The organism is Streptomyces sp. NPDC047043, from assembly GCF_040644055.1.
Taxonomy (GTDB): Bacteria; Actinomycetota; Actinomycetes; order Streptomycetales; family Streptomycetaceae; genus Streptomyces.
Genome location: NZ_JBEYVO010000013.1, coordinates 57950 through 113608, shown reverse-complemented (window position 1 = coordinate 113608; position 55659 = coordinate 57950). Strand labels below are relative to the sequence as shown.

General features: G+C 70.1%; 55 protein-coding genes, 3 tRNA genes and 1 riboswitch (2 of these 59 only partly in view). Of the genes, 36 read left to right on the top strand and 22 right to left on the bottom strand.

Features of this window, described 5'->3' with window-relative positions; all coding sequences use genetic code 11:
- Positions 1-19: the 5' portion of a fumarylacetoacetase gene (fahA, locus tag ABZ880_RS21710; protein WP_361265260.1), read on the bottom strand. It extends 1208 nt beyond the left edge of the window; 19 of the gene's 1227 nt are visible here — the first part of the coding sequence; it begins with the start codon at positions 17-19; the stop codon falls past the left edge of the window.
- 228 nt (positions 20-247) lie between these two features.
- Between fahA and ABZ880_RS21705 the strand changes: the two genes are divergently transcribed.
- Both ABZ880_RS21705 and ABZ880_RS21700 read left to right on the top strand, forming a co-directional pair.
- On the top strand, positions 248-1510 hold the full coding sequence (locus tag ABZ880_RS21705; protein WP_361265256.1) for an ATP-grasp domain-containing protein: 1263 nt from the start codon (positions 248-250) through the stop codon (positions 1508-1510).
- 65 nt (positions 1511-1575) lie between these two features.
- Positions 1576-2778: an FAD-dependent oxidoreductase gene (locus ABZ880_RS21700; protein WP_361265253.1), complete on the top strand. Its 1203-nt coding sequence runs from the start codon at positions 1576-1578 to the stop codon at positions 2776-2778.
- Between the two features lie 3 nt (positions 2779-2781).
- On the opposite strand, the gene ABZ880_RS21695 is transcribed toward ABZ880_RS21700, so the two are convergent.
- Positions 2782-3378 carry a hypothetical protein gene (locus ABZ880_RS21695; RefSeq protein WP_361265250.1) on the bottom strand — a complete coding sequence of 199 codons (597 nt, stop codon included), beginning with the start codon at positions 3376-3378 and terminating at the stop codon, positions 2782-2784.
- A 242-nt stretch (positions 3379-3620) separates the two neighbouring features.
- Here ABZ880_RS21695 and ABZ880_RS21690 point away from each other — a divergent pair, with 242 nt between their 5' ends.
- Entirely contained in the window at positions 3621-4427 is an 807-nt protein-coding gene (locus tag ABZ880_RS21690) for an HAD family hydrolase (protein WP_361265247.1), read from the top strand.
- 10 nt (positions 4428-4437) lie between these two features.
- Here the strand turns inward: ABZ880_RS21690 and ABZ880_RS21685 are convergent, their stop codons facing one another.
- From ABZ880_RS21685 to ABZ880_RS21675, 3 genes are all read right to left on the bottom strand, one after another.
- Positions 4438-5166, bottom strand: coding sequence for a LysM peptidoglycan-binding domain-containing protein (locus ABZ880_RS21685; RefSeq protein ID WP_361265244.1), 729 nt, complete (start codon positions 5164-5166; stop codon positions 4438-4440).
- Between the two features lie 5 nt (positions 5167-5171).
- Positions 5172-5351, bottom strand: a riboswitch (cyclic di-AMP (ydaO/yuaA leader).
- A gap of 283 nt (positions 5352-5634) precedes the next feature.
- Positions 5635-7656: a CocE/NonD family hydrolase gene (locus ABZ880_RS21680; protein ID WP_361265241.1), complete on the bottom strand. Its 2022-nt coding sequence runs from the start codon at positions 7654-7656 to the stop codon at positions 5635-5637.
- Positions 7657-7675: 19 nt separating this feature from the next.
- A complete protein-coding gene (locus tag ABZ880_RS21675) occupies positions 7676-9178 on the bottom strand; it encodes a peptide MFS transporter (protein ID WP_361265238.1) in 1503 nt (500 codons plus the stop codon).
- 231 nt (positions 9179-9409) lie between these two features.
- On the opposite strand from ABZ880_RS21675, the gene ABZ880_RS21670 reads away from it, so the two are divergent.
- From ABZ880_RS21670 to ABZ880_RS21650, 5 genes are all read left to right on the top strand, one after another.
- Complete coding sequence (locus tag ABZ880_RS21670; RefSeq protein ID WP_361265235.1) at positions 9410-10420, top strand: polyprenyl synthetase family protein; 1011 nt, start codon at positions 9410-9412, stop codon at positions 10418-10420.
- Between the two features lie 254 nt (positions 10421-10674).
- Positions 10675-11691 (top strand): CHRD domain-containing protein, encoded by a 1017-nt coding sequence (locus ABZ880_RS21665; protein WP_361265231.1) that lies wholly within the window; start codon positions 10675-10677, stop codon positions 11689-11691.
- 264 nt (positions 11692-11955) lie between these two features.
- Positions 11956-13182 carry a DUF2092 domain-containing protein gene (locus ABZ880_RS21660; protein WP_361265228.1) on the top strand — a complete coding sequence of 409 codons (1227 nt, stop codon included), beginning with the start codon at positions 11956-11958 and terminating at the stop codon, positions 13180-13182.
- Positions 13183-13282: 100 nt separating this feature from the next.
- A complete protein-coding gene (locus ABZ880_RS21655) occupies positions 13283-14272 on the top strand; it encodes an ABC transporter ATP-binding protein (RefSeq protein WP_361265225.1) in 990 nt (329 codons plus the stop codon).
- Positions 14259-15146, top strand: a complete 888-nt coding sequence (locus ABZ880_RS21650; RefSeq protein WP_361265222.1) for an ABC transporter permease — start codon at positions 14259-14261, stop codon at positions 15144-15146. The genes ABZ880_RS21655 and ABZ880_RS21650 overlap by 14 nt, the downstream gene beginning before the upstream one ends.
- A 13-nt stretch (positions 15147-15159) precedes the next feature.
- Here the strand turns inward: ABZ880_RS21650 and ABZ880_RS21645 are convergent, their stop codons facing one another.
- Both ABZ880_RS21645 and ABZ880_RS21640 read right to left on the bottom strand, forming a co-directional pair.
- Entirely contained in the window at positions 15160-15747 is a 588-nt protein-coding gene (locus ABZ880_RS21645; RefSeq protein ID WP_361265219.1) for an NAD(P)H-dependent oxidoreductase, read from the bottom strand.
- Between the two features lie 127 nt (positions 15748-15874).
- Positions 15875-16390, bottom strand: a complete 516-nt coding sequence (locus ABZ880_RS21640) for a hypothetical protein (RefSeq protein ID WP_361265216.1) — start codon at positions 16388-16390, stop codon at positions 15875-15877.
- Positions 16391-16649: 259 nt separating this feature from the next.
- On the opposite strand from ABZ880_RS21640, the gene ABZ880_RS21635 reads away from it, so the two are divergent.
- Entirely contained in the window at positions 16650-18251 is a 1602-nt protein-coding gene (locus ABZ880_RS21635) for a tetratricopeptide repeat protein (protein WP_361265214.1), read from the top strand.
- Between the two features lie 21 nt (positions 18252-18272).
- On the opposite strand, the gene ABZ880_RS21630 is transcribed toward ABZ880_RS21635, so the two are convergent.
- The 4 genes from ABZ880_RS21630 to ABZ880_RS21615 all read right to left on the bottom strand — a co-directional run bounded on the left by ABZ880_RS21630 (position 18273) and on the right by ABZ880_RS21615 (position 21960).
- Positions 18273-19226 (bottom strand): M28 family metallopeptidase, encoded by a 954-nt coding sequence (locus ABZ880_RS21630; RefSeq protein WP_361265211.1) that lies wholly within the window; start codon positions 19224-19226, stop codon positions 18273-18275.
- Between the two features lie 156 nt (positions 19227-19382).
- On the bottom strand, positions 19383-19853 hold the full coding sequence (locus ABZ880_RS21625) for a VOC family protein (protein ID WP_361265208.1): 471 nt from the start codon (positions 19851-19853) through the stop codon (positions 19383-19385).
- A 141-nt stretch (positions 19854-19994) separates the two neighbouring features.
- A complete protein-coding gene (rarD, locus tag ABZ880_RS21620) occupies positions 19995-20945 on the bottom strand; it encodes an EamA family transporter RarD (RefSeq protein ID WP_361265205.1) in 951 nt (316 codons plus the stop codon).
- Positions 20946-21105: 160 nt separating this feature from the next.
- Positions 21106-21960, bottom strand: a complete 855-nt coding sequence (locus tag ABZ880_RS21615) for an SDR family oxidoreductase (RefSeq protein ID WP_361265202.1) — start codon at positions 21958-21960, stop codon at positions 21106-21108.
- Between the two features lie 317 nt (positions 21961-22277).
- Between ABZ880_RS21615 and ABZ880_RS21610 the strand changes: the two genes are divergently transcribed.
- Positions 22278-22862, top strand: a complete 585-nt coding sequence (locus ABZ880_RS21610) for a DUF6082 family protein (RefSeq protein WP_361265199.1) — start codon at positions 22278-22280, stop codon at positions 22860-22862.
- A gap of 114 nt (positions 22863-22976) precedes the next feature.
- Complete coding sequence (locus ABZ880_RS21605; protein ID WP_361265196.1) at positions 22977-23219, top strand: hypothetical protein; 243 nt, start codon at positions 22977-22979, stop codon at positions 23217-23219.
- Between the two features lie 63 nt (positions 23220-23282).
- Here the strand turns inward: ABZ880_RS21605 and ABZ880_RS21600 are convergent, their stop codons facing one another.
- The 5 genes from ABZ880_RS21600 to ABZ880_RS21580 form a co-directional block, all read right to left on the bottom strand.
- Positions 23283-24362, bottom strand: coding sequence for a 2-oxoacid:ferredoxin oxidoreductase subunit beta (locus ABZ880_RS21600; protein ID WP_361265194.1), 1080 nt, complete (start codon positions 24360-24362; stop codon positions 23283-23285).
- The gene (locus tag ABZ880_RS21595; RefSeq protein WP_361265191.1) at positions 24355-26283 is read right to left on the bottom strand and encodes a 2-oxoacid:acceptor oxidoreductase subunit alpha; all 1929 of its coding nucleotides are present in this window, start codon (positions 26281-26283) and stop codon (positions 24355-24357) included. Before ABZ880_RS21595 ends, ABZ880_RS21600 begins: the two co-directional genes overlap by 8 nt.
- Before the next feature lie 266 nt (positions 26284-26549).
- A complete protein-coding gene (locus tag ABZ880_RS21590) occupies positions 26550-27209 on the bottom strand; it encodes a response regulator transcription factor (RefSeq protein ID WP_361265660.1) in 660 nt (219 codons plus the stop codon).
- Positions 27210-27416: 207 nt separating this feature from the next.
- Positions 27417-28775 (bottom strand): sensor domain-containing protein, encoded by a 1359-nt coding sequence (locus ABZ880_RS21585; protein ID WP_361265188.1) that lies wholly within the window; start codon positions 28773-28775, stop codon positions 27417-27419.
- A 126-nt stretch (positions 28776-28901) separates the two neighbouring features.
- Complete coding sequence (locus ABZ880_RS21580; RefSeq protein ID WP_361265185.1) at positions 28902-30092, bottom strand: sensor domain-containing protein; 1191 nt, start codon at positions 30090-30092, stop codon at positions 28902-28904.
- Positions 30093-30274: 182 nt separating this feature from the next.
- Here ABZ880_RS21580 and ABZ880_RS21575 point away from each other — a divergent pair, with 182 nt between their 5' ends.
- The 13 genes from ABZ880_RS21575 to ABZ880_RS21515 all read left to right on the top strand — a co-directional run bounded on the left by ABZ880_RS21575 (position 30275) and on the right by ABZ880_RS21515 (position 43002).
- Positions 30275-30685, top strand: coding sequence for an NADH-quinone oxidoreductase subunit A (locus ABZ880_RS21575; RefSeq protein ID WP_361265182.1), 411 nt, complete (start codon positions 30275-30277; stop codon positions 30683-30685).
- Positions 30676-31281, top strand: a complete 606-nt coding sequence (locus tag ABZ880_RS21570; RefSeq protein ID WP_361265180.1) for an NADH-quinone oxidoreductase subunit B family protein — start codon at positions 30676-30678, stop codon at positions 31279-31281. Before ABZ880_RS21575 ends, ABZ880_RS21570 begins: the two co-directional genes overlap by 10 nt.
- Positions 31278-33038 carry an NADH-quinone oxidoreductase subunit C gene (locus ABZ880_RS21565; RefSeq protein WP_361265177.1) on the top strand — a complete coding sequence of 587 codons (1761 nt, stop codon included), beginning with the start codon at positions 31278-31280 and terminating at the stop codon, positions 33036-33038. The genes ABZ880_RS21570 and ABZ880_RS21565 overlap by 4 nt, the downstream gene beginning before the upstream one ends.
- Positions 33035-34003: a complex I subunit 1 family protein gene (locus tag ABZ880_RS21560; protein ID WP_361265174.1), complete on the top strand. Its 969-nt coding sequence runs from the start codon at positions 33035-33037 to the stop codon at positions 34001-34003. Before ABZ880_RS21565 ends, ABZ880_RS21560 begins: the two co-directional genes overlap by 4 nt.
- A 2-nt stretch (positions 34004-34005) precedes the next feature.
- On the top strand, positions 34006-34632 hold the full coding sequence (locus ABZ880_RS21555) for an NADH-quinone oxidoreductase subunit I (protein ID WP_361265171.1): 627 nt from the start codon (positions 34006-34008) through the stop codon (positions 34630-34632).
- Positions 34629-35345: an NADH-quinone oxidoreductase subunit J gene (locus ABZ880_RS21550; RefSeq protein WP_361265168.1), complete on the top strand. Its 717-nt coding sequence runs from the start codon at positions 34629-34631 to the stop codon at positions 35343-35345. Before ABZ880_RS21555 ends, ABZ880_RS21550 begins: the two co-directional genes overlap by 4 nt.
- Complete coding sequence (nuoK, locus tag ABZ880_RS21545; protein WP_361265165.1) at positions 35345-35743, top strand: NADH-quinone oxidoreductase subunit NuoK; 399 nt, start codon at positions 35345-35347, stop codon at positions 35741-35743. Before ABZ880_RS21550 ends, nuoK begins: the two co-directional genes overlap by 1 nt.
- Positions 35740-37734, top strand: coding sequence for an NADH-quinone oxidoreductase subunit L (locus ABZ880_RS21540; protein ID WP_361265162.1), 1995 nt, complete (start codon positions 35740-35742; stop codon positions 37732-37734). The genes nuoK and ABZ880_RS21540 overlap by 4 nt, the downstream gene beginning before the upstream one ends.
- A 6-nt stretch (positions 37735-37740) precedes the next feature.
- A complete protein-coding gene (locus ABZ880_RS21535; RefSeq protein ID WP_361265159.1) occupies positions 37741-39315 on the top strand; it encodes an NADH-quinone oxidoreductase subunit M in 1575 nt (524 codons plus the stop codon).
- Positions 39312-40832 (top strand): NADH-quinone oxidoreductase subunit N, encoded by a 1521-nt coding sequence (locus tag ABZ880_RS21530; RefSeq protein WP_361265156.1) that lies wholly within the window; start codon positions 39312-39314, stop codon positions 40830-40832. Before ABZ880_RS21535 ends, ABZ880_RS21530 begins: the two co-directional genes overlap by 4 nt.
- A gap of 204 nt (positions 40833-41036) precedes the next feature.
- Positions 41037-41900 carry a zinc metalloprotease HtpX gene (gene htpX / locus ABZ880_RS21525; RefSeq protein ID WP_361265153.1) on the top strand — a complete coding sequence of 288 codons (864 nt, stop codon included), beginning with the start codon at positions 41037-41039 and terminating at the stop codon, positions 41898-41900.
- Complete coding sequence (locus ABZ880_RS21520) at positions 41897-42289, top strand: YccF domain-containing protein (RefSeq protein WP_361265150.1); 393 nt, start codon at positions 41897-41899, stop codon at positions 42287-42289. Before htpX ends, ABZ880_RS21520 begins: the two co-directional genes overlap by 4 nt.
- A 146-nt stretch (positions 42290-42435) precedes the next feature.
- Positions 42436-43002 (top strand): SMI1/KNR4 family protein, encoded by a 567-nt coding sequence (locus ABZ880_RS21515; RefSeq protein WP_361265147.1) that lies wholly within the window; start codon positions 42436-42438, stop codon positions 43000-43002.
- Between the two features lie 111 nt (positions 43003-43113).
- Here the strand turns inward: ABZ880_RS21515 and ABZ880_RS21510 are convergent, their stop codons facing one another.
- On the bottom strand, positions 43114-44373 hold the full coding sequence (locus tag ABZ880_RS21510; RefSeq protein WP_361265144.1) for an APC family permease: 1260 nt from the start codon (positions 44371-44373) through the stop codon (positions 43114-43116).
- A 154-nt stretch (positions 44374-44527) separates the two neighbouring features.
- Here ABZ880_RS21510 and ABZ880_RS21505 point away from each other — a divergent pair, with 154 nt between their 5' ends.
- Entirely contained in the window at positions 44528-44794 is a 267-nt protein-coding gene (locus tag ABZ880_RS21505) for a GlsB/YeaQ/YmgE family stress response membrane protein (protein WP_361265141.1), read from the top strand.
- Positions 44795-44903: 109 nt separating this feature from the next.
- Here ABZ880_RS21505 and ABZ880_RS21500 read toward each other — a convergent pair whose 3' ends face one another.
- Positions 44904-45392, bottom strand: coding sequence for a YajQ family cyclic di-GMP-binding protein (locus ABZ880_RS21500; protein ID WP_123966923.1), 489 nt, complete (start codon positions 45390-45392; stop codon positions 44904-44906).
- A 234-nt stretch (positions 45393-45626) separates the two neighbouring features.
- Here ABZ880_RS21500 and ABZ880_RS21495 point away from each other — a divergent pair.
- A tRNA-Tyr gene (locus ABZ880_RS21495) sits at positions 45627-45708 on the top strand.
- Between the two features lie 128 nt (positions 45709-45836).
- Positions 45837-46382 (top strand): AAA family ATPase, encoded by a 546-nt coding sequence (locus ABZ880_RS21490; RefSeq protein ID WP_361265657.1) that lies wholly within the window; start codon positions 45837-45839, stop codon positions 46380-46382.
- A 217-nt stretch (positions 46383-46599) separates the two neighbouring features.
- Here ABZ880_RS21490 and ABZ880_RS21485 read toward each other — a convergent pair whose 3' ends face one another.
- A complete protein-coding gene (locus tag ABZ880_RS21485; RefSeq protein ID WP_361265138.1) occupies positions 46600-49011 on the bottom strand; it encodes an MFS transporter in 2412 nt (803 codons plus the stop codon).
- Between the two features lie 153 nt (positions 49012-49164).
- Here ABZ880_RS21485 and ABZ880_RS21480 point away from each other — a divergent pair, with 153 nt between their 5' ends.
- A complete protein-coding gene (locus ABZ880_RS21480) occupies positions 49165-49638 on the top strand; it encodes an NUDIX domain-containing protein (protein WP_361265135.1) in 474 nt (157 codons plus the stop codon).
- A gap of 39 nt (positions 49639-49677) precedes the next feature.
- Positions 49678-49890: a hypothetical protein gene (locus ABZ880_RS21475; protein WP_361265132.1), complete on the top strand. Its 213-nt coding sequence runs from the start codon at positions 49678-49680 to the stop codon at positions 49888-49890.
- 17 nt (positions 49891-49907) lie between these two features.
- On the opposite strand, the gene ABZ880_RS21470 is transcribed toward ABZ880_RS21475, so the two are convergent.
- The 3 genes from ABZ880_RS21470 to ABZ880_RS21460 all read right to left on the bottom strand — a co-directional run bounded on the left by ABZ880_RS21470 (position 49908) and on the right by ABZ880_RS21460 (position 52414).
- Entirely contained in the window at positions 49908-50297 is a 390-nt protein-coding gene (locus ABZ880_RS21470; protein ID WP_361265129.1) for a nuclear transport factor 2 family protein, read from the bottom strand.
- Between the two features lie 2 nt (positions 50298-50299).
- Positions 50300-50956 (bottom strand): NAD(P)H-binding protein, encoded by a 657-nt coding sequence (locus ABZ880_RS21465; RefSeq protein WP_361265126.1) that lies wholly within the window; start codon positions 50954-50956, stop codon positions 50300-50302.
- 168 nt (positions 50957-51124) lie between these two features.
- Positions 51125-52414 (bottom strand): amidohydrolase family protein, encoded by a 1290-nt coding sequence (locus ABZ880_RS21460; RefSeq protein WP_361265123.1) that lies wholly within the window; start codon positions 52412-52414, stop codon positions 51125-51127.
- A gap of 270 nt (positions 52415-52684) precedes the next feature.
- Here ABZ880_RS21460 and ABZ880_RS21455 point away from each other — a divergent pair.
- The 7 genes from ABZ880_RS21455 to ABZ880_RS21425 all read left to right on the top strand — a co-directional run.
- Positions 52685-52757, top strand: a tRNA-Thr gene (locus ABZ880_RS21455).
- A 46-nt stretch (positions 52758-52803) separates the two neighbouring features.
- Positions 52804-52876: transfer RNA gene (locus ABZ880_RS21450), tRNA-Met, on the top strand.
- Positions 52877-52965: 89 nt separating this feature from the next.
- Entirely contained in the window at positions 52966-53130 is a 165-nt protein-coding gene (rpmG, locus tag ABZ880_RS21445; protein ID WP_003948671.1) for a 50S ribosomal protein L33, read from the top strand.
- A 139-nt stretch (positions 53131-53269) separates the two neighbouring features.
- Positions 53270-53722 (top strand): MaoC family dehydratase N-terminal domain-containing protein, encoded by a 453-nt coding sequence (locus ABZ880_RS21440; protein WP_361265120.1) that lies wholly within the window; start codon positions 53270-53272, stop codon positions 53720-53722.
- 7 nt (positions 53723-53729) lie between these two features.
- A complete protein-coding gene (locus ABZ880_RS21435) occupies positions 53730-54158 on the top strand; it encodes a MaoC family dehydratase (RefSeq protein ID WP_361265117.1) in 429 nt (142 codons plus the stop codon).
- A 134-nt stretch (positions 54159-54292) separates the two neighbouring features.
- On the top strand, positions 54293-54862 hold the full coding sequence (locus ABZ880_RS21430; protein ID WP_361265115.1) for a TetR/AcrR family transcriptional regulator: 570 nt from the start codon (positions 54293-54295) through the stop codon (positions 54860-54862).
- 99 nt (positions 54863-54961) lie between these two features.
- A protein-coding gene (locus ABZ880_RS21425) for a DHA2 family efflux MFS transporter permease subunit (RefSeq protein ID WP_361265113.1) crosses the window boundary here: on the top strand, positions 54962-55659 show its beginning. The gene runs 745 nt beyond the window's last position; 698 of the gene's 1443 nt are visible here — the first part of the coding sequence; its start codon is at positions 54962-54964; its stop codon lies off the right edge, out of view.

The window sequence follows — 55659 nt, the reverse complement described above, 5'->3', positions numbered from 1 at the left end:
GGACGTCGAAGGGGGGCATGGGGTGCTGCCTCACTCTCACCATGTGTCGCGAACCAGGTGTGTGCCGCATGAGGACATGTGGCCGGGCCACACGTTACGTGTGAGTTGCCTGCCTGGGCAGTGTCTAAAGAGTTTGCAATGTCCGAATTGGCCTTGTCGGAGGCCCCAATTCCGGCTTAGCGTCCTTTGGGGGACACGGACGGGGTGGGTCCGGTCCGTAGGGGGACGCGTGGGGGGACCCGTGGCCATGAGCACGAGCATTGTGCCTTTCGAGGCCGACCGTGACGTGCCGGGCCTGATCGTCAAGTTCGGCGATTACCCGTTGCATCACGGCGGTGTCGGTGCGATCCGCAGTCTTGGCCGTCTCGGCGTGCCCATGTATGCGATCACGGAGGACCGTTACACGCCCGCCGCCTCTTCCCGCTATCTCAAGAAGGCCTTCGTCTGGCCGACCACCGGCACGGAGGACCCCGACCACCTGGTGGAGGGCCTGCTGCGCATCGGGCGCCGCATCGGCCGCCCCACCGTCCTCGTCCCGACCGACGAGGAGGCCGCCGTCCTGATCGCAGAGCACCAGGACGAACTCGCCGACCGCTTCCTCTTCCCGCGCGTCGACCCCGCCCTGCCGCGCCGTCTCGCGAGCAAACAGGGCCTGCACGAACTGTGCGTGGAACACGGCATCCCGAGCCCGACGGCCGCTTTCCCGCAGTCGTACGACGACATCGTGACCTTCGCCGAGAAGGCCCGCTTCCCGGTGGTGGCCAAGAACCGGGAGGCATTCGTACGGCGCAAACAGCCGGCGGTGAACGGCACGACGCGGATCGGCACGCGCGGGGGCCTGCTCACCCTCGCCCGCGACTGGGGCGAGCACCCCGGGGTGATCCTGCAGGAGTACCTGCCGAGGGAGGAGGCCGAGGACTGGATCGTGCACGCCTACTTCGACCAGGACTCCACCCCGCTCGCCATGTTCACCGGCGTGAAGGTGCGCTCCTGGCCGCCGCACGCCGGAATGACGGCGAACGCGTACGTCGTCGACAACCCGGAACTCGCGGACATCGCCGCGCGTTTCATCAAACAGATCGGCTTCTCCGGCATCATCGACCTCGACCTGCGCTTCGACCGGCGCGACGGACAGTACAAACTCCTCGACTTCAACCCGCGCATGGGCGCCCAGTTCCGGCTCTTCGAGAACGAGTCGGGGGTGGACGTCGTCCGCGCCATGCATCTGGATCTGACCGGACGCCCCGTTCCGGAGGGTGAACAGCGGGCCGGCCACCGGTACATCGTGGAGAACATCGACCTGCCCGCCCTGCTCGCCTACCGCCGCAGCGGCTATACGACGCCGCACGCACCGGCGCGCGCGAGCGGGACGGAGCTGGCCTGGCTCGCGGGTGACGACCCGCTGCCGTTCCTCACGATGCTCGCGCGCTTCGTGCGGCCGGGCGCGAAGCACCTGTATCAGCTGTGGCGGACCAACCGCCGCGGCAGCACCACCAGTTCGAGCAGCTAGCCAGCCAGCTCAGCTGTGAGAGCCGGACACGAAGTGACGAAGTGATTGTCCTGGGGAGGGACTTCGTGATTCAACCGGTTGCAGTCATCGGCGCCGGGCCCTTCGGCCTGTCGACCGCCGCCCATCTGCGAGCCCGCGGCATCCCGGTCCGCGTCTTCGGCGACCCCATGGTCAGCTGGCGCGACCACATGCCCGTCGGCATGCTCCTGAAGTCGACCCCGGTAGCCTCCAACCTGGACGCGCCGCAAAAGGGTCACAACCTGGTCGACTACTGCGACGCCGCCGGCATCCGGCGGCTGGTGACGGACGAGGACATCATCCCGATCGAGACCTTCATCGCCTACGGCGAGTGGTTCCAGCAGAAGCTGGTGCCCGAGCTGGAGCAGGTGCGAGTGGTGTCGGTGGACCGGCGCAAGAACGGCGGCTTTGAACTCAAGCTGGACTCCGGCGAGTTGTTCACCGCCCGGGCGGTCGTCGTGGCGACCGGCCTGTCCGGCCTCGCCCATCTGCCGGCCGAGCTGGCCTCGGCCGCGGCGGACGGGCCCACCCCCACCGGGCCCGTCTCCCACAGCTCCCAGCAGCACGACCTGACGCGCTACTCCGGCAAGGACCTGATCGTCGTCGGCGCCGGCCAGTCCGCGCTGGAGACGGCGGCGCTGGCGGCGGAGACCGGCGCGCAGGTGAGGGTGGTCTCCCGGGGCCGGGGCAGGGTCGCCTTCGGTGCGCCGCCCTGGAAGCAGCCGAAGCTGCGCCCCGAGTCGCCGTTCGGCCGCGCCTGGTCCCTGTGGGCCCTCAGCTACTACCCGCACCCCTACCGCTACCTTCCGGCCGAGGCCCGCCACTACCTGGTCCGCCGTGTCCTGGGCCCGCTCGGCGCGTGGTGGCTGCGCGACCGCTTCGAGGGCAAGGTGCAGGTCAGCGAGGTCGACCGGATCGTACGGACGGACGCGGCCGACGGCAGTCCGACGCTGACTGTCCGCACGCAGGCGGGCGGCACGCAGCAGCTGTCCGCGGACCACGTCATCGCGGCGACCGGATACCGGGTGGACATCGCGGCCATGGACTTCCTCGGCCACGAGCTGCGCACCCAACTGGTGGTCAGCCGGGGCACGCCCAAGCTGGGCGCGGGGTACGTGTCCTCGGTCCCCGGGCTGTATTTCACGGGCCTGCCGGCCGCGGCGTCGTACGGACCGGTGATGCGGTTCGTGTGCGGCACGGAGTTCGCGTCGCCGAGGCTGGCGAAACACCTGGCTGCGGCACACGGCTGAGGCCTACGCGCCCTGTGCGCGTTGCCAGTTGAGGAACCCCTCGATCAGCCCGGGCGGGTTGGCGGCCTCGGTGGCCTCGACCTCCCAGCCCGGGCAGTCCATGTCGAACACCACGACGGGCAGCGGGCGGCCGAACATCTCCTCGACACGGCCGCTCGCATGCAGATGCCGGGCGAGGTCGACACAGGCGTCGGCGAAGTGCAGATGAAGCAACTCGCGCTTGGCGTCGATCTCGTCGTCCTCACCGACCCCCACCTCCTCGCCGTCGTACCAGAGCCCGAGCCGCCTGACCTCGTCCTCGTACAGCGGGCCGCCCACCGGATCCTCGGGTACGTTCCCGAGCATCTCGAAGCCGTCGAGGAGCCAACAGGCGCAGTTCCAGCGGGCCTCGCCCGGGTCCTCCGGGTATTTCTCGCGCTCGTACTGGCTCTCCGTGTTGTAGCCGATGGCCACGTACGGCCGCCGGGCGTCGTAGTCGATCTGCCAGATGCGGAACGAGAGCGCGTATATCTCGGGCCGCAGTTCCTGCGGGAACCGCTCCAGGATGCCGACGGCGGCCTCGCGCAGATGCGCCTGGAACTTCTCCGCCCGATCCTTCACAACAACAGCCCCGTTCCGTAAGTGCAGTGAAAGCGACATCGCAAGCGTCGCAGCCGCCACTGACAAGGGACTTCGGAGGCAGCAGGCACCATGGCCAAAAGCCCCGTACTGGTACCGAAGAGCCCATGCCGGTGGCGGAAAGGCCGTTATGGGTACGGGAGTTGACGAAGTGGCGGGGGTGAACGGGGCGGTCGTCCGGTTGGCGATGAGTCGGCGCGGCGTCCTGTCCGTATTCTCTGATCATGGCCGCACCCACCGCATATGCACTCATCGCCACCGACCTGGACGGCACGCTGCTCCGAGGCGACGACACGCTCTCCGACCGGTCCCTCGCCGCGCTCGCGCGGGCGGCCGGCGCCGGCGTCCGGCACCTCGTCGTCACGGGCCGGCCGGCCCCGAGAGTGCGCCCGCTCCTGGACGAACTGGGCGGCAGGGGGCTCGCGGTGTGCGGACAGGGCGCGCAGGTGTACGACGCCGGCGCGGACCGTCTGCTCTGGTCCGTCACGCTGGACAGGGAGCTGGCCGAGACCGCCCTGGGCAAGATCGAGGCCGAGGTGGGCGAGGTGTACGCGGCGGTGGACCAGGACGGCGTGGACGGCCTCACGCTCATCGAACCGGGCTACCTGATGCCGCATCCCGCGCTGCCCGCGGTACGCGTCGAGCGGCGCGACGACCTTTGGTGCGAACCCATCAGCAAGGTGCTGCTGCGCCATCCCGACCTGACGGACGACGAGTTGGCGGCGACGGCTCGCTCGGTGGTCGGTTCGCTGGCCACCGTCACCATGTCGGGGCCGGGGACCGTCGAACTCCAGCCATGCGGCATCACGAAGGCGACGGGCCTCGCACTGGCCGCCGCATACCTGGGACTTGGCCCGGAAGGGACGATCGCCTTCGGCGACATGCCGAACGACATCCCCATGTTCGACTGGGCCGCCCACGGCGTCGCGATGGCCAACGCCCACCCCGAACTCAAGGCCGTGGCCGACGAGATCACCCTGTCGAACGAGGACGACGGCATCGCCGCCGTCCTCGAACGACTCTATTCGTGACCGCAGAGACCTAGTACGCCCCGAACACGTTGTCGATGGAGCCGTACCGCGCGGCCGCGTAGTTGCAGGCGGCGGTGATGTTCGCGACCGGGTCGAACGGGTCGAGCGACGTGCCGGGCACGTGGTAGGCCAGGAACGTCGGGTCGATGACCTGCAGCAGGCCCTTGGACGGGGTGCCCGCGGCGGCGTTGGAGTCCCAGTTGTTGATGGCGGCCGGGTTGCCGGACGACTCCCGGATGATGTTGCGGTAAATGCCGTCGTACGTACCGGGAATTCCCTTCTGCGCCATGATGTCCAGCGACTGGCGGATCCATCCGTCCAGGTTGTTCGCGTACGTCTTGGCGGAGGCCTGGGTGGCGTGCGCGACGGACGAGGACTTCTTGGCGGCCGTCGTGCTCGCCGTCTTCGTCGTCCTGACCGTCAGCTTCAGGCCCGAGTGGATCAGCCTGGGGTTGTCGCCGATGGCCTTGCGGTTGTCCTTGTAGATCTGCCGCCAGCCACCCGGAGTGTCGTATTTGTCCGCGATGCCGTAGAGCGTGTCGCCGTTGACCGTGGTGTACGTGACGGACCTGACCTGCGATGCGGCCGACGCGGCGGCGGGGGCCTGGGCCGGCGTCGCGGCGCTCGCGGCAGTCGCGCTCAGGAGCGGGATCGCGAGTGCGGCGGTGCCGGCTCCGGCGGCGACGACGCCTCGGGTGAGGGGGCTGGTTCTGGGGCGGCGGTGCTTGCCTCGGGGCATGGCGCTGTTCCTCTCCGGCGCCTACGAGGTGAGCTGTCGGGTTCGGGCGGGGAGTTGCCCGGCCGCGCCCTGACGGGCACGGCTTCACCCCTAGCCGTTCCGGGACGCATCGAGACGTCCGGACCGGCGACTTACCTGGGTCCCCCGCTCCTGCCGTGTACGAGTGGGTGCGGTGATGGAAGCTCGGACGGCGGCAGGATTCGGCGTCCGCCCGGCTGGGCCGGAAACGTATGCGAGAGCACATGCCCGAAACAAGTGCCGGATTGATGGATCGCACCCATTGACCTCGGCATGAGCCTTATGGGCCGCTTGATCCTTTGCGGCTGCCAAGGCTCAACTGGCTCATGGCGCAAGGGGGAACGCGAGCGGAGGGTGGTGGTGACGTCTGCGGTCGCGCGTGACTCAAGTCACTGACATCGCACCCGATTCACGAAGCGTGCAAAAACGGGCAATGCCCTCAACTCATAGTCAACCGGCCGTCCGTGGGATCCGCCGCTCCCATGTCCGGTGGAAGACGACCTCTCCACCGTCCGTGCAAATCACCTCATTCGAGGCGATGAAGTCCTTTCCGGTACAGCTGATCTTCGAGCGCGTACGGACCGTGGCGTCCCACGCGAGCTCCGGCCGGTGCAGGCGGACGAACCAGTCCGAGCGGGTGCGCGCCGACAGAGGGTCGGCCTCATGGATCGTGTACGTCTCCAGGGCGTCCTCGGTGAACTCCAGACCGTCCGGGTACACGCGCGTGCCGCCGTAGCGCGGGTCGACCTCCAGGCGCCACTCGCCCTTGGCGACGTCCCGCACCACGAGGCGCTCGGGGCGCGGTTCGTCCAGCGTGATCGGGGAGTTCACGCCCAGCGTCTGCGCCTGCTCCGGCTCCTCGAAGATGATCGCCTTCTCGTCCGACGCACGCGCGCGTACCGGAAGTTCCAGCGAACTGCCCTCCGGATGCAGCGTGAAGCCGGCCGCCGAGTCGGGCTGCGGCCAGATCCACGGCCAGTACGCGGAGGACACGGCAAGACGGATGCGATGGCCGGACGGGAAGACATGGCCGATGCCGTTCAGCTCGAACTCGACGTCCTCGGTGGCACCCGTCGTCCACGGCACGGCACGGTCGCGTCCCTGCCGCGCGGACAGGTTCAGCACGCCGCGCGTGACGAGGGTCGATGAACCATCCGGTGTCATGTCACATAGCCGTACGACAATCTGACCGCTCGCCACCTCGGAGGTCACCCGCAGCCGCACCCTCGGCCGCCCCAGCACCCATGTCTCCTCGCCCACCACGAAGTCGAAGCACACCGACCGCCCGTCCTCGTCGCGCTGGTCCGGCGGCAGATCGGCGTCGTTGCCGAAGGGGAAGAAACGGCCGGCGTCCACGCCTGTGTGCTGGGGTGAGCGGACCGGTGCAGCGGCAGTGGAATGTGACATAGCACTGCCCGGAAGCCCGTACGAGACCGCCGTGACATTGGGCGACGGCCACCCCGGCTCCCCGACCCACCGCCCCGGCAGCGTCCCGTACACCGTGGCCGGAGGGTGCGAGTCGCTGATGTAGGCACGCAGCAGGGGCTCGCGCATCGCCCCGGAGTCGATGCCCTTGAGCCAGTGGTCCCACCAGCGCAGGGTCTCCTGGAGGAAGCCGATCGCCGGGCCCGGCGGCAGGCCGCGGTCCGGGTACTGGTGCGACCAGGGGCCGATCAGGCCGCGTACGCGGTCGGCGGGCAGGTGCTCGACGAGGCGCAGCACCGTGTCGCGGTACGGGTCGTGCCAGCCGCCCACCGCGAGGACGGCGGCGTCGATCGCGCCGTAGTCCTCGCAGACGCTGCCGTGGCGCCAGTACTCGTCGCGCGTCTGGTGGGTCAGCCAGGTGTGCAGGAAGGGCTCGACGGCGCCCTCCAAGCGCTTGATCCACATCTCCCGCCAGACCGGGCCGACGTACAGCGGATCGGGCGGTCGCGACACGAAGGCGAGCATCGTCGCCGCCCACGCGTGCATGTCCACCGCCAGGACGGAACCTCCCATGTAGTGCACGTCGTTGTCATAGCGGTCGTCCGTGGAGCAGACGGTGACGACCGCCTTGAGCGGCTCGGGCGCGAGGGCCGCGATCTGGAGGGAGTTGAAGCCGCCCCAGGAGATGCCGAACATGCCCACCTTGCCGTCGCACCAGGGCTGCGCCGCAAGCCAGTTGACCACCTCGACGCCGTCGGCGAGCTCCGTCGCCGAGTACTCGTCCGTCGGCATGCCCTCGCTGTTGCCGTGCCCGCGGATGTCGACCCGGACGGAGGCGTAGCCGTGGCCCGCGTACCAGGGGTGGCGCTGGTGGTCGCGGGGCGCGGTCCAGTCGGAGAGGCGGTACGGCAGGTATTCGAGGAGGGCCGGCACGGGCTCGTCCGTCAGGGGGCGCCACACGCGCGCGTACAGCAATGTCCCGTCGGGGAGCGGGATCCAGAGGTCCTCGTGAGTGGTGTCGTAGGGGAAGGACGTACGAATGTGCATCAGCAGGACCCCGTTGGCTTCAGTGGACCGGGTGCATCGTGCGGCGCAGCCAGGGCGCGGCCGCCGTCACGGCCAGGCCCGCGGCCACCGCGATGGCGCCGTTGACGCCGAAGTAGGCGGGCTTGGAGACGTCGTCGTAGAGCTTCACCGTCTGGGCCTGGATGCCGTTGGCGAGGGCGAGGGACAGGAACCAGAGGGACATGGTCTGGCTGGCGAAGGCGGCCGGGGCGAGCTTCGTCGTGGCCGACATGCCGGAGGTCTCCAGGAGGACGTCACCGAGGCCGAGCAGAAGGTACGAGCCCACGATCCACCAGGCGGACATCAGGTGGTCGTCGGAGGAGTGCCCGGAAGTCGGCAGGACCATCAGCAGGAACGACAGGCCGCCCAGGACGACCCCGATGGCGATCTTGTTGGAGGCGTGCGGCTGGCGGTGCCCCATGCGCACCCAGAGTGCGGCGACCACGGGCGCGAGGGCGACCTCGAAGGCGCCCAGCGCGGAGGCGTACCAACTGGCCGGGAAGTCGAAGCCCAGGACGGCCGTCTCGGCGTTCGTCGAGGCCAGCAGCATCATCGTCGAGTACGCCTGGAACAGGATGAAGTTGAAGACCGTCGAGGCGAGGAAAAGGACGATGTACGGGCGCAGCCGGCCGCGCTCCTCGGGCGTCACGCGCGGGCTCGCGAACATCACCGCGAAGTGGACCACCGGGGCGATCACGGAGATCAGCGTCAGCAGGTCGACGAAGCGGCCCATGGTCAGCCGGCCGGCGGCGGCAAGGGCAGCGGCGACCACCGCCACGGCCACCAGACCCGCGAGAATCAGCCGGATCGCCCGGCGCATCGCGTCCGGCGCGAGGGCGAATTCCGCCGTGTGCCTGCGTCCGGCCAGGTGACGTCGGCCCGCGACGTACTGGATCAGCCCGAACGTCATGCCGATCGCGGCCGCCGAGAATCCCCAGTGCCAGCCCTTGTGGTCGCCGAGCCAGCCGGTGATCAGCGGGCCCGCGAAGGCGCCGATGTTGATCGCCATGTAGTAGAGCACGAAGCCGGCGTCCCGGCGGTCGTCGTCGGTGCGGTACAGCTTGCCGACCATGGTGGCCACGTTGGGCTTGAGCAGCCCGGTGCCGGCGCTGATCAGGCCCAGGCCCACCCAGGTCATCCCCTGCGTCGGCACCGCCATGGCGTAGTGCCCGCAGGCGATCAGGATGCCGCCCCACAGCACCGCGCGGTACGAGCCGAGGATGCGGTCGGCGAGCCAGCCGCCGGCCACGGAGACGAGGTAGACGAGGGTGCCGTAGGCCGCGGAGACGGAAGCCGCGGTTCCGGCCGACATGCCCATGCCGCCGTGGGCCGACGTGTCGGCGAAGTAGAGCACCAGGATGGCCTGCATGCCGAGGAACGAGAAGCGCTCCCAGACCTCCAGGCCGGAGAGGGCCAGCAGGCCCTTGGGCTGGCCGAAGAAGGCGTGATCGTCCTCGGGAGGCGGCCCGCTGCCGGACGCGACGTCTGTTTCTGTTCGGGACACGGGCCGCTGCTTCCCTCCGGGCCGACAGAAACGCCGGTAGACAAGTCGCTGGATATCCGTTCTTATCGGGCGATCAAAAACATACCGGTCGTGATCCGATACCGCCCGTGGTGGACGGGTGGGCGGCATCGGTGATCGAAAGGTGACCGGATACGCTGACTTGAGTGATGGCAGCGACCTATCGACAAACCGCGTAACCGCCAGTAGACACCAGCAGACAGGAGACCCCTCGTGACCGTCGTCGGGCCGTTCGGGCTGAGCGTGCGGGACCAGGCTCTGGAAGCCGATGTCCAGGCCGGATTGGCGGCCGTCGAGGAAGGTTTGCTCGAAGCCACCAAGAGCGAGGTGCCCTTCATCACGGAGGCCGCGCAGCACCTCGTGCGCGCGGGCGGCAAGCGGTTCCGTCCGCTGCTCGTGATGCTCGCCGCGCAGTTCGGCGACCCGTACGCGCCCGGAGTCGTACCGTCCGCGGTGGTGGTCGAGCTGACCCATCTGGCGACGCTGTACCACGACGACGTGATGGACGAGGCCGCCGTGCGGCGCGGGGTGGACAGCGCCAACACCCGCTGGGGCAACTCGGTCGCCGTCCTGACGGGTGACTTCCTGTTCGCCCGCGCCTCCCACATCCTGGCCGATCTCGGGCCGGAGGCGGTCCGCGTCCAGGCCGAGGCGTTCGAGCGGCTGGTCACCGGCCAGATCCTGGAGACGGCGGGGCCGCAGGACGGACGGGACCCGGTCGAGCACTATCTCGACGTGCTGAGCGGCAAGACGGGCTCGCTGGTGGCGGTGTCGTGCCGCTTCGGCGCGATGATGTCGGGCGCCGACGAGACGGTCGTGGACGTACTCACCCAGTACGGGGAGCGGCTGGGCGTCGCCTTCCAGCTTGCGGACGACGTGCTGGACATCGCCTCCGACTCGCGCGAGTCGGGCAAGACGCCGGGCACGGACCTCCGCGAGGGCATCCCCACCCTGCCGGTGCTGCGGCTGCGGGAGCGGGCGGCGCGTCTCGGGCTGGCCGAGGACGTCGCGCTGTGCGAGCTGCTGGACTCCGACCTGAGCGACGACGCGCGGCACGCCGAGGCGCTCGCCGGGCTGCGGGCGCATCCCGCGCTGGAGCAGGCGCGCCGGGACACCGTGCGCTATGCGGAGGACGCGCGGGCGGCGTTGGCGCCGCTGACGGACTGCGACGCGAAGGCCGCGCTCATGGAGATGTGCGACGCCGTGGTGCACCGGGCCGGCTGATCGCGTGTCCGCAGGGGGCAGTGCCCCCTGCATCCCCATCGGCCCGAAAGGGTCTTGTTCTGCACACGCCGGACGGGCTGGGATTGCCCGGGTCGGCGTCGAGTACTGCCCTGTATCGGGTCCTGACCTGCGCCGAGTCTGCTGTGATACACGTCACAAGGCTGGACTGAGTCCAACCTAAGATCCCTTCCGTACATATACCCAGAAGGCCGACGCAGGGGGTGTCGGCCGGTCTACGGGGAGAAAACAGAATCATGGGCAAGAACGCGACGTTCCCGAAGCGCCGTAAGAGCCTGATCGTCACCGCGGTCGCGGTGGCCGCCGCCGGCGGAGTCGCCGCCGCGGTGATTCCCGCCTTCGCAGCCGGAGGCAACCGCGCCGACCACGCGGGCCACTCCGGCATGAGTGAGCAGAGCATCGTCACCCAGAGCGGAACCGCCTCCGGCGGCACCGGGGGGACCCTCCTGGCCGCGAGTCTCCGGGGTGCCAACGAGGTGCCCGTGGCAGGCGGTCCGGCCGTCGGCGACAAGGACGGCGCCGCTCTGGAGTTCATCAAGGTCAAGGGTGACAAGGTGTCCGTCGCCGTGACCTGGCGCGGCACCGGCAAGCCGACCATGCTCCACATCCACCAGGGCGCCAAGGGCATCAACGGCGGCGTCAAGGTCGACTTCACCAAGCTGCTCGAGAAGAGCAAGCGGCACAGCGTCACCGGCACCGTCAAGGTCGAGGACAAGACACTGCTCGACGCGCTGAAGTCCGACCCCGGTTCCTTCTACGCCAACCTGCACACCGCCGAGTTCCCTGGCGGCGCCGTCCGCGGCCAGCTCCACAAGGTCACCGTCGCCGCCTTCGACTTCCGCGACGCCTTCGGCAACTTCCAGGCGTCCGTCGTCAAGGGCAAGCAGATCTACGAGTGCAAGCCGGTCGAGGGCGGCGGGTACGCCTTCGCCCAGCGCGACGTCAGCGCCGTGCTCGGCGGCGGCATCCAGCACTCCTTCGTCAAGCCCAACTCCGGTACGCCGCAGTGGGTCGCGCGCGACGGCAGCGCCGTCACCGGTGCCGTCCTCACCAAGACCCCGAACGGCGACGGCAACATTCCCGAGCTCGACCTCAAGGCCACCCAGTCCGGTAAGCACCACGGCCTGCTCGCCGACACCGCGGAGATCCTGCGGCTGAACACCGTCGGCGGAGTCGCCCCGTCCGGCTCCTGCGACCCCGGAACCATCGTCGGCGTTCCCTACCAGGCGGACTACGTGTTCCTGCAGGGCTGATCCGGTAGTTGACACGGCTTCACCAGGGCGGTGCCCTCCCCTGTGACCCCTACGGGTCGGGGGAGGCGCCGCTCTCTCGTGTCATACCCCAGGAGTACGTGGAGTTGGCTCCGGGGTCTGACGCTTCTCCCTGGCCGATTTGGTGAGATGGAAACCACGGAAATCACCACTCCTCACCGATTCGGGTGAGAATGGCGGCACGCGATGGACAACAAAAACACGCGAGTTGGACAAGCCGCCGCCGACGACGGAGGTAGCGCACACATGGCACCGTACGAATCCGACGACAGCACGACCGCAGGGGAGGCCGACGACCTGCGCACGGGCCGGAACAAGGCCGCGCGGTACGTCGTCCCGGTCGCGGTGGTGGGGGTGGCGGCGGCGACCATCGGGCTCGTCCCGGCACTCGCCGACTCCGGCGACCCCGACCTGCCGAAGATCAGCGCGCAGCAACTCATCGACAAGATCGCCAAGTCGGACGTGCAGCAGATGTCCGGAACGGTGAAGATCAGCACGGATCTGGGGCTCCCGGACCTCGGCGGTCTGGAGAGCAGCCTGACCTCCGGCGCGGGCAAGTCGGGCGACGGCTCCTCCGCGGACCCGTCCGCCAAGCTCACCGAACTCGCCACCGGCACGCACACCCTGCGCGTCGCCGCCGACGGCCCGGACCGGCAGAAGATCTCGCTGCTGGAGAACGCGGCCGAGTACAGCCTCATCCACAACGGCAAGGACGTCTGGGGCTACGACAGCCAGTCGAACTCGGTCTACCACTCAACCGCCTCCGACAGCACGGCCGAGCACAAGAAGGAAGACGTCCCGGCCACGCCCAAGGACCTCACCGAGGACGCCCTGAAGGCGGTCGACGACACCACCTCCGTCACCGTCGAGGGGACCGCGCAGGTCGCAGGCCGGGATGCGTACCGGCTGGTCATCAAGCCGAAGCAGTCCGGGTCGACCGTCGGCCAGATCACCGTGGCCGTCGACTCGAAGACCGGGCTGCCGCTGAAGTTCACGCTCACCCCGGCAAGCGGCGGTGCCGCCGTGATCGACGCCGGCTTCACCCAGGTCGGCTTCGCCAAGCCGGCCGCCTCCACCTTCGACTTCAAGGTGCCCAAGGGCGCGAAGGTCACCGAGGACGACCAGACCGACCACGCGGACGGCCACTTCGACGGCGGCCTGAAGGGCGACGAGAAGAGCGGCAAGCCCGACGGGGAGCTCGCCAAGGGCCCCGACGGTCTGAACGTCATCGGCAAGGGCTGGAACTCCATCGCCACCTTCGACACCGGTGGCCAGGGCGTCCCGTCCGGCTCCGACGTCGGCGGCGACTTCGGCGGCTTCCTCGACTCCCTCGGCGACAAGGTCACCGGCAAGTTCGGCTCGGGCACGGTCTTCAAGACCCGCCTGATCAACGCCCTGATCACCGACGACGGCAAGGTCTACGTCGGCGCGGTGAACAAGGACGCGCTGGTGAAGGCGGCGAACAAGGGCTAGCCGCGAACTTGGGTCGGCTGGGAACCTTGCGCGGTGGCCGTACGTAATCACTGTACGTAGTCGCCGCGCGAGGTCGTACGAGCACGAATCGAGGGAGCCGATGGACGAGCCGTCCGCCACGGAGCCGGAAACGGGAGGCGCGGGAGGGCAGGCCGGTGACGAGAGCGTCATCGCCACCCGCGCGCTCACCAAGCGCTACCGCGGCGGGCAGCTCGCCGTCGACGGTCTCGACCTGACCGTCCCGGCGGGCAGCGTCTTCGGCTTCCTCGGTCCGAACGGCTCGGGCAAGACCACCACCATCCGCATGCTGATGGGCCTCATCGAGCCCACCTCGGGCACGGCACGCGTGCTCGGCAGCCCCATGCCCCGCGCCACCCGCACGGTCCTCCCGCACGTCGGCGCCCTCATCGAGGGCCCGGCGCTGTACGGCTTCCTCTCCGGCCGCGACAACCTCCTCCGTTATGACGCCGCAGACCCGACGGCCGACCCGCGCACCCGGCGCACCCGCGTCGCGGCGGCGTTGGACCGGGTGGGTCTGACGGCGGCGGCCGGCAAGAAGGCGAAGGCGTACTCGCTGGGCATGAAGCAGCGGCTGGGCCTCGCGGCCGCGCTGCTCCAGCCGCGCAAGCTGCTCGTGCTCGACGAGCCGACCAACGGCCTCGACCCACAGGGCATGCGCGAAATCCGTTCCCTGGTCCGGGAATTGGCGTCCGACGGCACCACCGTCTTCCTCTCCTCCCACCTCCTCGACGAGATCGAGCAGGTCTGCACGCACGCGGCAGTGATGGCCCAGGGCCGCCTGATCACCCAGGGCGCGGTGGCCGACCTGGCGGCGGGGGCACGCGGCCGGCTGGTCGTCACCACACCCGACACCGGGGACGCGGCCCGCGTGCTGAAAGAACAGGGTGCCGGTGACGTCGTGGTCGCCGACGACCGGGTGACCGCCGAGCCCCCGGACCGCGATCTGGCCGACGTGAACGCCGCGTTGGTGACCGCCGGCGTCCGCGTCCGCGGCTTCGGCGTGGAACGGGCCTCCCTGGAGGACGCGTTCGTGGCACTCACGGGGGAGGGCTTCGATGTCGCAGGCTGAAGCGGTTGTGGCCGAGGTGCGCGCACCGAGCCCGCTGTGGACCTTCGGACTCTTCCGCAGCGAACTGGTCACCACGTTCCGCCGCTGGCGCACCCTCGCCCTCCTCGCCGTACTCGCGGCCGTCCCCGTCCTGGTCGGCATCGCAGTCAAGATCGAGACGAGCGACGGTTCGTCGGCGGGCCCCGGTCGCGGCGGAGGAGGAGGCCCGGCCTTCATCTCGCAGATCACCAACAACGGCCTGTTCCTGGTCTTCACCGCGCTGGCCGCGACGCTCCCATTCTTCCTGCCGATGGCGATCGGCGTCATCGCGGGCGACGCGATCGCCGGCGAGGCGAACTCGGGCACCCTCCGCTACCTGCTGGTCGCCCCCGCGGGCCGCACCCGCCTCCTGCTCACCAAGTACGCGACCACGATGACCTTCTGCCTGGTCGCCACGCTCGTGGTGGCAGTGTCAGCGCTGACGGTCGGCGCCATACTCTTCCCGCTGGGCGACCTCACGACGATCTCCGGCACACAGATCAGCTTCGCCGAGGGCCTCGGCCGGGCCCTGTTGATCGCCCTGATCGTCGCCGCGTCCCTGATAGGCGTAGCGGCTCTGGGCCTGTTCATCTCCACGCTCACCAGCAGTGGCATAGCGGCTATGGCGACGACCGTGGGGCTGCTGATCACCGTCCAGATCCTCGACCAGATACCCCAACTCCACGCGATACAGCCCTACTTCTTCTCCCACTACTGGCTGTCCTTCGCCGACCTGATGCGCGACCCGGTCTACTGGGACGACCTGGTGAAGAACCTCGAACTCCAGGCCCTGTACGCGGCGGTGTTCGGCTCGGCGGCCTGGGCGCGGTTCACGACGAAGGACATCACGGCGTAGCCCTCGTCCTGCCTCAGGCGACTTCGTAGGGGAAGCGGGCGAGCGGGGCCTCCTGCGCGAAGAAGGTCTTGGCGCGGGCCAGCGCCGCGGTGTCGTTCAGAACGTCACCGCGCCTGCTGCCGTTGCCGAGCAGGACCCCGCCGAACCGCATCTTCAGATAGGCGGCCGAGTTGTTGAGGGTGCCGACGAGCGGGTCGGCGACCGAGAACTCGGTGTCGGCCAGGGCCGCGACGCCCCAGAGCGTGCGACCGGCCATGGCGGCCTTGAAGCCGATGTCGGGCGTGCGCAGCCAGCCCGACCAGTAGTCCAGGTAGCGCTTGGTGAGACCGGACACCGAGTACCAGTACAGCGGGGAGGCGATCACGATGTCGGTGGCGGCCAGCGTGGCGTCGAGAAGGAGCGCCGGGGTGCTTCCGCCGGGCGGGAGCACATGGTCGCTGTCGCGCCGCAGATCCACGAAGTCCGGCAGCGGGTGCTCGGCCAGACTGATCCACTGCTGCTCCACGTCCGAGGGCAACTGCTCGGCGGCCTCGCGGGCGAGCAGCTCGGTGTTGCCGTCGGCACGGCTGCTGCCCAGGACGAACAGGAAGCGGCGGGTCATGGCGTCTCCAGGATGATAGGCGTACGACAATTACTCGCTCATGCATTATATGCGCACGCAATTATTTGTCCATGGTGGGCCGACTCGCCGAACAGTGGTGACGGTTCTACGAGAGACCGATGGGGCCCTACTTGTGCCGCGTCGTGGCCCCGGTGAGGCGGGCCAGTGGCTCCGTCTCCCGTGGTGGCGTTCCGCTGAGGTCGCCGAGGCGCCAGTCGGACACCCACGGCACGCGGTACACGTCGACCAGCGACTCGATCAGCCGGACCTGCTTCTCGAGCGGCCGCGGCAGCCGCCCCGGCGCGTCCGCGACGAGCACGACGGCGTCGAGGTCGAGACCGGGCGGCACCTCCCCGAGCCGGAAGACCTCCAGGGCGCGCAGCACTGCCGCCAGTCCGGACGCGTGCGTACGGGCGACGAGCAGTACGGACCGCGGATCGTCGGGGCCGGGCCACTGGCGGCCGCAGTCGTGACCTCCGTAGACCGCGACGAGCGTCGAGACGCCGGCGCCGCCGTGTGTGCCGACCCAGGAGTAGCGCCGGGCGGTGGCGGCTGCGTGGGCGGGCTCCTGCGGTCCCGGTTCCGGTGCGGCGACCGGGCCCCGGATCCAGATCTCCGGCCCCTGCTGCCCGTCCGTCCGCATGCCGCTCTCCTCCCTCGTCAGAGCCTCGTGCCCACCGATCCGCACGGCGCCGGTAGGGTCACGCGACGGTGGCGAAGTCCTGGGACGAGTCTGTGACGCCACGGTGACCCGAGGACCGGCAGCGACCGGAGAGACTCAACAGTACGTGCAAGAACGGATCTTGGCGCCGGGGGAGCGGAAACCCGACGGCGGGAGGGAGCACCATGGAACCCGAACGCGCAATCCGCTCGACTCCCGACGCATCCGAGTGAGGGAACCGATGTCTCGACTCAGCCGCGAGAAGAAGCGGGAACAGGAGCGCGCCGCGCGCTCGGCGGCCCTCGTGGCGGCACCGATCGACGTCCGTGTCCCCGCAGACGACGCGGCCGGTGCGGTCGGCGCGTGGATCGGCGGCGTACCGGTCACCGCGGCGGCCGGCGAGGAGATCCAGCAGGCCGTCCTGAACCACCTGCACCGCATCGTCCTCGCCACCGGCCACCCCGTGCAGGTCACGGTCCACGACGAGCGGATCGGCTTCGTCCTGCACCTTCAGGTGGACGCGGACGGGGCCAGCAGTTTCACGGGGGAGCCCGTACGGATGGCTCCGCCGAGGGAGGTGGGCCGGCCGGGTGAGCCGGCGGCCGCATCGGGCCCGCCGCCTGCGCCGCCCGCACTGCCGGAGCCACCGGCACCGTCCGAACCGTCCGCGTCACCCGCGCCGACTGCCGCACCCGCGCCGTCCACGGCACCCTCAACACCCCTGCCGCCAGGGCCGGTTCCGGCGCCGCCTGCCGAGCCGCAGGCCCCCGCAGCCGCCGTGGAACCGGGGCAGCCCGAGCAGCCGCCCAAGCGTGACAAGCCGACACATGTCCTTCGCGCGACGTCGGAACCCGTCCGCGAGACCGCCCCGACCTTCCCCCTTCGCGCGGTGACCGAGCCGCAGCCCCTCGGTGAGAACGTTCCGACGTTCCCCCTGCGGGCCGTACCCGAGCCGTCGGGCGGCGCTGCGGAAGGGGTCTCGCCGACCTTCGCATTGCGCCAGGTGCCGGAGCTGGTCGAGGACCGGGCCCCCGGCACGGTCGCGGCGCCGATGGGCGAGTTCGGCCCGCCTCCGCCGATGGACGCGGTGCCGCATCGGCCCGAACCCCAGGACGCCCGCCCGCACAGCACTGAGCCCCAGGGCGCCGGTCCGTACGGCTCCGTACCCGAAGGCGCCCGTCCGCAGGGCCCCGCACCCGAGGACGCCCGCCCGCACAGCCCGTCGTCCCAGCCGGCACCCAGCCGCTCCACCAGCCGCCCCCTCCTCACCGTCCCCCCGGACCCGGCCCTCGACCCCGACCCCAAACCCACGCCCGCCCGCGGCTTCGACGCCGTGGCCGAAGCCGTGCTCGGGGACGAACCGACGGCCGCGCCCGCCTTCCTCGCGGAGCCGATGGCGCAGATCAACGAGGCCGTGAAGGCGGGGCGGATCGAGACGGCGGCGGGGCTGGCCGAGAGCACGGTCGGGGAGGCGTCGGCGGCGCTCGGCCCCGAGCACCCCGAGGTGCTGCGGCTGCGCGAACTCAGCGCGTACATCGCCTACTTGGCGGGCGACCCGATCCGTTCCTTCCGGCTCTCCCTCGACCTCGCGCAGATCCGCCGCCGCGCCCGGGACGCGGAGGCGGCCTACGGCAACGTCCAGAGTGCGGCCTCCGCCTGGCGCGCCGTGCGCGACCCGCAGCAGGGCCTGGACCTGGGCCGCGAACTGATCGGCCTGTGGACCGAACTCACCGCCGAGGACGGCCCGGCCGCCGATGACATCGAGCAGCTGGAGTCGGCCCGCGCCCGGATGGGCCGACTCACGGAACGCGCCCGCAAGTCGGCCCAGCCACCGACGAGTTGACCCGCCAGAGCCGAACAGACCCTAGGAGGACAGCTCCCACACCGCATGCGCGACCGCGTCGCTGTTGCGGTCCAGGGCGGTGTCGTTGATGTTGGCGCTCGTGTCGCAGGACGAGTGGTAGCAGCGGTCGAAGGCCTGCCCCGACGTACCGCCCCACTTGGCCGCCTGGGCCGCCGTCTTGACGTAGTCGGCGCCGCTGAACAGGCCGCCGACAGGGACGCCTGCGTTCTCGAACGGCGCGTGGTCGGAGCGGCCGTCGCCCTCGGTCTCGGGCTCGGTGGAGATGCCGAGCCCGGTGAAGTAGTCCTTGAACGTCTTCTCGATCGCCGGGTCGTCGTCGTAGACGAAGTAGCCGGGGTTGGGCGAGCCGATCATGTCGAAGTTCAGATAGCCGCTGATCTTCGAACGGTTGGCGGTGGACAGGTTGTTGACGTAGTACCGGGAGCCGACCATGCCCAGCTCCTCCGCCCCCCACCAGGCGAACCGCAGGTGCTTGGTGGGCTGGTAGCCGGCCCGCGACACGGCGAGCGCGGTCTCCAGGATGGCCGCCGAGCCGGAGCCGTTGTCGTTGATGCCGGCGCCGGCGGTGACGCTGTCCAGGTGGGAACCCGCCATGACGACCTGGTTGGTGTCGCCGCCAGGCCAGTCGGCGACCAGGTTGTAGCCGGTGCGGCCCGACGACGTGAACTGCTGGACGGTGGTGGTGAACCCGGCCGCGTCCAGCTTGGCCTTCACATAGTCGAGTGAGGCCTTGTAACCGGCGCGGCCGTGCGCACGGTTGCCGCCGTTGGCGGTGGCGATGGACTGCAGCTGGGCGAGGTGGGCCTTGACGTTCGCCACGGGGATGTCGGGCGCGGCGGCCACCGGCGCGGGTGCCGCGCCGGCTATGGATCCTCCGGTCAGGAGCATGACAGCAGAAACGCCGATGGCGACGGCACCGGTGGCCGCCGTACGCCCGGAAACGGAGAGCTTCATGTGGGGGGCTCCGAATTCCTGGGGAATCACTCGGATTCCTCGGTGAATGGGGTCCCCGGATGGTGAATCCTTTACCAACTCTCCGTCAAGAGCGGTATCAGGACAGCGAGTTCGCATTACGGATCAACCCGGCCCGCGGGACCGGGCGCCGCCGGCCTACTGCACGCAGAACTCGTTCCCCTCCGGATCCGCCATGACCACCCACTCCCCGCCCTGCTCCTTGACCCGCCGCAGCACGCTCGCCCCCAGCCCCTCCAGCCGTCCGACCTCGCTCTCCCGCCGCCCCTCGCCGGGGTGCAGATCGAGGTGGAGCCGGTTCTTGGCGGTCTTCGCCTCCGGCACCCGCTGGAACAGCAGCCGTCGCCCCAGGCCGGTGCCGCTGTCCTTGTCGTACGGGTCGTCCGGATGCCGTACGGCGATCAGGTCCCGGAAGGCGAGCCGGGCGTGGAACTCGACGGTGGCCTCACGCGGCAGTGCACCGAGTTCCAGCAGCCGTTGGATGAGGGCGTCGTTGTCCTCGACCTCGTAGTGCAGCGCGGCGGCCCAGAAGTCGGCCTGGGCCCGTGGGTCGGCGCAGTCGATGACGAGTTTCCAGTGGACGGGTGTGGGTGCGGGTGTCTGCGTCATGGACCACTTATAGCCGCAGGCACTGACATCCGAACCGGCCGACGCTCACGCCTCGAGGCCGGTCGAGCATCTCAGCCCGTCCGGCGTTTCAGGCCGAGCCCCCTTGAGGGCCGAAGCGGGGCCTGGGGGCGCCGGCCCCGGTCAGACGTCCACCGCAGCGGCCGCCGCAGCCTCGATCCGAGGCTCACCGACCCGGCGTCCAAGCCTGCGCGCGGCGCGCCACGCATCCCATGTGAGCAGGCACAACGCCGCCCACACCAAGGCGAACCCGGCCCACCGCTCCACCGGCATCGCCTCGTGGAAGTAGGCGACCCCGAGCAGGAACTGGAACACCGGCGCCAGATACTGCAGCAGCCCCAGCGTCGACAACGGCACCCGGATCGCCGCCGCCCCGAAGCAGACCAGCGGTAGCGCGGTCACCACCCCGGTCGCGGCGAGCAGCGCCCCGTGCCCCGCGCCCTCGGTCGTGAACGTCGACTCGCCCCGCGAGGTCAGCCACAGCAGATAGCCGACGGCCGGCAGGAACTGGATCGCGGTCTCCGCGGCCAGCGACTCGATCCCGCCGAGGTTGACCTTCTTCTTCACCAGCCCGTACGTGGCGAACGAGAAGGCGAGCGTGAGGGAGATCCACGGCGGCTGCCCGTACCCGATCGTGAGCACGACCACCGCCGCGAACCCGGTCCCGACCGCCACCCACTGCACGGGCCGCAGCCGCTCCTTGAGGACCAGCACGCCGATCGCGATGGTGACCAGCGGGTTGATGAAGTAGCCGAGCGAGGCCTCGACGACGTGGCCGCTGTTCACGGACCAGATGTACACGCCCCAGTTGACGGTGATGACCGCCGCGGCGACCGCGACCAGCCCCAGCCTGCGCGGCTGCCGCAGCAGCTCGCCGGCCCAGGCCCAGCGCCGTATCACGACGAGCGCGACGCCCACGAAGACGAGCGACCAGGCCATCCGGTGGGCGAGGATCTCGACCGCTCCGGCGGGCTTCAGCAGGGGCCAGAAAAGGGGGACGAGCCCCCACATCCCGTATGCCGCGAAGCCGTTCAGCAGACCTGTGCGCCGCTCGCCCCTCGACTTCCCGGTCACGGGCCTCCTCCTCGCCTCGTCGCGCACACGTGCCAGGCAGAAGGTAACGCCGAGCACCCCCGCCTGTCATGCCCGTATCGCCATACGGTCATGACAGGCGGGGGTGGTGCCTCCGAGGGCCGGCGGGGGAGTCCGGCGCCCGGGGCGCGTGGGGGGTGTGTCAGCCCTTGACGGCCACCGCGATCGCGTCGGCGAGCGGCGTGGTCGGACGGCCGGTGAGGCGGGACAGGTCGCCGGTGGAGACCACCAGTTCGCCCTTCTCGATGGAGGCGTCCACGCCCGCGAGGACGGCCGCGAGCGGACCGGGCAGTCCGGCGCCGGTCAGGATCCCGGTGTAGGTCTCGACGGAGACGGGGCTGTAGGCGATCTCCTTGCCGGTCGCCTTGCTGACCTCGGCCGCGTACTCGGCGAAGCTCCACGCCTCGTCGCCGCCCAGCTCGTACGTCTTGTTCTCGTGGCCGTCGCCGGTCAGGACGGCGACGGCGGCGGCCGCGTAGTCCGCGCGCGAGGCGGAGGAGACCCGGCCCTCACCGGCGGCCTGGACGACCGCGCCGTGCTCGAGCGCGGGGGCCAGGTTCTCGGTGTAGTTCTCGTGGTACCAGCCGTTGCGCAGCAGCGCGTACGGCAGGCCGGAGGCGAGGAGTGCCTCCTCGGTGCCGCGGTGGTCGTCGGCGAGCGCGGCCGTCAGGCTGCCCGGGGCGCTGGTGTAGGCGAGGAGCGCGACACCGGCCGCCTTCGCGGCCTCGATGACCACCTTGTGCTGGCCGACGCGGCCCTTGTCGAACTCGTTGCCGGAGATGAGCAGCACCTTGTCGCCGGCCGCGAAGAGGCTGCCGAAGGTCTCGGGGGTGTTGTAGTCGGCAACGGCGATCTTCACGCCGCGCGCGGCGAAGTCGGCGGCCTTCGTCTCGTCGCGCACGACCGCGGTGATCCGGTCGGCCGGAACCTTCTCCAGCAGCTGCTCCACTACGTGACGGCCGAGGTGTCCGGTGGCGCCGGTGACGACGATGCTCATGGTTGCGAACTCCTTGTGGGGTGCGGTTGCCACTAACCCTAGGGGTTGCGCTAACTCTTCGAAAGTACCCACTTTGAAGTAAGGTACTGACGCGGTGGTAAGTGCCCGGAACGCATGCGGCGGGCGCTCGCCGGGCACACGAGTGTCAGGGCGCCGATCGGCAAGAGCGGTATGTCCTTCCATGCGCCCCCTCTCCGCCTCCCGCACCGCCTCACGCCACCGGGCACGCTGGAAGCGGGGTGTCATGCCCTGCCGTGCGCCGGTCCGTGCCACCGGCGGCCGACGCGCGGTCACCCGATCCAGGGGGATTCCTCGAGATGGCTTTACGGCGGAACACGGCCGCGCGAAGTATCGGTTCTGCACTGGCGGCGGGGCTGGCACTCATGCGGGTGTCCTTCGCCCGGGGCGCCGACCGCCGACGCCTGGAACAGCTGCTGACCGAGCTGGTGCAGCAACTGGCGCTGATGACCGAGGAGATCCACCGGGCGAATCTGACCCAGTACTACCGCCTCATCGCGGACCAGAACGACCGCAAGCTGGACGACCCCACCCTGGCCGAGGCGTCGAGCACGCTGGGCGGCCTCTCCGATGCCCGGCGCCGACAGATGATCTTCGCCAACCAGCAGTACGGCTCCCTGGTGCTCGCCCACCGGGTCGGAGTGATCGGCTGGGACGAACTCCTCGGCCATCTCAGGGTGTTGTGCATCAACTCCGTCTTCGCCGAGTACTGGGACCGGACCGTGGACCACCGGCGGAGCCTGCCCCCGGACTCGGTGGAGGCGAAGATCGGCGCGACCGTCGACGTGATGATGGAGGAGCTGGCCGAGGAGCCGGACGAGTGGTGGGTGGTGGGTTCCGTGCCCGAGTCCGAGCCGGAGCCCGAGCCCCCGGCGCACGGCTGAGGGCGCATGCCGCACCTGTACTCCAGTGAGTGAGTGTGAGCACGGGCCGCTCGGGTGATGCTCTCGGCGTTGACTGTGACTCCGGGAGGGGACGCTCAGTTGCCTGACGATTCCATGGCCGTCCGGATAACCCGCCGCCTCGGCGATCCACCCCGCAAAAGAGGCAGTCTCACCTCCGAGACCTGCCCGGACATCTTCGAGTTGACCGACGGCAGCTTCGCCGTCATCGGTACCGAAGCCACCACCGCCCTCGATCCGCACCTCCCCCCTGACGCAGCCCGGGCCGACTACGAGCGCATCGTCGTCATCACCCGCGAGACCCTCATCCGCGCCAAGAAGGACATCCCCGACGTGTGACATCCATGCGCGGGGCCCGGACGCCGTACCGCATCCGGGCCCTGTGCAGTCAGAAGACCGAGGTCAGCCGACGACCGTCCAGGTGTCCCCGCCCGCCAGCAGCGCGCCCAGGTCGCCCTTGCCGTTCTGCTCGATCGCCGTGTCGAGCTGGTCGGACATCTGCGTGTCGTAGACGGGCCGGTCGACGGAGCGCAGTACCCCGATCGGCGTGTGGTGCAGGGTGTCCGGGTCGGCCAGGCGGGACAGCGCGAAGGCCGTGGTCGGCGACTCGGCGTGGGCGTCGTGGACCAGAATCCGGGACTCGTTGTCCGCAGTCACGTCGACCACCTTCAGGTCACCGGTGACCGCATCCCGTACGACACCGCGCGAACCGTCCGCCCCGAAGCGGATCGGCTGCCCGTGCTCGAGGCGGATCACCGCCTCCTCCGCCTGCTGCTTGTCCTTGAGGGCCTCGAAGGCGCCGTCGTTGAAGATGTTGCAGTTCTGGTAGATCTCGATCAGCGCCGTGCCCGGATGGGCCGCGGCCTGGCGCAGCACCTCCGTCAGATGCTTGCGGTCGGAGTCGATCGTGCGCGCCACGAACGAGGCCTCCGCGCCGATCGCCAGCGACACCGGGTTGAAGGGCGCGTCCAGCGACCCCATCGGCGTCGACTTCGTGATCTTGCCGACCTCGGAGGTGGGCGAGTACTGGCCCTTGGTGAGGCCGTAGATCCGGTTGTTGAAGAGGAGGATCTTCAGGTTCACGTTCCGGCGCAGGGCGTGGATCAGGTGGTTGCCGCCGATGGACAGCGCGTCACCGTCACCGGTGACGACCCACACGGACAGGTCGCGCCTGCTGGACGCCAGGCCGGTGGCGATGGCGGGCGCACGGCCGTGGATGGAGTGCATGCCGTACGTGTTCATGTAGTACGGGAAGCGGGACGAGCAGCCGATGCCCGAGACGAAGACGATGTTCTCCTTGGCGAGGCCCAGCTCCGGCATGAAGCCCTGGACGGCCGCCAGGATCGCGTAGTCACCGCAGCCGGGGCACCAGCGCACTTCCTGGTCGGACTTGAAGTCCTTCATGGACTGGCGGGCCTCGGCCTTGGGAACGAGCGAAAGCGCCTCGATCGTGCCCGTGCCTTCCGTGGACGTCTCAGCCATCGATGGCCTCCTTGAGAGCCGTGGCGAGCTGCTCAGCCTTGAACGGCATGCCGTTCACCTGGTTGTACGAGTGGGCGTCGACCAGGTATTTCGCCCGGATCAGCGTGGCGAGCTGACCGAGGTTCATCTCGGGAATCACCACTTTGTCGTAACGCTTCAACACCGTGCCGAGATTCCGCGGGAACGGGTTGAGGTGACGCAGGTGCGCCTGCGCGATGGACTCCCCGGCCGCGCGCAGCCGCCGTACCGCCGCCGTGATCGGTCCGTAGGTCGAACCCCAGCCGAGCACCAGCGTGCGCGCCTCGTGCGGGTCGTCGACCTCCAGATCCGGTACGTCGATGCCGTCGATCTTGGCCTGGCGGGTGCGGACCATGAAGTCGTGGTTGGCGGGGGCGTACGAGATGTTGCCCGTGCCGTCCTCCTTCTCGATGCCGCCGATGCGGTGCTCGAGACCGGGCGTGCCGGGGATGGCCCAGGGGCGGGCGAGGGTCTGCGGGTCGCGCTTGTACGGCCAGAAGACCTCGGTGCCGTCCTCGAGGGTGTGGTTCGGGCCCTGCGCGAACTGCACGGTCAGGTCCGGGAGTTCGTCGAGTTCGGGGATGCGCCAGGGCTCCGAGCCGTTGGCCAGGTAGCCGTCGGAGAGCAGCATCACCGGGGTGCGGTACGTCAGCGCGATGCGGGCCGCCTCCACGGCCGCGTCGAAGCAGTCGGCCGGCGTCCTGGGCGCGATCACGGGGACCGGGGCCTCGCCGTTGCGGCCGAACATGGCCTGCAGCAGATCGGCCTGCTCGGTCTTGGTGGGCAGACCGGTGGACGGCCCGCCGCGCTGGATGTCGATCACGAGAAGCGGCAGCTCCAGGGAGACCGCCAGGCCGATGGTCTCGCTCTTGAGGGCGACACCCGGACCGGACGTCGTCGTGATGCCGAGCGAGCCGCCGAAGGCCGCGCCCAGTGCAGCGCCGATCCCGGCGATCTCGTCCTCCGCCTGGAAGGTCCGTACGCCGAAGTTCTTGTGCTTGCTCAGCTCGTGCAGGATGTCCGAGGCCGGAGTGATCGGGTACGACCCGAGGAACAGCGGCAGATCGGCCTGGCGCGAGGCCGCGATCAGGCCGTACGCGAGAGCCAGGTTCCCGGAGATGTTGCGGTACGTCCCCGGCGGGAAGGCGGTGGCGGCCGGCGCGACCTCGTAGGAGACCGCGAAGTCCTCGGTCGTCTCGCCGAAGTTCCAGCCCGCGCGGAAGGCGGCGAGGTTGGCCTCGGCGATCTGCGGCTTCTTCGCGAACTTGGTCCGCAGGAACTTCTCGGTACCCTCGGTCGGCCGGTGGTACATCCAGCTCAGCAGCCCCAGCGCGAACATGTTCTTGCTGCGCTCGGCCTCCTTGCGGGACAGGTCGAACTCCTTGAGCGCCTCGACCGTCAGCGTGGTCAGCGGCACCTCGTGGAGGCTGTACCCGTCGAGCGAGCCGTCCTCCAGGGGCGAGGCGGCATAGCCGACCTTCTGCATCGCCCGTTTGGTGAACTCGTCCGTGTTGACGATGATCTCCGCGCCGCGCGGCAGATCGGCGATGTTGGCCTTGAGAGCGGCGGGGTTCATGGCGACCAGCACGTTCGGGGCGTCGCCCGGAGTGAGGATGTCGTGGTCGGCGAAGTGCAGCTGGAAGGAGGAGACACCCGGCAGGGTTCCGGCAGGCGCGCGGATCTCGGCGGGGAAGTTCGGAAGGGTGGAGAGGTCGTTTCCGAAGGACGCCGTCTCGGAGGTGAAGCGGTCACCGGTGAGCTGCATACCGTCACCGGAGTCCCCCGCGAACCGGATGATCACCCGGTCCAGCCGACGTACGTCCTTCGTTCCCGCCGGCTTGCGCTGCTCTCCCACGACGGTTTCTTCGGCCTGTTCCGCTGTCCTGCTGACCTGGCTGGTCACTGAACTGGACCTCCCTCGAGGCGGCTGTCTGGGACCGGCCTTCCCGCAGGCCGTCCCAGGATCAACCCTACGTCCGTTAGGGTCGCCTTCCCTCGGCCATTCGCATGATGGACACGGATTTGAGACGGTGTGACGCCCTGACTTGTCATGATTTCTCGCCCCCCGGCGCTTCCTTTGAAGACGCTCCCCGCAATTCTTCGGTTCTAGGGCTGGACGAACGCTGGACTGACGACTGAGCGAGTGGCTGTTGACTCAGTGTCAGCCCGTCAGGAGTTCAGATAGGTGAGGACCGCGAGAACCCGCCGGTGATCCCCGTCACTCTGGGAGAGGCCGAGCTTCAGGAAGATATTGCTGACGTGCTTCTCGACGGCGCCGTCGCTCACGACCAGCTGCCGGGCGATCGCCGAGTTCGTCCGCCCCTCGGCCATCAGCCCCAGGACCTCCCGCTCCCGCGGGGTGAGTCCCGCGAGCACGTCCTGCTTACGGCTGCGTCCGAGCAGCTGCGCGACGACCTCCGGGTCCAGTGCGGTGCCGCCCCGGGCCACCCGCACCACCGCGTCCACGAACTCACGCACCTCGGCTACCCGGTCCTTGAGCAGATAGCCGACGCCATGGCTGGACCCGGCCAGTAGTTCGGTGGCGTAGCGCTCCTCCACGTACTGCGACAGCACGAGCACACCGAGTCCGGGATGCGCCTTCCGCAGCTGTACGGCGGCCCGCACCCCCTCGTCGGTGTGCGTCGGCGGCATCCGCACGTCCGCCACCACCACATCCGGCAGCTCGCCCTGCCCGTCCAGCTCCGTGATGGTCTTGATCAGTGCGTCCCCGTCGCCGACCCCGGCGACGACCTCGTGTCCACGGTCGGTCAACAGCCGGGTCAGCCCCTCCCTGAGCAGCACTGAATCCTCGGCGATGACCACCCGCACCCTGTCCTCCACGATCTCCGGTCCCCCCAGCCCGACACCAAATGCCAGTAGTCCAGCATTCCAGCATTCGGACCCCACTGCGCCCGGCAGACGCGAATCAACGGGAACACGTGCACTGCACGACGGGTTTCGGCCGTGGCAGCGCCAACACGGTGCAACGCCGGTCGGGCGCCTCTGCCCGTCCGGCGTTGCCGAAGAACCCGGCGCTCAGCCGAGCGCCCGCTCCCCCCGCCACGGCAGCTCCGCGGTCACCCGCGTAGGGCCGCCCACCGGCGAGTCCACCACCAGAATCCCGTCCACCGCGTCCAACCGCTCGGCAAGCCCGCCGAGCCCGGACCCGGCAGAGGCATCCGCGCCACCCACCCCGTTGTCCGCGACCTGCACCATCAGCCGGTTCTCCACCCGCCACACATCCACCGCCGCCCACGTGGCCCGCGAGTGCTTGCTGATGTTCTGCAGCAGCTCCGACACCGTGAAGTACGCGATCCCCTCGATGGCGGGTGCCGGCCGCTCGGCCAGATCGACCTCCACCTGCACCGGCACCGTGCACCGCGAGGCCACCGCCGACAGCGCCGCATCCAGCCCCCGGTCCGTCAGCACCGCGGGATGAATCCCCCGCGCCAGGTCCCGCAGCTCCTGCAGCGCCGTCTTCACCTCGCCGTGCGCCTCGTCCACCATCCGCGCCGCCGCCTGCGGATCCTCCGTCAGCTTCTCCTTCGCCAGCCCCAGATCCATGGCCAGCGCCACCAGCCGGGCCTGCGCCCCGTCGTGCAGATCCCGCTCGATCCGCCGCAGATCAGCGGCCGCCGTGTCCACCACGACCCCCCGGTCGGACTCCAGCTCCACCACCCGCGCCGACAGCCGCGACGGCCCGAGCAGCCCGTGCACCAGCAGCCGGTCCACCATCGTCAGCGCCCGTACGATCCACGGCGTGGCCAGCGTGAACAACAGCCCCACCAGCGCCGTGACGGTGATCTCGAAGGGGTTGTCCAGGTAGATGCTGTGGCTACCGTCGCCGAACAGCTGAAGCCCGCCCTGACCGGCGTACATCGGAAAGACCCAGAACCACAGCGGATACGTCAGCAGCGCCCACCCGTACGCCCAGAAGTTCACGGCGACCACGAACGAGAACACCGACCAGGGGAACTGCAGCAGCGCGTACAGCAGCGTCCGCCACGACGTGCCGCTCTTCAGCACGGCCCCCATCCAGGCCATCACGCCGGACTTCTTCATCCGCAGCGGCTCGGGCTCGGCGACCTCCAGCCCCAGCAGCGCCCGCGCCCGCGCCCGCTCCAGCGCCCCGAACCCGCGGCAGCCGGCCAGCCCCGCGGCCAGCACCGGAATCCCCAGGAAGGTCACCAGCAGGCCCGCCCCGAGCGACACCATCGTGACGGCGAAGACGAAGAGCATGATGCCGATGGGCAGGCTGAGCAGTACATATCCGAACTCGCGCCAGCTGCGCGCCTCGAACGGCGCCCGCAGCCCGGCGGGCAGCCGGTGCCGTCGCTGCTCGTCGAGGCCGAGTCCACTGTCGTACCCGTACCCCTGTCCGTACTCCGTGGCCATCGGCTCCGTCCGTTCTACTCGTCCACTCACCCTGCTCGGCGGGGTTGTCCTGCCGTACCTCCACACTGCTGTGCCGCAGGTCCACGGACCATGGAGTCCGTCGGCCTCTTGGAAGGGGGGTTTTCCCTACCCTTCGCCGGCCGGCCGGTCCCGCCAGGGCAGTTCCGCCGTGACGATCGTCGGGCCGCCCTGCGGGGACTCGATGACGAACAGGCCGTCGACGGCGTCCAGCCGGTCGGCGAGGCCCTGCATGCCGGTGCCGCCGTCGAGGCGCGCGCCTCCGCGGCCGTCGTCCTCGACCTGGATGAGCAGCCGGCTGTTCGCCCGCCACACCTCCACGGACGCGTTCTTCGCCGCGCTGTGCTTGCTGATGTTCTGCAGCAGCTCGGAGACGGTGAAGTAGGCGATGCCCTCGATGGCCGCGGCGGGCCTGGTGCCGAGGTCGACCGTCACCTTCACGGGGACCGTGCAGCGCGAGGCGACCGCGGACAGCGCGGCATCCAGCCCCCGGTCCGTGAGTACGGCCGGATGGATGCCGCGCGCCAGGTCCCGCAGCTCCTGCAGCGCGAGCTTCACCTCGCCGTGCGCCTCCGCGACCATCTCCGCCGCCGAGTCGGGATCCTCCAGGAGCTTCTCCTTGGCCAGGCCCAGCCCCATCGCCAGATTGACCAGGCGGGCCTGCGCCCCGTCGTGCAGATCGCGCTCGATGCGCCGCAGATCGGCATTGGCCGTGTCGACCACGACGCCCCGGTCCGACTCCAGCTCCGCGATACGCCGCTCCAGCTCGTCGGAGGGCGACAGCAGCCCGCGCACCATCGCCCGGTCGGCGTTGGCGAGGCCCCGCGCGATGAACGGCAGCACCGGCCACAGCACGAACAGCGAGGTCAGCGTGATGGTGAAGGTGAGGACGCCCCAGGGCAGCCGCATGAAGTCGTACAGCACCGTCCGCCAGGCCACCGGGTCCTTCAGCGTCATCCACATCCGCTGCAGAAAACCGGTGTGTCTGGGCAACGGACTCGGCTCGTCGATCTTCACCCCGAGCAGCGCCCTGGCCCGCTTCCGCTCCATCCGGCCCAGCAGCCGTGCTCCGATCAGCCCGAGTGCGAGCAGCGGGAAGCCGACCACCGTGACGGCCAGCCAGAACCCGGTGAACATCACCGTCACGACATAGATGAACCCGAGCAGGGACACCGGGAAGTTCGCCAGGAGATGCGCGATCTCCTTCCAGGTGTGCCTGTCGTAGGCGAAACGGGCGGGCGGCAGGCTGTCGCCGTCCCCTTCCGGGGCCCGAGCCGGGCGCGAGAGTCGTTCGGTCATATGGGCTAGCGTGCCGCGCTCCGGGCGGCCGCGCCATGAGGTCGTCCGCCTCCGTGCCCTGGGGAAAACCCCACCCTCGGATCTCGAGGACATCTCAAGCCGTGACGGGCTGCTTACCGTCCCTTTATCAGGGCCTAGACTCCCGTGCGTACAGATCGTCGAACAGCAGCGAAGGGACGGACGTGCGGGAATTGACCGTCGTCGATCCGACCGTCGTCGTCGCGGCGGACTACTTCCGGTCCTACTCGGTCGTCGGACTGCTCGCCGTCGTCGGCGTGCTCTTCGTCGCGGTCGCCTTCGGGGCCGGCCGCCTGCTGCGCCCGGTGGTCCCCACCCCCGAGAAGCTCCTGACGTACGAGTGCGGAGTCGACCCCGTCGGCGAGGGCTGGGCCCACACCCAGGTCCGCTACTACGTCTACGCCTTCCTCTACGTCATCTTCGCCGTCGACTCGATCTTCCTGTTCCCCTGGGCGACGGTCTTCGCCGCTCCCGGCTACGGCGCGACGACCCTCGTGGAGATGTTCATCTTCCTCGGCTTCCTGGCCGTCGGCCTGCTCTACGCATACAAGAAGGGCGTCCTGGCATGGACGTGACCCCCGAGCCCGTGATGCTGCCGGAGCCGAAGCGGCTGGGCGCGCTCGCCCGCCTGGCTCCCGAGCCGATGAAGGTGGTCCTGAATTGGGGCCGCAGGTACTCCCTCTGGGTCTTCAACTTCGGCCTGGCCTGCTGCGCGATCGAGTTCATCGCCGCGTCGATGGCCCGCCACGACTTCATCCGCCTCGGCGTCATCCCCTTCGCCCCGGGCCCGCGCCAGGCCGACCTGATGGTCGTCTCCGGCACGGTCACCGACAAGATGGCCCCGGCCGTGAAGCGCCTGTACGAGCAGATGCCCGAGCCCAAGTACGTCATCTCCTTCGGCGCCTGCTCCAACTGCGGCGGCCCCTACTGGGACTCCTACTCCGTCACCAAGGGCGTCGACCAGATCATCCCGGTCGACGTGTACGTCCCCGGCTGCCCGCCCCGCCCCGAGGCCCTGCTCCAGGGGATCCTCAAGCTCCAGGAGAAGATCGCCCGCGAGTCGCTGGGGGAGCGGTACGGCAACGGGACGGCACGTCCCTCGGCCGCCGCCCTCCAGAGCGGCCTGGTCCAGCCCCCGGCGGCCGGGTCCCCTGCGGAGGAGGGCCGATGACCGGAAACGTCGGCTGGCTGCCCTCCCCCGCCGAGGAGCTGTTCGGTACGGAGGCCACGGCCGAGGAGTCGTACGAGGTCCTGACGGTCGACGTCCCGCCGGCGACCTGGCTCGAGGCACTGCGCGTGGCCCGCGACCGGCTCGGCTGCACCTACTTCGACTGGCTGAGCGCGGTCGACGAACCGGGCACGGGCTTCCGCGTCTCGGCCCACGTGGTGTCCCTGTCTCCCGTCCGCCGCCTCCTGCTCCGCACGACCGTCCCGCACGAGACCCCGACGCTCGCCTCGGCCGTCGACGTCTACGCGGGCGCCGCCTGGCACGAACGCGAGACCCACGAGATGTTCGGCGTCGTCTTCGAGGGCCACCCGGCTTTGGACCACCTGTTGCTGCCGGAGACCTTCGAAGGCCACCCCCTCCGCAAGGACTTCGTCCTGGCCGCCCGAGTCGCCAAGTCCTGGCCCGGCGCCAAGGAACCGGGCGAGTCCGACCACGGCGGCCCCAAGCGCCGCCAGATGCTCCCCCCCGGCGTCCCCGACCCGAACGAGTGGGGCCCTCTGAAGGGCCAACTCCCCCCGGCCCCGGCCCGCCCTGCCCGCGGTGCGGGTCGAGCAGCGGGGGAACGGCCGGTGCGTGGCGCGGGGGAGCGCCCGGTGCGGCGAGCTCGCTCGGCTGCGGAGGGATCGGCCAGCCAGGGGGCGGCGACGCCGGGAGCGGCTGAGGGTGCGACGTCTGCTGAGGGCGCGACCGGGGCTCGGCGGGCGCGTTCGGCTGCGGAGGGGTCGGTGAGTCAGGGGGCGGCGACGCCGGCGTCGGGTGAGGGTGCGGCGCCTGCTGAGGGCGCGACCGGGGCTCGGCGGGCGCGTTCGGCTGCGGAGGGGTCGGTCAGTCAGGCGGCGGTGCCTCCGGCCGAGGGCGCCTCGGCCGGGCCTGCTGCAGCGGAGGCCGCCGGTGCACCGGCGGAGGGGCCGACCGACCAGAAGCCGGACGCCGCCGGTGGTGCCGCCGCGCCGAGACGCGCACGCAGCGCCGGCGAAGGCTCGGCCTCGCAGCGTGCCCGGACTCCGGCGGCAGACGGCCCGGCGCCCAAACCCGCCGCCGCGCCCCGCAGTTCGGACGCCCCCTGGCACCACGCCCGCCCGGCGTTCGACGAGCCGGAGGCGAAGCCGAGCCCGGAGACGAAGCCTGGCGGGGAGACGACGCCGGGTGCGGACTCTGCGCCAAGCCCGGAGACGACGCCGGGCGCGGAGCGGGAGTCGGGTCCCGGGGCGAAGCCGGGACCGGCGACGGAGCCGGACACGGACGTGGAGCCGGGTCCTGCGACGGCGCCGGGTGCGGACTCTGCGCCAGGCTCGGAGACGACGCCGGGCGCGGAGCGGGAGTCGGGTTCCGGGGCGAAGCCGGGACCGGCGACGGAGTCGGACACGGACGTGGAGCCGGGTCCTGCGACGGCGCCAGGTGCGGAGACGGCGCCAGGCCCGGAGACGGAGCGGCAGCCGGCGGCCGAGCCGAGCACGGCCGGTGAGCCGGTGCGTGAAGCCGAGCCCTCTCCGGAGCAGCCGTCCGACGGTGACGGTGCCGAGGCCGGCTCAAGTGAGTCCCGGGCACGCCCCGGTGAACCGTCATCCGAGGAGCCGCCTTCCGTGGAGCACCCGTCGGAGACGCCCGAATCTGAGGAGTCCCCCCGAGCCACCCCCGAAGACCCGCCCGCCGAACCCCCGGCCCCGAACGCCGACAAGCCCACAGGAGGCCCGCAGTGAACGACGTGCTGGACGTCGCCCTGCGACTCCTGGTCGTCTTCGTCGTCTTCCTCACCTTCCCCCTGATCGTCGGCCAGACCGAGCACAAGGTCATGGCCCACATGCAGGGACGCCTCGGCCCGATGTACGCCGGCGGCTTCCACGGATGGGCCCAACTCGTCGCCGACGGTGTGAAGTTCGCCCAGAAGGAAGACGTCGTCCCGGCGGGCGCGGACCGCCGTATCTTCCAGCTCGCTCCCGCCGTTGCCCTCCTCCCGTACCTCCTGGTCCTCCTCGCCATCCCCATCGGCCCCGGCGAGGGCGCAGTCGGCCAAGTCCTGGACGCCGGCATCTTCTTCGTCCTGGCGGTGATGGGCGTAGGCGTCCTCGGCTCGCTCATGGCCGGTTGGGCCTCCGCCAACAAGTTCTCCCTCCTCGGCGGCCTCCGCACCGCCGCACAGCTCCTCGCCTACGAACTCCCGATGCTCCTCGCCGCCGCCTCGGTGGCGATGGCCGCCGGGACGGTATCGATTCCCGGCATCGTCGATGCCTTCCACTGGTGGTGGCTGCCCTGGCAGATCGTCGGCGCGGTCGTCTTCTTCGTCGCCGGCCTCGCCGAACTCCAGCGCCCTCCCTTCGACATGCCGGTCGCCGACTCGGAGATCATCTTCGGCGCCTACACCGAGTACACGGGCCTCCGCTTCGCCCTGTTCCTCCTCGCCGAGTACGCCGGAATCATCGTCCTGTGCGGCCTGACCACCGTCCTCTTCCTGGGTGGTTGGCACGGCCCGTGGGGCGCCGACGGCCTCGGCTGGGTCTGGACCCTCCTGAAGACGGCCGTCCTCGCCTTCGTCGTCATCTGGCTCCGCGTGACCTATCCCCGACTGCGCGAGGACCAGCTCCAGAAACTCTCCTGGACCCTCCTCGTCCCCCTCTCCCTCGCTCAGATCGCCCTCACCGGCATCGTCAAGGTGGTGATCCAGTAGCCATGGCCGAGCCTCTCCCGCCCACCCGGCCCCGCATCCCCGGTTCCGGCCTGGCCAAGGGCCTGGCCGTCACCCTCCGCACGATGACGAGGAAGACCGTCACCCAGCAGTACCCCGACGTCCAGCCCGACCTCCCGCCCCGCACCCGCGGCGTCATCGGCCTGTTCGAGGAGAACTGCACCGTCTGCATGCTCTGCGCCCGGGAGTGCCCGGACTGGTGCATCTACATCGACTCCCACAAGGAGACGGTCCCGGCCGCCGCGCCCGGCGGCCGCGAGCGCAGCCGTAACGTCCTCGACCGCTTCGCCATCGACTTCTCCCTGTGCATGTACTGCGGTATCTGCATCGAGGTCTGTCCTTTCGACGCCCTGTTCTGGTCCCCGGAGTTCGAGTACGCCGAGACCGACATCCGCGAGCTCACCCACGAGCGCGACAAGCTCCGCGAATGGATGTGGACGGTCCCGGCCCCGCCCGCCCTCGACCCCGGCGCGGAGGAACCGAAGGAGATCGCCGCCGCCCGTAAGACCGCGGAGAAGCTCGCGGCCGCGCAGGCCGAGCCGACCGAGCCTCCGGCGGGGCCGACCGACCCGCAGTCCGGGCCGACCGCACCCGAGGGAGGCGCGTCATGACCCTCGCCGCCGCTGCCGCGACGTCGGCGCACGCCGCACTGACCACGGCCGCCCCCGAAACCCACGGCTTTCTCTCCCCGACCGGGGTCGAGATCGCCTTCCTCCTCGTCGGCCTGGCCACCTTCGGCGCCGCCCTGGTCACCGTCACCACCCGGCAGCTGGTGCACGCCGCCCTGTGGCTGGTGGTCACCCTCGGCGGCCTCGCCGTTGAATACCTCCTGCTCACCGCCGAGTTCATCGCGTGGGTGCAGGTCCTCATCTACGTCGGTTCCGTCGTCGTCCTCCTTCTGTTCGGTCTCATGCTCACCAAGGCCCCCATCGGCCGCTCCCCGGACGCCGATTCCGGCAACCGCTGGGCCGCCCTGACCGTGGCCGTCGCCGCGGCCGCCGCCCTGGTCTGGGTCGTCGTAGACGCCTTCCGCGCGACCTGGATCGACCTGGACGGTCCTGCCGCCGGCTCCACCGAGGTCACCGGAGCGAGCCTCTTCCAGAACTGGGTCCTCCCCTTCGAGGCCCTCTCCGTCCTCCTCCTCGCGGCCCTGGTCGGCGCGATCGTCCTGTCCCGCAAGGCGAAGGCGGAGTCGAGCTCTCCCCCTGTGAACTCCCGAGCTGCGACCGGTAGTTCCCCATCCGCCCCGAATTCCCGTAATCACCCGATCGAGGGAAACAGGCCGGTCGAGGGAACCCAGGCCGAGCAGGAAGGCGCCCGCTGATGCATCTCGCCTATCCCGCCGTCCTGTCCGCCCTCCTCTTCTGCACGGGCCTGTACGGCGTCCTCGCCCGCCGCAACGCGATCCTCGTCCTCATGTCGGTCGAGCTGATGCTCAACGCCGTCAACCTGAACCTGGTCGCATTCGACGTCTGGCTCAGCAAGGCCGCCCAGGAGACGCTGCACTCCGGCCAGGCCCTGACCCTGTTCACCATCGCCATCGCAGCCGCCGAGATCGGCATCGGCCTGGCGATCGTCCTCGCCGTCTACCGCAACCGCGGCACGTCGGACATCGACAGGCTCCGCGACACCGCCGAGGGCCACGAGACCGACGGCCCCGACAGCGACGCCCTCCCGGCCGGGTCGGCCGACGGGGCCGGGAAGGCTGAGGCCACCGCGTGACCACGACCACCCTCGCCGTCCTCGTCCCGCTCCTGCCGTTCCTGGGCGCGGCCGCCGGCCTGCTCCTGGGCCGCAGTGCCCCCGGCTTCGTCCGCCCGCTCGCCGTCCTGCCCGCCCTCACCTCCCTGGTGCTGGCCGTGCTGGTCGCCGTGCGTCAGGGCGGCGGCCAGGCCATCGATGCCCACACCGAGCTCACGCCCACCGGCTCGGTCCCGATCTACCTCGCCCTGTACATCGACGGCTTCGCCGCCCTCGTCGCCATCCTGGTCGGCGTCGTCGCCACCTGCGTGCAGATCTACTCGACGGGCTACCTGCGCGACGACCCGCGCTACCCCTCGTACGCCGCGCTCGTCTCCCTGTTCACCTCCGCGATGCTGCTCGTCGTCTACTCCGGCGACCTGATCGTGCTGCTGGTCGGCTGGGAGATCATGGGCATCTGCTCGTACTTCCTGGTCGGCCACTACTGGGAGACCCCGGAGGCCCGCGCCGCCTCCATCAAGGCCTTCCTGGTGACCAAGCTCGGTGACGTCCCCTTCCTCATCGGTCTGTTCGCCCTCGCCACCGACGCCGGCTCCTTCCGCATCACCAAGGTCCTGGGCACTGTCGCCAGCGGTGGACTCGACCACCCGACGTTGATCGCCCTGCTGCTCCTGGCGGGCGTGGCGGGCAAGTCGGCGCAGTTCCCGCTGCACACCTGGCTTCCCGACGCGATGGCGGGCCCGACGCCCGTCTCCGCGCTGATCCACGCCGCGACGATGGTCGCCGCCGGTGTCTACTTCATCGCCCGTCTCCTCCCGGTCTTCGAGGCCTCCCAGGCCGCGATGGTCGTCCTTGCCGTCATGGCCGCCGTCACGATGCTCGGCTCGGGGCTCGCCGCGCTTGCCCAGGACGACATCAAGCGCGTCCTCGCCTACTCGACGATCGGGCAACTCGGCTACATGACCGGCGCCCTCGCCGTCGGCGACCGCGGAGCCGCCGTCTTCCACCTCCTGTCCCACGGCGCCTTCAAGGCGCTGCTGTTCCTGGCGGCCGGCGTGATCATCCACGCCGCCGGCACCAACTCGCTGGCCGCCATGTCCCGCATGCGGAACCTGCGCGACCGCGTCCCCGACGCCTACTGGACGATGACCGTGGCGCTTCTCGCGCTCGCCGCGATCCCGCCCTTCAGCGGCTTCTTCTCCAAGGAGACCGTCCTCGGCGCCGCCGAACACGTCACCTCCGGCCACACCGAGCACGCCCCCGGCGCCGCGGGCTGGGTCGTCCTCGTCGCGGGAATGCTCACGGCCCTGCTCACCGCGGCGTACGCGATGCGCCTGTGGCTGCTGGCCTTCCACGGCCGGGGGGCCGAGGCACCCGACCACGGTCGCCAGCCGCTCACCATGACCGCCGTGTTGTGGGCGCTCGCGGTCCCGTCCCTCGCCCTCGGCGGGTTCGCCTTCCGCGTGCTGCCCGACTGGTTCGACGGCCGCGACCTCACCCCGACCCTGACCACGTCCGTCCTCGGGACGGGTGTGGCCCTGGTCGGCGGCATCGTCACCTACGCCGCCTGGCGGCACACCACCGCCCTCGCGACCCGCGTCCCCCTGGGCGCGGTCGCGGCCCACCCCGAGGGCGACGCCGCCCAGGTCGAGGCCGAGGCCATCGCCAGCCACGCGCCCGCGTACGGGGGAGTGGCCTACGCACCCGACCCGGCCGATCCCGGACGGCTGCTGCTCGGCCCGCTGCACCGGCATGCGGCCGTCGGCTTCCACCTCGACGCCGTGTACGCGGCCCTCTTCGTCCGCCCGGTTCAGGCCGGAGCAAGTCTCGTCCGATTCCTGGACCGCGAGGTCGTCGAGACCTACGTACGTGGTGCGGGCGCCCTGCCCCGCGTGCTGGGGGCGGCCGTACGCCGCGCCCAGACCGGCAATGTGCAGACCTATGTGAGCGCGCTGCTCGCCGGCACCGTCGTCCTGGCGGTCGCCGTCCTCCTCGTCGCCACGGGAGCGTGAGCAGGCGTGATCGATATCAACGAGTCCGTGATGCCGTTCCTTCTGGCATTCGTCGTCGTCGGCCCGCTCCTCGGCGCCGCCGCCGCTCTCCTGCCCGCCCCACCCGGGCTGAAGGGGAAGTCGCCCGAGCAGGCCGTGCTCCGCCACGGCGTGACCGTGACCGGCGCGGTCCTCATTGCCGCGGTCGTCCTCGCGCTCGGCTTCGACCACGACCACCCGTCGAAGATGCAGGCCACGACCGACATCAGCTGGATCCCCGCACTCGACGTGCGGATCCACCTCGGCATCGACGGCATCTCACTCCCCCTTCTGGTCCTGACCGCGCTGCTGACCTTCCTCTGCGCGCTCTACTCGTACTTCAAGATGCCTGCGGGCCCGACCCCGAAGGCGTTCGTCGCACTGCTGCTGGTCCTCGAGTCCGGAACCCTCGCGAGCTTCGCCGTCCTCGATCTGCTGCTGTTCTTCCTCGCCTTCGAGATGGTCCTCATCCCGATGTACTTCCTCATCGCCCGCTGGGGCGGCGAGGGCAGGACCCAGGCCGCCTGGCGATTCATCCTCTACACGCTGCTCGGTTCGGTCGTCATGCTGCTCGGCCTGCTCCTGATCGGGATCAAGGCCGGCACATTCGACATGGTGGCACTCGCCACTGACAACGGCCGGTCGCTGACCACATCCGTGCAGGTCATCGCGGTTCTGGCGATCGGGATCGGCCTCGCGGTCAAGACGCCGATGTGGCCGCTGCACAGCTGGCTGCCCGACGCACACACCGCCGCGCCGACCGTCGGCTCGGTCCTGCTGGCCGGCGTCCTGCTGAAGATGGGTACGTACGGATTCGTCCGGATCCTGCTCCCGATCGCGCCGGACGGCTTCCGCACCTTCGCGCCCTACCTCGCCGCCTTCGCCGTCGTCGGGATCATCTACGGATCCCTGGCCTGCCTGGCCCTCGCCAAGCAGGGCGCGAAGGGCGACCTCAAGCGCCTCATCGCCTACTCCTCCGTCGGCCACATGGGCTTCGTCCTGCTCGGCATCGCGACCATGACCCCGACCGGCGTGAACGGCGCCCTGTTCGCCAACATCGCCCACGGCCTCATCACCGGCCTCCTCTTCTTCCTGGTCGGCGCGCTGAAGGACCGTACGGGCACGACCGACCTCGACACCCTCGCCGAGGAGACCGGCGCCGCCCTCTACGGCAAGGCCCCGCGCCTCGGCGGCCTGCTCGCCTTCGGCGCGGTCGCCTCGCTCGGCCTGCCGGGCCTCGCAGGGTTCTGGGGCGAAATGCTGGCGCTCTTCGGCGCGTTCGAGCCCGCCGCCGACCTCAGCCGCCCCGCGTTCCTCACCTTCATGTCGATCGCCGCCTTCGGCACTCTCCTCACGGCCGCGTACATGCTCGTCGTGGTCCGCCGCGTCTGCATGGGCTCCGTACCGCAGGAAGCGCCGCAGCTCGCCGACGTCCACACATACGAGTTCGCGGCCTGGACCCCGCTCGTCGCCCTCACCGTCGTAGCAGGCCTGTGGCCGAAGGCTCTCCTCGGCCTGACCGACCCGGCCGTGCAGCAGCTCCTCGCAGGAGGCACCCGATGAGCTCCCTGGCCCAGCCACTGGCCGAGAACCTCGTCCAGTCCGTCGACTGGCTCGCCATCGCGCCGCCCACCCTCGTCGCGGTCGTCGGACTCGTCGTCCTCGTCGCCGACCTGTTCGTCGGCGACACCAGGAAGGCTCTCCTCGGCTGGGCGTCGGTCGTCGGCCTCGCCGCCTCCGTGCTTCTGCTGCTGCCCCTCCTGGACGGCGACCGCAGCACCTTCTGCGTCAACGGCACGCACGCGTGCAGCTACACCGCGGACCGTTTCACCCTGGTCATCCAGTTCCTGGTCCTCGGCGGTGCCCTCCTGGCCGCCCTCCTGTCGGTGACAGCCCTGAAGGACGCCGACAAACAACTCCCCGAAGGGGAGTACTGGTTCCTCCTGCTCTCCTCCGCGGCCGGCGCCGCCCTCCTGCCCGCCTCCCGCGACCTGGCGACCCTGATCGTCGCCCTGGAGGTCGCCTCCCTGCCGGCCTTCGCCCTCGTCGGTATCCGGCACGGCGACAAGAAGTCCTCCGAAGCGGCCCTGAAGTTCTTCCTGTCGTCGGTCACCGCGACCGCCGTCAGCCTCATGGGCATCAGCTTCGTGTACGCCTCCACCGGCACCCTCTACCTCACCCAGGTCGCCGACCGCATCCAGCACGTCGACGGCCAGCTCCACACCCTCGCCCAGACGGGCGTCGTCCTCACCCTGGTCGGCTTCGCCTTCAAGACAGCCGCCGTGCCCTTCCACTTCTGGGTTCCCGACACCTACGTAGGAGCCCCGCTCCCGATCGCCGCCTACCTCTCGGTCGTCGGCAAGGCGGTCGGCTTCTCCGGCCTCATCCTCGTCACTGTCGTCGCCTTCCCGTCCTACGCCGACGTCTGGGGCCCGGCGCTCGCGGCGCTGGCCGCGCTCACCATGACCGTCGGCAACGTCGGCGCCCTGCGCCAGCAGGCCACGCGCGCGTACAGCGCGGTACGGCTGCTCGCCTGGTCGTCGGTCGGCCAGGCCGGCTACCTCCTCGTACCGATCGCCGCAGCCGCCTACTCCGACGACGCCGAGCACTCGATCGGCTCCACGGTCGCCTACGCCCTCATGTACGCGGCCGTGAACCTCGGTGCCTTCGCGGTGGCGGCACTGGTGGGTCGCACCAGGTCCGCGAACCGCATCACGGACTACCGCGGGCTTTACGCGAGGAACCCTCTGGCAGCCCTGCTGCTGGCCTTCTTCCTGCTCTGCCTGGCCGGACTCCCTCCGGGCATCATCGGCCTCTTCGCCAAGGTCACCGTGTTCTCGGCAGCGGTCGACGCGGGACTCGGCTGGCTGGCCGTGGTCATGGCCGTCAACGTCGTCATCGCGCTGTTCTACTACCTCCAGTGGACGGCACTGCTCTTCCGCGCCCCTGAGGGCGAGCCCGTCAAGCACCACCTCCCGGCACCCCTCACCGCGGCGATCACCCTCACCGGTGTCATCGGCGTCGCCCTCTCCGGTGCACCCCAGCTGGTCCTGCACTTCGCAGACACAGCCCTTTTCTGAGCCGCCGTCGGCCGTCCGGGACCTCCATCACCCGGACGGCGCATGCACGTGGCCGTACGCACAAGGGAACTAGTGGCCCTCGCCTGGCGTTGACCAGTACGGGAGGGTCCACTGGACGTGACACCACGGCACCGGTGGCATCGGAGAGACAAGCAAGATCCGCAAGCAAAGGGTTCCCCTGCTGCACGACTTGGAGGGCGTACCGTGCACCGCCGGCACAACGGGCTAAGGACCGCAGTTCTCCTCGGAGGACTGTCCGCCCTCATCATCGTCATCGGCAGTTTCTTCGGCCGAATGGGGCTCGTCGTAGCGGTTGTGATCGCCCTGGGCACGAACGCGTACGCGTACTGGAACAGCGACAAGCTGGCGCTACGCGCGATGCGCGCCCGGCCGGTCAGCGAGTTCGAGGCACCGGTCCTGTACCGCATGGTCCGCGACCTCTCCACCCAGGCCCGCCAGCCCATGCCGCGCCTGTACATCTCTCCGACGGAAGCGCCGAACGCCTTCGCGACGGGCCGCAACCCGCGCAATGCCGCGGTGTGCTGCACGGAAGGCATCCTGCGCATCCTGGACGAGCGCGAACTGCGCGGCGTCATCGGCCACGAGCTCAGTCACGTCTACAACCGCGACATCCTCATCTCGTCGGTCGCCGGCGCCCTCGCCTCCGTGATCATGTTCCTGGTCAACTTCGCCTGGCTGATCCCGATCGGCCGCTCCGACGACGATGACGGTCCCGGCATCCTCGGCCTGCTGCTCATCATGATCCTGGGCCCGCTCGCGGCGACCGTCATTCAACTGGCCATCAGCCGCTCCAGAGAGTACGAGGCCGACGCGTCCGGCGCCCAGCTGACCGGCGACCCCCTCGCGCTCGCCAGTGCCCTGCGCAAGCTCGAAGCCGGCACCAAGCAGCTCCCGTTGCCGCCCGAGCCGCGCATCGAGACCGCGAGCCATATGATGATCGCGAACCCCTTCCGCCCTGGCCAGGGACTCTCCAAGATGTTCTCGACGCATCCGCCGATGGCGGAGCGCATTGCCCGGCTCGAGAAGATGGCAGGTCGCCACCAGTGAAAACCATTCTGAACGTCATTTGGCTCGTCCTGAGCGGATTCTGGCTGTTTCTCGGTTACCTGGCCGCCGGCATCCTGCTCTGCATCACGATCATCGGTATCCCGTTCGGTATCGCGGCTTTCCGCATCGGCGTCTACGCCCTGTGGCCCTTCGGGTACACGACGGTCGAGCGCCGCGACGCCGGCGCGCCCTCCTGCATCGGCAACGTTCTGTGGCTGATCCTGGCGGGCTGGTGGCTCGCGCTCACGCACATCGTCACCGGTCTCGCCCTGTGCATCACGATCATCGGTATCCCGTTCGGCATCGCCAACTTCAAGCTGATCCCGGTCTCGCTGCTGCCGCTCGGACGCGAAATCGTGCGCACGGACGAGCCGTTCGCGATGCGCTGACCGACTGAGCAGACGAAAAGGTGGGGGCGGCCCGTCCGGCCCCCACATCCGGCTCACCGCGCCCTTCGGAGCCCGGAGGTTTTCCACAACCCGGCGGTTGTCCACAGGCCGGCCCGATTGTCAGTGCCGCCTTGCATCATGAACCCATGACCGAGAACGAGCAGTTGCTGGCACGGGTGACAGCCAAGGCGCACAACACCCGTCCCTGGGGCTGGACTTCCCTGCCCGAGCCCATCGACGCGGCCACCCTGACCCGCGCCGAGGCCGCCCTGGGTTTCGCCCTGCCCCCGCTGCTCGCGGACCTCTACCTGCGCGTCGGAGACGGCGGATTCGGCCCGGAGTACGGCGTGTTGCCCCTGCTCGACAGCCCGCCCGCCGGCGAGCCCGCAGCCGTAGTGCAGTATCTCGCCAACCGCGAGAGCGGCCGCAGGGATCCCGACTGGCCCTGGCCCGAAGGCGTCCTGCCGATATCCCACTGGGGATGCGCCATGTACGCGTGCGTGGACTGCCGCTCCCCGGAAGCGACGGTCCTGCTCTTCGAACCCAACCCCGGTGACCCCGACCGGGCCTGGTTCGTGGACAACCCCGGTCTCGCGGACTGGCTGCGCGCCTGGGTCGACGGCACGGGCTGGTACGACGAGATGGACGACGACTTCCAGATGGCCCCGTGGACCGACTTCCGGATAGGTACGACCGAGGCGCGCGCCTCCTGACAGCGCGGCCCAGCTCGTACGGCTGCGTGGACGACGGCATTTCTCCGGCACCGCGGGCCAGTCGATTGCAGGAGACGCCGAACCGTGTGCGCGGGTCGCGCCCCGCGCGCCCTACGCCCCTTGCCGCTCGGCAACCCACCGCCGTACGCCGTACGCGACCACACCCACCGCCAGCACACCTGCCCCCACGACAACCGAAATCCCCGGCAGGGAGAACGCCAACACCACGCACCCGGCCAGCCCCACCACCGGCAGCACTCGCGTCGCCGGAGCCGGGCTCAGTGTCCAGGCCGAGGCGTTGGCCACGGCGTAGTACGCCAGCACACCGAAGGAGGAGAACCCGATCGCGCCCCGTACGTCCACCGTGGCGGCCAGGGCGACGACCACCGCACCCACGGCCAGCTCGGCCCGGTGCGGCACCTGGAAGCGCGGATGCACGGCTGACAAGGCGTGGGGCAGATGCCGGTCCCGGGCCATGGCCAGCGTCGTCCGCGAAACACCCAGGATCAGGGCGAGCAGCGAACCCAGCGCGGCCACGGCAGCACCGACGCGGACCACCGGTGCCAGCCCCGGCACCCCCGCCGCCCGCACCGCGTCGGCCAGCGGAGCGCTCGCGTGCCCGAGACCGTCCGCCCCAAGCACGGAAAGGACAGCCACCGCCACGGACACGTACACCATCAGCGCGATGCCCAGGGCCAGCGGGATCGCGCGGGGGATGGTGCGCGCCGGATCCCGCACCTCCTCGCCGAGGGTCGCGATGCGCGCGTACCCGGCAAACGCGAAGAACAGCAGCCCGCCCGCCTGCAGTACCCCTCCCACGCCCCCCGAGGCACCGACGTCCAGCCGTCCGGCGTCGGACGCCCCGGACCCCAGACACACGACCACCACACAAGCGAGGACAGCCAGCACCACCGCCACGATCACCCGCGTCAGCAAGGCGGACTTCTGGATGCCGCCGTAGTTCACCGCGGTCAGTGCCACCACGGCCGCGACCGCCACGGCGTGCTCCTGCCCCGGCCAGACGTACGCCCCCACAGTGAGCGCCATCGCCGCACAGGAGGCCGTCTTCCCGACCACGAACGACCAACCCGCGAGATAACCCCAGAACTCCCCGAGCCGCTCGCGCCCGTACACATATGTGCCGCCCGAGGCCGGATACAGCGCGGCCAGCCGGGCCGACGCCGTGGCGTTGCAGTAGGCGACCAGGGCGGCGACCGCGAGGCCGAGCAGAAGCCCGGACCCGGCCGCCCGTGCCGCGGGCCCCAGGGCGGCGAAGATCCCGGCCCCGACCATCGAGCCCAGCCCCACGATCACCGCGTCCCCGACTCCCAGGGTGCGACGGAGCTCGGAGGCGGGACCGGATCGTGTCATGTCCCGCACCCTACTGATCAGTGCAACCGAGGAATGCCATCGTGGCGTCCTGTTCATCAACAGAGCACCACAACCGTGCGACGCACAGCGGATCTTGACCGAATTCACACTGTCCGGAAAGTGCAGGCACAGTGCGGAAGGGCAGGTTCACGGCATGACCATCATCAGCTGGATCATCCTGGGGCTGTTGGCCGGAGCCATCGCCAAGTTCCTGCTGCCGGGCCGCGACCCGGGCGGCTTCATCGGAACGACACTCATCGGCGTCGCGGGCGCGTTCATCGGCGGCTGGATATCAGCCCGCTGGCTGGACCACCCGATCACGAAGAACTTCTACGACGGCGCGACATGGGCCGCGGCGATCGGAGGCTCGCTCGTCCTCCTGGTCGCCTACCGCATCCTGTTCGGCAACTCGCGCAACTGAGCACGAGCGAGCACGCCCCCGGACCGCAGCCAGCAGGCGAGAAGGGTGGGCACCCTCCAGGTGTCCACCCTTCCTCGTGGTCGCTGATCAGCGACTCCCAGTCAGCTGTTCACCGGTAGTTCACGAACTGCAGGGCGAAGTCGAAGTCCTTGCCCTTCAGGAGGGCGATGACTGCCTGCAGGTCGTCACGGCTCTTCGAGCTGACGCGCAGCTCGTCGCCCTGCACCTGGGCCTTGATGCCCTTCGGGCCCTCGTCGCGGATGATCTTCGCCACCTTCTTCGCGTTCTCCTGGGAGATGCCCTCCTCGATCGTCGCGAAGATCTTGTACTCCTTGCCCGAAAGCTGGGGCTCGCCCGCGTCCAGCGCCTTCAGCGAGATCCCGCGCTTGATCAGCTTGGACTGGAAGACGTCGAGGACGGCCTTGACCCGGTCTTCGGAGTTCGCCTCCATCAGGATCTTGTCGCCGGACCACGAGATCGAGGCACCCACGCCCTTGAAGTCGTAGCGCTGAGAGATCTCCTTGGCGGCCTGGTTGAGGGCGTTGTCGACCTCCTGCCGCTCGACCTTCGAGACGATGTCGAAACTGGAGTCGGCCATGTCCTGTGGCTCCTTGTATCGGTGCGTAATGGGGGTGCGTACGGGTCCGTATCGGCGTACGTGGGGGCGGGCGCCGAGCCCGGCGTGGTCCCGGGCCGCATCCGGACAAGCCTAGCCACCCGCGGTCCTCCGGGAGCAGATCAATCGGGTGGCGAAGCACCCCTCGGCATCGGGTATTGTTTACGTCGTTGCCAGGGAGCACCGCCGAAAAGCGGTTCGACCGGCAGCAACCCCGGCGGTGTGCCCGAGCGGCCAAAGGGAGCAGACTGTAAATCTGCCGGCTCAGCCTTCCCAGGTTCGAATCCTGGCGCCGCCACGCTGAGAGAGACCCCCTCCATTTCTGCGGAGACGCAGAGCGGAGGGGGTCTCTTCGTGTATGCGGCGATCTCCCCGCAGCGCTCGTCTCCGACGCCCCATCTCCCAACGTACGGAAGGTCTTTGATCATGCGCCGTTACGTTCTCACCGGTACGCCCGGTGCGGGTAAGACGTCGATTCTGCGGTGTCTGGGTGAGCTTGGTTACGGGGTCGTCGAAGAGGCGGCGACCGCTGTCATCGCGCGGGAGCAGGCCCGGGGTGTGGACGCGCCGTGGACGGACGCGTCGTTCGTCGACGAGATCGTCGAGCTGCAGAGGCGGTGGCAGATCGCAGCCCCCGTCACCGGTTCCGTGCAGGTGTTTGACCGGTCGCCGGTCTGCACGCACGCGCTCGCCCGCTATCTGGGGCGCCCGGTGTCCAGGGCACTGGCCGCGGAGATCGAGCGGATCACCGGCGAGGGGATCTACGAACGTCAGGTGCTCTTCGTCCGCAATCTCGGGTTCTGCGAGCCCACCAGCGCCCGGCGGATCAGTTTCCAGGAGTCGCTGGTCTTCGAGCGGATCCACGAAGAGAGCTACCGCGCGTTCGGCTACGAGCTCATCGACATCCCCGCCGGCGATCTGGCTCAACGCGTTGCTGCGGTCAGTTCGACGATTTCGCGGCCCGATCCTTGAAACGGCCCGAGCCCGCCTCGTGGCGGCCCGAGCTGGCCTAGTGCCGGCCCGAGTCAGCTTGCACGGTCCAGGTCCGCCTCGTGGCGGCCCGAGCCGGCCTAATACCGGCCCGAGTCAGCTCGCACGACCCGAGCCAGTTCCCGCCGACGCCGCGCCGAGGGGCGTACCGCCATGCAGCGCAGATACGCCCCTGCCCCTGGGCGGCGTCGATCCTCAACTACTCCCCGCCATGCACAAGTTCGATGTCGTGCTCGTCCACCCCGCCCCCCGACACGGAAACGGTCGCCGCCCGCGGCGGATACCCCGTCGCGATGACCGTGTACGCACCGCTGTCCAGGTCGGAGAAGGCGTACGCGCCGTCGAGACCGGTCCTGGTCGTCGCGACCACGTTGCCCGCGGCGTCGACCAGGGTCACCCGGGCGTCGCTCAGTGGCGTGCCCGCTCCGCGTACCGTGCCCCGGACGTGGGCGCCGGGGCGGAGTTCGACCTCGATGCGCGTGGTTCCGGCGCCGCCTATCTCGACGGGCAGGGCCAGCGGACGGTGCTTGGGAGAGTTGACGGCGAGCGTGACCGTCCCCGGCACCAGATCGGTGACGACGAACTCGCCCAGTACATCGGTCCGCCCGGTCGCCAGCACCTCCCCGCGCACGTCCGTCACGATCACCACGGCGTCGGCGACCGGCGCACCGCTGTCCGCGGACCGCACCAGACCGGCGAGGCCGCTGGTGCCGCTGAGCAGGACGTCGTACGAGACCGGCGCGTCGGTGACGACGAGCGTCGAGGCCTGCGGCTGATAGCCGTCGGCGGAGGCGATCAGGACGTACGAACCGTTGGCGGGCGCCTCGACGCCGTAGGAGCCGTCGGCCCGTGAGACGGACCGGCTCAGTTGCCTGCCGCCGAGTGAGATGAGCGTGACCGCGGCGCCGGTCACGGGGACGCGCTCCGCCCCGAGGACATGACCGCTCACCGGGATTCCGCCGCCGACGGAACCGCTCACGCCGGCCGGCTCGGCAGCCGTGACGGAAGCCGAAGCCGCCGTACGCTCGCGGCCGTCCAGCCCGGCGGCCGCTACGGAAGCCGACACCGCCGTACGCTCCCGCGCAGCTCCGCCGGGTCCCACACCCGCGACTGCCGGGGCCGACGTACCCCGCCCCTCCCTGCGTACACCAGCAGATGGCTCCTCGGCGGAAACCCCCTCCACGGCCCCCGCCCCCCGATGCCGCGGAATGAACGACGCCACAACAAAGGCAAGCAGCGCCGCCCCGCCCCCAATGGCAAGGACGGTCTTGAAGCCGTTCTCCGAGGGGAGGGCGACCCCGCCGAGGCTCGTGGTCATCTGCGACAGGATGACGCCGGCGACGGCGCTGGCGGTAGACGTACCGATGGACCGCATCAGGGTGTTGAGGCTGTTGGCCGCGCCCGACTGTGACGGCGGCACGGCGCCCATGATGAGGGCCGGCATCGCGCCGTACGTGAAGCCGATACCGGAACCGATGACGCAGGACACCAGCACGAACTGCCAGACCTCGGACATCAGCAGGATGTTCAGCCCGTAGCCCGCGGCCACGATGAGCGAGCCCAGCATCAGGCTGGCCTTCGGGCCCTTGGCCTTGGAGAGGGCCGCGGAGACCGGGGCGACGGCCATCATCACCAGGCCGGACGGGGCCATGACCAGACCGGCGGTGAGCAGCGACTTGCCGAGACCGTAGCCGGTCGCCTCAGGCAACTGCAGGAGCTGAGGAAGCACCAGGGACATCGCGAACATGCCGAAGCCGACGGCGATCGAGGCGAGGTTGGTGACCAGCACCTGGCGGCGGGCGGTCGTGCGCAGGTCGACCAGCGGCTGCTCGGTGCGCAGCTCGAACCACCCCCACAGCAGCAGGATCACGACGGACGCCCCGAACAGGCCGAGCGTGGTGCCGCTGTCCCAACCCCAGTCACCGCCCTTGGAGATGGGGAGGAGAAGGCAGACCAGTCCGGCCGCCATCCCGAGTCCGCCGACCACGTCGAAGCGGCCGCCCGTCCTCACCTTGGACTCGGGCACCACCGACACAACGAGCAGCAGGGCGACGACGCCCATCCCGGCCGAGCTCCAGAACAGCACGTGCCAGTCGAAGTTGTCGGCGATGAGGGCGGCGGCGGGCAGGCCCAACGCCGCTCCCACGCCGAGCGAGGCGCTCATCATCGCGGTGGCCGAACCCAGCCGTTCGGCGGGCAGTTCGTCCCGCATGATGCTGATGCCGAGCGGGATCACACCGCCGGCCATGCCCTGCAGCACCCGTCCGACGATCATCGGGGTGAGCGAGTCGCTGAGGGCGGCGGTCACCGACCCCGCGATCAGCAGGACCAGGCTGGTCAGGAGCATGCGGCGCTTGCCGTACATGTCGCCGAGCCGCCCCATCATAGGGACGGCCACGGCGGCGGCGAGCAGCGTGGCGGTGACGGCCCAGGCGGTGTCGGACGCCGGGGCGTTCAGGAGTTTCGGCAGCTCCGGGACGATCGGGATCACCAGGGTCTGCATCAGCGAGACCACGATCCCGCCGAAGGCCAGGACCGCTACGACGGCGTTGGCCCGCGGCGCTGCGGACACCGCCTCGTCGTCGGCGGGTCGGGGAAGTGCGTGGGACATCGGTCGGCCTCCGTGGGCGTGGGGCATCGGGTGTGCGCGACATCCTCAAGTTAAGTCAGTTGATTGACTTAAGCAAGGTCGATCGGAACGCGCCCGGTCGGATTTCGTAGGGGCGCAGTGAAGACTTCGGGACGCCGGGGTACGTACGACGACATGGGACGGATCGACTACCTCCACGACCCCGACGCCCCGCCCGCCAACTCGGTGGTGCCCGCCGTCGTGGCGTTCGTGCAGAACGAGGCGGGGCAGGTGCTCATGGTCCGCCGTTCCGACAACGGCCGCTGGGCACTGCCCGGAGGCGGCCACGAGGTGGGGGAGTCCATCGCCGACACCGTGGTGCGCGAGGTCTGGGAGGAGACCGGCATCGAGGCCGAGGTCGTCGGCCTCACCGGGATCTACACCGATCCCGGGCATGTCATGCGGTACGACGACGGCGAGATCCGCCAGCAGTTCAGCATCTGCTTCCGCGCGCGCCCCACCGGCGGCGAACTCCGACCGAGCGGCGAAACACCCCAGGTCCGCTGGGTTGCCCCCACCGACCTGCCCGGACTGGACATCCACCCGACGATGCGCCTGAGGATCGACCACGCGATGGACCCGACGCGGACGTCCCCCTACATCGGCTGACCGCAGGTCTCACACCGTCGCCCGGGGCACACTGGCCCCATGTCCACTCGCCGCAGACGCTGCCCCGAATGCCGTCGCGAGATCGCCGTCGTCGCCGGACGCTTCGCACGGCACGACCCGCCCGGCGCGCGCGAGAACGGCGTGCTCGTCTCCTGTCCCGGCTCGCGCCGCCAGGCCCAACTCGACGCCGCCCAGCCGTCGTTGGACGGATACGTTGTCCCCGAGATCCCCGGCCAACTGCCCCTGTTCTAGGAACGGCCCGACCACCTCTACGGTTCCCGCGGATCCGTCCGCACGTCCATCCGTGTCACCAGCCCGTCCCCGCCGAACCGGTACACGTGCTCGACCGTCCCCTCCGCCCACCGGTCGCCGGACGCGTCCCGCATCCCGGGCCGTACGGTCGCCACCACGCCCTCGCCGTCCTCGTGGAGCCGCACCCCCTCCAGCCGTACGAGAGGATGCCCGGCCGCGAACTGCCGTGCCCAGTAGGCGCGTACCGCCTCGCGACCATGCAGCCGGACCCCGTCCAGGACGTTCGGCCAGTCCACGTCCGGCGCCAGACACAGCAGTACGAAGGCGTCGCGCTCGTCGGTGGAGAAGACCTCGTACATCCGCCGCAGCAGGGCCTCCTGAGCGGCCGGAACCCCCTCGCCGGCCACGCTCAGTTCCCGGCCACGGACTTGACCGCCACCGACACCGGCGTCGACCCGCCGACCAGCTCCAGGGTCAGACCGGCCGTCGCCGTCGTGTCCACCAACTCCGCGAGTACGGCAGCCACGTCGTCGCGGGGGACCGCACCGCGGCCGGTGTGGGCCTCCAGCCGTACGAGGCCCGTGCCGGCGTCGTTCGTCAGCATGCCGGGGCGCAGGATCGTCGCGTCCAGGGCGTCCAGCCGCAGCACGTGCGCATCGGCCTCGCCCTTCGCACGCAGGTACACGTCGAAGATGTCGTCCCCCTGGTGCGCGGGATCGGCGCCCATCGACGAGACGACCACGTGGCGTCGTACGCCCGCCCGAACTGCCGCGTCCGCGAACAGGATCGCTGCCCCCTTGTCCACGGTGTCCTTGCGGGCCGCCCCGCTGCCCGGACCCGCACCCGCGGCGAAGACCGCCGCGTCCGCGCCCTGCAGATGCGCCGCGACCTCCTCGACCGAGGAAGACTCCAGATCCAGCAGGACCGGTTCGGCACCGGCCTCCCGCAGGTCGTTGCCCTGTTCGGCGTGACGGATGATTCCCGCGACCTCGTCCCCGCGCGCGGCGAGCAGTCGCTCCAGCCGCAGCGCGATCTGACCATGACCACCAGCGATGACAATGCGCATGTTTCCGACCGTACGCCCGGACGGCCGCATCCGCCGCACGACTTGAGCCACGCATCAGGGCGCACAGGCACAGTGCTTGCGCCGTAGGTGCGCCTCGGCAGTCCGCACTCTCCCGGAGTGCGCGCCCCGCGCACGAGTTACTGCCGCGCCCCGCTCAACCCGCGCCCTTCACGACAGCTCTCCCCGGCCCTGCCGAGGCAGCCCCAGTTCCGCCGCCGCGGCCGAGTTGCAGTACTCCCGTACCGCGCTCGTCCGCGCCACCACCCGGCCCCGGTGCACGACGATCCGGCTGTACGCCAGGGACAGCGCCCCCGCGAGCCGGTCCCCGCGTACCGCCAGCAGTTCGGCCGGGAAGCCCGCCTCCACCCGTACCTCGGGCAGGCCGAGTGCCGCTCGTGCCGATGTGCTCACCGCGTCGTAGGCGTCCTCGGGCCGCAACCCGTACCGGGAGGCCAGCAGGTAGGCCGCCTCGAGGGGGTCGCCGCGGCCGACCGGGTTGGACACGTCGCGCAGGGCGCCGCTGCCCGCGGCCACCCGTACGCCGGCCGCGCGCAGCAGCCGTACCGGAGCCGTGTCGGACCGGTCGGTGGGGCCGCAGCCGCCCTGGGGGAGGCACACCACCGTCACCCCGGCTGCCGCGAGTTGGTCGGCGGTGCGGTGGGCCGTGGCGCCGGGCAGCCGGCCGAGGCCGCCGCACGGACCGAGCGTCACCCCGGGACGCAGCCCGCCGGCCATCGCGGCGATACGGCCGAGACGGGCCGGGTCGGCGGCATCGGTGTGCAGGTCGACGGGGCAGCCGTGTTCGGAGGCGACCTCCAGGACCGCCTCCACGTATCCCGTCGGATCGGGGTCGAGATCCGGGCAGCCGCCCACCACGGACGCACCCATCTTCACCGCGTCCCGCAGCATCGCGAGCCCGTCCGCCCCGGCAACACCGGTCAGTACCCGCGGCATCGCCACCGAGGTCAGCTCCGTCAGCCCGCGCAGCGCACGCCGCGCCTGCAGTACGGCGACCAGCGCGCCCAGCCCCTGGACGTCACCCACGCGCACGTGTGCCCGCAGCGCGGTCGCCCCGTGCCCCAGCTGCAGCAGCGCCGCCTCCGTGGCCCGGCGCTGCACGTCCGGGGGGTCGTAGGAGGCCGGGCCGTCGCCGTCCGCCGACAGGGCGGTGTCCCCGTGCGCGTGCGGTTCGGCCGGTGCCGGCAGCAGCAGATAGCCGCTGAGGTCCACGCGCGCGCCGCAGTTCGCCATTGCGCCCGCCGCCAGGCTGCCTGCCGTGCCGACCGCCTCGATGCGCCCGCCGCCGAGCCGTACGTCCACGGTCCTGCCGTCGGTCAGCTGTGCCCCGCACAGCAGCAGGGCTGCCGGGTCGCCCGCCTGTCCCGAGGGACCGGACGAACCCGAGGAGCCGGACGAGGACGACGACGAGTGGGGCGGCTGCGGCTGGCTGTCGGGCATCGCGCTCCAGGGGCTCGGGCGGGGCTGCGCAGGGGGACGCAAGATCACGCAGAGTGAGTCGAGCCTAGGCTGGCGATCCCCCCGTGTCGGGGAGGAGCGCAATAGTCGTACCGGTGTGGTCCGTCGTACGGAAGAGGTCTCGCCGACTCGTGGGAGAGCCGGGCGACGAGCCGTAACCAGGGCCGCGCCGGACCGTGGAACAGGCCGGGACGGGGGCCGCGAAACGGATTTGGGTGAACGGCGGCCGAGCGTGTAATGTCTTCATCGCTCGCCCCAATAGCTCAGTCGGCAGAGCGTCTCCATGGTAAGGAGAAGGTCTACGGTTCGATTCCGTATTGGGGCTCTGGTGCGTGAGGTTCCCGTCGTGAGACGGGAACGGATCGCATCACAGCGGTGTAGCTCAGTCGGTAGAGCAAGCGGCTCATAATCGCTGTGTCACCGGTTCAAGTCCGGTCACCGCTACTGACAGTAGCCGATTGTGGGGTCGGTCCTTCGATCGGCTACTCTTCTATGCGTTAAACCATCCCATCCGTTCGTCAAGGAGCACTCACGTGGCTGCCACCGACGTCCGCCCGAAGATCACGCTGGCCTGCGTGGAGTGCAAGGAGCGGAACTACATCACCAAGAAGAACCGGCGTAACAACCCGGACCGTCTTGAGATGAAGAAGCACTGCCCGCGTTGCAACGCGCACACCGCGCACCGCGAGACGCGATAAAACAGGCTCGTACGCGAGGCCGCCCCCACTAGTCGGGGGGCGGCCTCGCGTCGTTTCGGCCCCGGTTACCGACCGGTTCCGGCCGATTACAGGCCACCCGGAGCAGACAGACCAGGCAGACATCAGGAGGTGCCGAGCCATGGCGCTCGACCAGTCCTTCGTGGGGCGTAGCTACCCGCCCACCGAGCCCTACGAGGTGGGCCGCGAGAAGATCCGTGAGTTCGCCGAGGCCGTGGGGGACCCCAACCCGGCGTACACGGACCCGGAGGCCGCCAAGGCGCTCGGCCACCCCGATGTGATCGCCCCGCCGACCTTCGTGTTCTCGATCACCTTCAGGGCCGCGGGACAGGTCGTCCAGGACCCGCAACTCGGCCTGGACTACAGCCGCGTCGTGCACGGCGACCAGAAGTTCGCCTACGTCCGCCCGGTGCGCGCCGGCGACCGGCTCACCGTCACCTCGACCATCGAGGCCATCAAGTCCCTGGCGGGCAACGACATCCTGGACATCCGCGGCGAGGTCCACGACGAGGCGGGCGAGCACGTCGTGACCGCCTGGACGAAGCTGGTCGCGCGTGCGGCAGAGGAGGCGTGAGGAACCGATGACGGCGAAGATCGCATACGACGACGTCGAGGTCGGCACCGAACTGCCCGCCCGTACCTTCCCCGTGACGCGCGCCACGCTCGTCCAGTACGCGGGCGCCTCCGGGGACTTCAACCCGATCCACTGGAACGAGAAGTTCGCCAAGGAGGTCGGGCTGCCGGACGTCATCGCGCACGGCATGTTCACCATGGCCGAGGCGATCCGGGTGGTCACCGACTGGACCGGCGACCCGGGCGCGGTCGTCGAGTACGGCGTCCGCTTCACCAAGCCCGTCGTCGTCCCGAACGACGACCAGGGCGCCGTGATCGAGGTCAGCGCCAAGGTGGCCGCCAAGCTCGAAGACAACACGGTCCGAGTGGACCTCACGGCGACCAGCGCCGGCCAGAAGGTGCTGGGCATGTCGCGGGCGGTCGTACGCCTGGGCTGAGAGCCGAACAAGGCCGGATGTAAGGGGCGCTCGCAATTAGCGAGCGCCCCTTACGCATGACTCATACGACCGCCGTCGACCGCTGGTGACAGTGCCCCTTGACTTAGTTAGTGATTGAGTACTAACTTACTCGCATGGCCAGGATGAGCGCAGAAGAGAGGCGCGAGAGCGTCATTCGTGCGGCGACCGCGGAGTTCGCCCGTGGCGGGTACTACGGCACGTCGACGGAGGCGATCGCCAAGCGCGTCGGTGTCTCGCAGCCGTATCTCTTCCGGCTCTTCCCCGGCAAGAAGGCACTCTTCCTCGAGGTGGCCAAGCGGTGCACGGAGGACGTCATCCGCACCTTCGAGGAGGCCGCCAAGGGACTGAAGGGCGAGGAAGCCCTGCACTCCATGGCGAACGCGTACACCAAGCTCATCGTCGACCGCCCCGAGCGGCTGCTGATGCAGATGCAGATGTACGTCACCGTGGGCGCCGCCGAGCAGGCCGGTGACCACGAGCTCGGCGAGGAGGTCCGCGCCGGCTGGATGCGACTGTGGGACACGGTTCATCTGCCGCTCGGTGCCGACATCGACGAGACGACGACGTTCATGGCGTACGGGATGCTCATCAACTGCCTGGTGGCGATGGGCTTTCCTCCCGAGCACCGGGTCTGGGAAGGGCTCTACCCCGAAGCGCGGCTCAAGGGCCGGCTGGAGGCGTAGCCCACCGAAGAAAAGGCACCGCAATCGCCTTTTCATGACCGCGGAAGTTAGTCATCAATAACTAACCTGCAAACGGAACGATCACCCTCTGGGGGAGCGATGTCACAGCAGACAGCACGTCGCGGGGGAACCGTCTGGGCCCTCGTCATCACCAGCGTCGCCGGTTTCATGGCGGCCCTCGACAACCTGGTCGTCACCACCGCCCTGCCCTCCATCCGCAAGGACCTGGGCGGAGCCCTGGGCGACCTGGAATGGACGGTCAGCGCCTACACGCTCACCTTCGCCGTCCTCCTGATGTTCGGCGCGGCACTCGGCGACCGCTTCGGCCGCCGCCGCCTCTTCCTCGTAGGCCTCACCGTCTTCACCGGAGCGTCCGCCGCCGCGGCCATGGCGACAGGCATCAACAGCCTCATCGCAGCCCGTGCGATACAGGGCGTGGGCGCGGCAATCATGATGCCCCTCACCCTCACCCTGCTGACCGCAGCCGTACCGGCCGCGAAGCGCGGAATGGCATACGGCATCTGGGGCGCGGTCAACGGCCTCGCGGTGGCCTCCGGCCCCCTGATCGGCGGCAGCCTCACCGAGCACGTCTCCTGGCACTGGATCTTCTGGCTGAACGTCCCCCTCGGCATCGCCCTGCTGCCCCTGGCCCGCCTGCGCCTCGCCGAGTCCCACGGCACCGGCGCCCCGCTCGACATCCCCGGCACCCTGCTCGCCAGCGGCGGCCTCTTCGGAATCGTCTACGGCCTGGTCCGCGGCCCCGCCGACGGCTGGACCGCCTCCCTCGTCCTGACCGG

Excerpts from the sequence above, each read along its gene's own strand:
- ABZ880_RS21605 (WP_361265196.1), top strand. The coding sequence starts at position 22,977 with ATGGCCGTCCGGATAACCCGCCGCCTCGGCGATCCACCCCGCAAAAGA.
- ABZ880_RS21440 (WP_361265120.1), top strand. The coding sequence starts at position 53,270 with ATGGCGCTCGACCAGTCCTTCGTGGGGCGTAGCTACCCGCCCACCGAG.
- ABZ880_RS21635 (WP_361265214.1), top strand. The coding sequence starts at position 16,650 with ATGTCTCGACTCAGCCGCGAGAAGAAGCGGGAACAGGAGCGCGCCGCG.
- ABZ880_RS21585 (WP_361265188.1), bottom strand. The coding sequence starts at position 28,775 with ATGGCCACGGAGTACGGACAGGGGTACGGGTACGACAGTGGACTCGGC.
- ABZ880_RS21645 (WP_361265219.1), bottom strand. The coding sequence starts at position 15,747 with ATGACCCGCCGCTTCCTGTTCGTCCTGGGCAGCAGCCGTGCCGACGGC.
- ABZ880_RS21640 (WP_361265216.1), bottom strand. The coding sequence starts at position 16,390 with ATGCGGACGGACGGGCAGCAGGGGCCGGAGATCTGGATCCGGGGCCCG.
- ABZ880_RS21690 (WP_361265247.1), top strand. The coding sequence starts at position 3,621 with ATGGCCGCACCCACCGCATATGCACTCATCGCCACCGACCTGGACGGC.
- ABZ880_RS21600 (WP_361265194.1), bottom strand. The coding sequence starts at position 24,362 with ATGGCTGAGACGTCCACGGAAGGCACGGGCACGATCGAGGCGCTTTCG.
- ABZ880_RS21430 (WP_361265115.1), top strand. The coding sequence starts at position 54,293 with ATGGCCAGGATGAGCGCAGAAGAGAGGCGCGAGAGCGTCATTCGTGCG.
- ABZ880_RS21685 (WP_361265244.1), bottom strand. The coding sequence starts at position 5,166 with ATGCCCCGAGGCAAGCACCGCCGCCCCAGAACCAGCCCCCTCACCCGA.
- ABZ880_RS21465 (WP_361265126.1), bottom strand. The coding sequence starts at position 50,956 with ATGCGCATTGTCATCGCTGGTGGTCATGGTCAGATCGCGCTGCGGCTG.
- ABZ880_RS21580 (WP_361265185.1), bottom strand. The coding sequence starts at position 30,092 with ATGACCGAACGACTCTCGCGCCCGGCTCGGGCCCCGGAAGGGGACGGC.
- ABZ880_RS21625 (WP_361265208.1), bottom strand. The coding sequence starts at position 19,853 with ATGACGCAGACACCCGCACCCACACCCGTCCACTGGAAACTCGTCATC.
- ABZ880_RS21510 (WP_361265144.1), bottom strand. The coding sequence starts at position 44,373 with ATGACACGATCCGGTCCCGCCTCCGAGCTCCGTCGCACCCTGGGAGTC.
- ABZ880_RS21505 (WP_361265141.1), top strand. The coding sequence starts at position 44,528 with ATGACCATCATCAGCTGGATCATCCTGGGGCTGTTGGCCGGAGCCATC.
- ABZ880_RS21705 (WP_361265256.1), top strand. The coding sequence starts at position 248 with ATGAGCACGAGCATTGTGCCTTTCGAGGCCGACCGTGACGTGCCGGGC.
- ABZ880_RS21555 (WP_361265171.1), top strand. The coding sequence starts at position 34,006 with ATGGCCGAGCCTCTCCCGCCCACCCGGCCCCGCATCCCCGGTTCCGGC.
- ABZ880_RS21500 (WP_123966923.1), bottom strand. The coding sequence starts at position 45,392 with ATGGCCGACTCCAGTTTCGACATCGTCTCGAAGGTCGAGCGGCAGGAG.
- ABZ880_RS21650 (WP_361265222.1), top strand. The coding sequence starts at position 14,259 with ATGTCGCAGGCTGAAGCGGTTGTGGCCGAGGTGCGCGCACCGAGCCCG.
- ABZ880_RS21615 (WP_361265202.1), bottom strand. The coding sequence starts at position 21,960 with ATGAGCATCGTCGTCACCGGCGCCACCGGACACCTCGGCCGTCACGTA.
- ABZ880_RS21515 (WP_361265147.1), top strand. The coding sequence starts at position 42,436 with ATGACCGAGAACGAGCAGTTGCTGGCACGGGTGACAGCCAAGGCGCAC.
- ABZ880_RS21530 (WP_361265156.1), top strand. The coding sequence starts at position 39,312 with ATGAGCTCCCTGGCCCAGCCACTGGCCGAGAACCTCGTCCAGTCCGTC.
- ABZ880_RS21460 (WP_361265123.1), bottom strand. The coding sequence starts at position 52,414 with ATGCCCGACAGCCAGCCGCAGCCGCCCCACTCGTCGTCGTCCTCGTCC.
- ABZ880_RS21655 (WP_361265225.1), top strand. The coding sequence starts at position 13,283 with ATGGACGAGCCGTCCGCCACGGAGCCGGAAACGGGAGGCGCGGGAGGG.
- nuoK (WP_361265165.1), top strand. The coding sequence starts at position 35,345 with ATGCATCTCGCCTATCCCGCCGTCCTGTCCGCCCTCCTCTTCTGCACG.
- ABZ880_RS21665 (WP_361265231.1), top strand. The coding sequence starts at position 10,675 with ATGGGCAAGAACGCGACGTTCCCGAAGCGCCGTAAGAGCCTGATCGTC.
- ABZ880_RS21550 (WP_361265168.1), top strand. The coding sequence starts at position 34,629 with ATGACCCTCGCCGCCGCTGCCGCGACGTCGGCGCACGCCGCACTGACC.
- ABZ880_RS21490 (WP_361265657.1), top strand. The coding sequence starts at position 45,837 with ATGCGCCGTTACGTTCTCACCGGTACGCCCGGTGCGGGTAAGACGTCG.
- ABZ880_RS21630 (WP_361265211.1), bottom strand. The coding sequence starts at position 19,226 with ATGAAGCTCTCCGTTTCCGGGCGTACGGCGGCCACCGGTGCCGTCGCC.
- ABZ880_RS21480 (WP_361265135.1), top strand. The coding sequence starts at position 49,165 with ATGGGACGGATCGACTACCTCCACGACCCCGACGCCCCGCCCGCCAAC.
- ABZ880_RS21485 (WP_361265138.1), bottom strand. The coding sequence starts at position 49,011 with ATGTCCCACGCACTTCCCCGACCCGCCGACGACGAGGCGGTGTCCGCA.
- ABZ880_RS21680 (WP_361265241.1), bottom strand. The coding sequence starts at position 7,656 with ATGCACATTCGTACGTCCTTCCCCTACGACACCACTCACGAGGACCTC.
- ABZ880_RS21475 (WP_361265132.1), top strand. The coding sequence starts at position 49,678 with ATGTCCACTCGCCGCAGACGCTGCCCCGAATGCCGTCGCGAGATCGCC.
- ABZ880_RS21565 (WP_361265177.1), top strand. The coding sequence starts at position 31,278 with ATGACCGGAAACGTCGGCTGGCTGCCCTCCCCCGCCGAGGAGCTGTTC.
- ABZ880_RS21660 (WP_361265228.1), top strand. The coding sequence starts at position 11,956 with ATGGCACCGTACGAATCCGACGACAGCACGACCGCAGGGGAGGCCGAC.
- ABZ880_RS21435 (WP_361265117.1), top strand. The coding sequence starts at position 53,730 with ATGACGGCGAAGATCGCATACGACGACGTCGAGGTCGGCACCGAACTG.
- ABZ880_RS21570 (WP_361265180.1), top strand. The coding sequence starts at position 30,676 with ATGGACGTGACCCCCGAGCCCGTGATGCTGCCGGAGCCGAAGCGGCTG.
- ABZ880_RS21610 (WP_361265199.1), top strand. The coding sequence starts at position 22,278 with ATGGCTTTACGGCGGAACACGGCCGCGCGAAGTATCGGTTCTGCACTG.